At 65.8% G+C, this 55947-nt stretch carries 54 protein-coding genes (2 of these 54 only partly in view); 30 read left to right on the top strand and 24 right to left on the bottom strand.

Annotation, left to right across the window (positions count from 1 at the left end):
• Positions 1-425, top strand: the 3' end of a protein-coding gene (locus KYE46_RS05435; RefSeq protein WP_219004015.1) for a YcjF family protein. Its footprint begins 589 nt before the window's first position; only the last 425 of its 1014 coding nucleotides appear in the window; the start codon falls outside the window, past its left edge; the stop codon is at positions 423-425.
• 30 nt (positions 426-455) lie between these two features.
• On the top strand, positions 456-1373 hold the full coding sequence (locus tag KYE46_RS05430) for a DMT family transporter (protein ID WP_219004014.1): 918 nt from the start codon (positions 456-458) through the stop codon (positions 1371-1373).
• Here the strand turns inward: KYE46_RS05430 and KYE46_RS05425 are convergent.
• Positions 1351-2637 carry an FAD-dependent oxidoreductase gene (locus KYE46_RS05425; protein ID WP_247716923.1) on the bottom strand — a complete coding sequence of 429 codons (1287 nt, stop codon included), beginning with the start codon at positions 2635-2637 and terminating at the stop codon, positions 1351-1353. The two genes, KYE46_RS05430 and KYE46_RS05425, sit on opposite strands and share 23 nt — an antisense overlap.
• Before the next feature lie 30 nt (positions 2638-2667).
• Here KYE46_RS05425 and KYE46_RS05420 point away from each other — a divergent pair, with 30 nt between their 5' ends.
• The 5 genes from KYE46_RS05420 to KYE46_RS05400 all read left to right on the top strand — a co-directional run bounded on the left by KYE46_RS05420 (position 2668) and on the right by KYE46_RS05400 (position 7860).
• Positions 2668-2970, top strand: coding sequence for a hypothetical protein (locus KYE46_RS05420; protein WP_219004013.1), 303 nt, complete (start codon positions 2668-2670; stop codon positions 2968-2970).
• A gap of 191 nt (positions 2971-3161) precedes the next feature.
• Positions 3162-6089 carry an isoleucine--tRNA ligase gene (gene ileS, locus KYE46_RS05415; protein WP_219004011.1) on the top strand — a complete coding sequence of 976 codons (2928 nt, stop codon included), beginning with the start codon at positions 3162-3164 and terminating at the stop codon, positions 6087-6089.
• A 191-nt stretch (positions 6090-6280) separates the two neighbouring features.
• Positions 6281-7147, top strand: a complete 867-nt coding sequence (gene yghU / locus KYE46_RS05410; protein WP_219004009.1) for a glutathione-dependent disulfide-bond oxidoreductase — start codon at positions 6281-6283, stop codon at positions 7145-7147.
• Positions 7137-7373, top strand: coding sequence for a DUF3253 domain-containing protein (locus KYE46_RS05405; protein WP_283095211.1), 237 nt, complete (start codon positions 7137-7139; stop codon positions 7371-7373). The genes yghU and KYE46_RS05405 overlap by 11 nt, the downstream gene beginning before the upstream one ends.
• A gap of 31 nt (positions 7374-7404) precedes the next feature.
• Complete coding sequence (locus KYE46_RS05400; protein WP_219004007.1) at positions 7405-7860, top strand: methylated-DNA--[protein]-cysteine S-methyltransferase; 456 nt, start codon at positions 7405-7407, stop codon at positions 7858-7860.
• A gap of 29 nt (positions 7861-7889) precedes the next feature.
• On the opposite strand, the gene ygfZ is transcribed toward KYE46_RS05400, so the two are convergent.
• Positions 7890-8651 (bottom strand): CAF17-like 4Fe-4S cluster assembly/insertion protein YgfZ, encoded by a 762-nt coding sequence (gene ygfZ / locus KYE46_RS05395; RefSeq protein WP_219004005.1) that lies wholly within the window; start codon positions 8649-8651, stop codon positions 7890-7892.
• A 115-nt stretch (positions 8652-8766) separates the two neighbouring features.
• On the opposite strand from ygfZ, the gene KYE46_RS05390 reads away from it, so the two are divergent.
• Entirely contained in the window at positions 8767-9957 is a 1191-nt protein-coding gene (locus tag KYE46_RS05390; protein ID WP_219004003.1) for a pyridoxal-phosphate-dependent aminotransferase family protein, read from the top strand.
• A 4-nt stretch (positions 9958-9961) separates the two neighbouring features.
• Here KYE46_RS05390 and KYE46_RS05385 read toward each other — a convergent pair whose 3' ends face one another.
• Positions 9962-11065: a pyridoxal phosphate-dependent aminotransferase gene (locus tag KYE46_RS05385; protein WP_219004001.1), complete on the bottom strand. Its 1104-nt coding sequence runs from the start codon at positions 11063-11065 to the stop codon at positions 9962-9964.
• Positions 11066-11128: 63 nt separating this feature from the next.
• Here KYE46_RS05385 and KYE46_RS05380 point away from each other — a divergent pair, with 63 nt between their 5' ends.
• On the top strand, positions 11129-11296 hold the full coding sequence (locus tag KYE46_RS05380; RefSeq protein ID WP_219003998.1) for a Tat pathway signal protein: 168 nt from the start codon (positions 11129-11131) through the stop codon (positions 11294-11296).
• A 14-nt stretch (positions 11297-11310) separates the two neighbouring features.
• Here KYE46_RS05380 and KYE46_RS05375 read toward each other — a convergent pair whose 3' ends face one another.
• From KYE46_RS05375 to mnmH, 4 genes are all read right to left on the bottom strand, one after another.
• Positions 11311-11751, bottom strand: a complete 441-nt coding sequence (locus KYE46_RS05375) for an SH3 domain-containing protein (RefSeq protein ID WP_219003996.1) — start codon at positions 11749-11751, stop codon at positions 11311-11313.
• Positions 11752-11829: 78 nt separating this feature from the next.
• Positions 11830-12156, bottom strand: a complete 327-nt coding sequence (locus tag KYE46_RS05370) for a DnaJ family domain-containing protein (protein WP_219003994.1) — start codon at positions 12154-12156, stop codon at positions 11830-11832.
• The gene (locus KYE46_RS05365) at positions 12153-15041 is read right to left on the bottom strand and encodes a valine--tRNA ligase (RefSeq protein ID WP_219003991.1); all 2889 of its coding nucleotides are present in this window, start codon (positions 15039-15041) and stop codon (positions 12153-12155) included. The genes KYE46_RS05370 and KYE46_RS05365 overlap by 4 nt, the downstream gene beginning before the upstream one ends.
• A 174-nt stretch (positions 15042-15215) precedes the next feature.
• A complete protein-coding gene (gene mnmH, locus KYE46_RS05360; RefSeq protein ID WP_219003989.1) occupies positions 15216-16262 on the bottom strand; it encodes a tRNA 2-selenouridine(34) synthase MnmH in 1047 nt (348 codons plus the stop codon).
• A 291-nt stretch (positions 16263-16553) separates the two neighbouring features.
• On the opposite strand from mnmH, the gene KYE46_RS05355 reads away from it, so the two are divergent.
• Entirely contained in the window at positions 16554-17093 is a 540-nt protein-coding gene (locus KYE46_RS05355) for a GNAT family N-acetyltransferase (RefSeq protein ID WP_247716922.1), read from the top strand.
• Positions 17094-17164: 71 nt separating this feature from the next.
• On the opposite strand, the gene KYE46_RS05350 is transcribed toward KYE46_RS05355, so the two are convergent.
• The 5 genes from KYE46_RS05350 to KYE46_RS05330 all read right to left on the bottom strand — a co-directional run bounded on the left by KYE46_RS05350 (position 17165) and on the right by KYE46_RS05330 (position 22442).
• Positions 17165-18046 (bottom strand): NAD(P)-dependent oxidoreductase, encoded by an 882-nt coding sequence (locus tag KYE46_RS05350; RefSeq protein ID WP_219003987.1) that lies wholly within the window; start codon positions 18044-18046, stop codon positions 17165-17167.
• A 54-nt stretch (positions 18047-18100) separates the two neighbouring features.
• On the bottom strand, positions 18101-19300 hold the full coding sequence (locus KYE46_RS05345; RefSeq protein ID WP_219003986.1) for a CaiB/BaiF CoA transferase family protein: 1200 nt from the start codon (positions 19298-19300) through the stop codon (positions 18101-18103).
• A 27-nt stretch (positions 19301-19327) separates the two neighbouring features.
• Positions 19328-20854 carry a tripartite tricarboxylate transporter permease gene (locus tag KYE46_RS05340; protein WP_219003985.1) on the bottom strand — a complete coding sequence of 509 codons (1527 nt, stop codon included), beginning with the start codon at positions 20852-20854 and terminating at the stop codon, positions 19328-19330.
• A 12-nt stretch (positions 20855-20866) separates the two neighbouring features.
• Positions 20867-21358 (bottom strand): tripartite tricarboxylate transporter TctB family protein, encoded by a 492-nt coding sequence (locus tag KYE46_RS05335; RefSeq protein WP_219003984.1) that lies wholly within the window; start codon positions 21356-21358, stop codon positions 20867-20869.
• A gap of 109 nt (positions 21359-21467) precedes the next feature.
• A complete protein-coding gene (locus KYE46_RS05330; RefSeq protein WP_219003983.1) occupies positions 21468-22442 on the bottom strand; it encodes a tripartite tricarboxylate transporter substrate binding protein in 975 nt (324 codons plus the stop codon).
• A gap of 99 nt (positions 22443-22541) precedes the next feature.
• Between KYE46_RS05330 and KYE46_RS05325 the strand changes: the two genes are divergently transcribed.
• Genes KYE46_RS05325 through KYE46_RS05315 form a run of 3 tightly spaced genes read left to right on the top strand, consistent with a single transcriptional unit; the run spans position 22542 to position 25608 of the window.
• On the top strand, positions 22542-23201 hold the full coding sequence (locus KYE46_RS05325) for a response regulator transcription factor (RefSeq protein ID WP_219003982.1): 660 nt from the start codon (positions 22542-22544) through the stop codon (positions 23199-23201).
• On the top strand, positions 23198-24586 hold the full coding sequence (locus KYE46_RS05320; RefSeq protein ID WP_219003981.1) for a sensor histidine kinase N-terminal domain-containing protein: 1389 nt from the start codon (positions 23198-23200) through the stop codon (positions 24584-24586). The genes KYE46_RS05325 and KYE46_RS05320 overlap by 4 nt, the downstream gene beginning before the upstream one ends.
• Complete coding sequence (locus tag KYE46_RS05315) at positions 24556-25608, top strand: ABC transporter substrate-binding protein (RefSeq protein WP_219003980.1); 1053 nt, start codon at positions 24556-24558, stop codon at positions 25606-25608. Before KYE46_RS05320 ends, KYE46_RS05315 begins: the two co-directional genes overlap by 31 nt.
• Before the next feature lie 2 nt (positions 25609-25610).
• Here the strand turns inward: KYE46_RS05315 and putA are convergent, their stop codons facing one another.
• Positions 25611-29018 (bottom strand): bifunctional proline dehydrogenase/L-glutamate gamma-semialdehyde dehydrogenase PutA, encoded by a 3408-nt coding sequence (gene putA, locus KYE46_RS05310; RefSeq protein ID WP_219003978.1) that lies wholly within the window; start codon positions 29016-29018, stop codon positions 25611-25613.
• Between the two features lie 123 nt (positions 29019-29141).
• Here putA and KYE46_RS05305 point away from each other — a divergent pair, with 123 nt between their 5' ends.
• From KYE46_RS05305 to KYE46_RS05295, 3 genes are all read left to right on the top strand, one after another.
• Positions 29142-29621 carry an Lrp/AsnC family transcriptional regulator gene (locus KYE46_RS05305; protein ID WP_219003977.1) on the top strand — a complete coding sequence of 160 codons (480 nt, stop codon included), beginning with the start codon at positions 29142-29144 and terminating at the stop codon, positions 29619-29621.
• Positions 29622-29743: 122 nt separating this feature from the next.
• A complete protein-coding gene (locus KYE46_RS05300) occupies positions 29744-30961 on the top strand; it encodes an NAD(P)/FAD-dependent oxidoreductase (RefSeq protein WP_219003976.1) in 1218 nt (405 codons plus the stop codon).
• Positions 30962-30972: 11 nt separating this feature from the next.
• Entirely contained in the window at positions 30973-31800 is an 828-nt protein-coding gene (locus KYE46_RS05295; RefSeq protein ID WP_219003975.1) for an NAD-dependent epimerase/dehydratase family protein, read from the top strand.
• Here the strand turns inward: KYE46_RS05295 and KYE46_RS05290 are convergent.
• Together KYE46_RS05290 and KYE46_RS05285 are read right to left on the bottom strand one after the other, a co-directional pair.
• Positions 31797-32273, bottom strand: coding sequence for a hypothetical protein (locus tag KYE46_RS05290; RefSeq protein ID WP_219003974.1), 477 nt, complete (start codon positions 32271-32273; stop codon positions 31797-31799). The genes KYE46_RS05295 and KYE46_RS05290 overlap by 4 nt on opposite strands.
• A 91-nt stretch (positions 32274-32364) precedes the next feature.
• Entirely contained in the window at positions 32365-33783 is a 1419-nt protein-coding gene (locus KYE46_RS05285) for a pyridoxal phosphate-dependent decarboxylase family protein (RefSeq protein WP_219003973.1), read from the bottom strand.
• Between the two features lie 230 nt (positions 33784-34013).
• Here KYE46_RS05285 and KYE46_RS05280 point away from each other — a divergent pair, with 230 nt between their 5' ends.
• Positions 34014-35102, top strand: coding sequence for a glycosyltransferase family 2 protein (locus KYE46_RS05280; protein WP_219003972.1), 1089 nt, complete (start codon positions 34014-34016; stop codon positions 35100-35102).
• On the opposite strand, the gene KYE46_RS05275 is transcribed toward KYE46_RS05280, so the two are convergent.
• Entirely contained in the window at positions 35099-35866 is a 768-nt protein-coding gene (locus tag KYE46_RS05275) for a phosphate/phosphite/phosphonate ABC transporter substrate-binding protein (protein ID WP_219003971.1), read from the bottom strand. The two genes, KYE46_RS05280 and KYE46_RS05275, sit on opposite strands and share 4 nt — an antisense overlap.
• A gap of 206 nt (positions 35867-36072) precedes the next feature.
• On the opposite strand from KYE46_RS05275, the gene KYE46_RS05270 reads away from it, so the two are divergent.
• From KYE46_RS05270 to KYE46_RS05250, 5 genes are all read left to right on the top strand, one after another.
• Complete coding sequence (locus KYE46_RS05270) at positions 36073-37098, top strand: helix-turn-helix domain-containing protein (protein WP_219003970.1); 1026 nt, start codon at positions 36073-36075, stop codon at positions 37096-37098.
• Between the two features lie 107 nt (positions 37099-37205).
• Positions 37206-37568 (top strand): glycine zipper family protein, encoded by a 363-nt coding sequence (locus KYE46_RS05265; RefSeq protein ID WP_219003968.1) that lies wholly within the window; start codon positions 37206-37208, stop codon positions 37566-37568.
• 182 nt (positions 37569-37750) lie between these two features.
• The gene (locus KYE46_RS05260; protein WP_219003966.1) at positions 37751-38128 is read left to right on the top strand and encodes a hypothetical protein; all 378 of its coding nucleotides are present in this window, start codon (positions 37751-37753) and stop codon (positions 38126-38128) included.
• Between the two features lie 18 nt (positions 38129-38146).
• Entirely contained in the window at positions 38147-39007 is an 861-nt protein-coding gene (locus tag KYE46_RS05255; RefSeq protein WP_219003964.1) for an SDR family oxidoreductase, read from the top strand.
• Complete coding sequence (locus KYE46_RS05250; protein WP_219003963.1) at positions 39004-39687, top strand: hypothetical protein; 684 nt, start codon at positions 39004-39006, stop codon at positions 39685-39687. Before KYE46_RS05255 ends, KYE46_RS05250 begins: the two co-directional genes overlap by 4 nt.
• On the opposite strand, the gene arsJ is transcribed toward KYE46_RS05250, so the two are convergent.
• From arsJ to KYE46_RS05230, 4 genes are all read right to left on the bottom strand, one after another.
• Complete coding sequence (gene arsJ, locus KYE46_RS05245) at positions 39684-40883, bottom strand: organoarsenical effux MFS transporter ArsJ (protein WP_428845085.1); 1200 nt, start codon at positions 40881-40883, stop codon at positions 39684-39686. The genes KYE46_RS05250 and arsJ overlap by 4 nt on opposite strands.
• 68 nt (positions 40884-40951) lie before the next feature.
• Positions 40952-41950 (bottom strand): ArsJ-associated glyceraldehyde-3-phosphate dehydrogenase, encoded by a 999-nt coding sequence (locus tag KYE46_RS05240; RefSeq protein WP_219003961.1) that lies wholly within the window; start codon positions 41948-41950, stop codon positions 40952-40954.
• Positions 41947-42807: an arsenate reductase/protein-tyrosine-phosphatase family protein gene (locus KYE46_RS05235; protein ID WP_219003960.1), complete on the bottom strand. Its 861-nt coding sequence runs from the start codon at positions 42805-42807 to the stop codon at positions 41947-41949. Before KYE46_RS05235 ends, KYE46_RS05240 begins: the two co-directional genes overlap by 4 nt.
• 225 nt (positions 42808-43032) lie before the next feature.
• Positions 43033-44253: an acyl-CoA dehydrogenase gene (locus tag KYE46_RS05230; RefSeq protein WP_219005020.1), complete on the bottom strand. Its 1221-nt coding sequence runs from the start codon at positions 44251-44253 to the stop codon at positions 43033-43035.
• Between the two features lie 146 nt (positions 44254-44399).
• On the opposite strand from KYE46_RS05230, the gene KYE46_RS05225 reads away from it, so the two are divergent.
• From KYE46_RS05225 to KYE46_RS05190, 8 genes are all read left to right on the top strand, one after another.
• Entirely contained in the window at positions 44400-46694 is a 2295-nt protein-coding gene (locus KYE46_RS05225) for a bifunctional salicylyl-CoA 5-hydroxylase/oxidoreductase (protein WP_219003959.1), read from the top strand.
• On the top strand, positions 46691-47422 hold the full coding sequence (locus KYE46_RS05220) for an SDR family NAD(P)-dependent oxidoreductase (protein WP_219003958.1): 732 nt from the start codon (positions 46691-46693) through the stop codon (positions 47420-47422). Before KYE46_RS05225 ends, KYE46_RS05220 begins: the two co-directional genes overlap by 4 nt.
• Positions 47422-47898: a MarR family winged helix-turn-helix transcriptional regulator gene (locus KYE46_RS05215; protein WP_219003957.1), complete on the top strand. Its 477-nt coding sequence runs from the start codon at positions 47422-47424 to the stop codon at positions 47896-47898. Before KYE46_RS05220 ends, KYE46_RS05215 begins: the two co-directional genes overlap by 1 nt.
• Positions 47898-48698, top strand: a complete 801-nt coding sequence (locus KYE46_RS05210) for an enoyl-CoA hydratase family protein (protein WP_219003956.1) — start codon at positions 47898-47900, stop codon at positions 48696-48698. The genes KYE46_RS05215 and KYE46_RS05210 overlap by 1 nt, the downstream gene beginning before the upstream one ends.
• A complete protein-coding gene (locus KYE46_RS05205) occupies positions 48698-49834 on the top strand; it encodes an acyl-CoA dehydrogenase family protein (RefSeq protein ID WP_219003954.1) in 1137 nt (378 codons plus the stop codon). Before KYE46_RS05210 ends, KYE46_RS05205 begins: the two co-directional genes overlap by 1 nt.
• A gap of 120 nt (positions 49835-49954) precedes the next feature.
• Complete coding sequence (locus tag KYE46_RS05200; RefSeq protein WP_219003952.1) at positions 49955-51571, top strand: AMP-binding protein; 1617 nt, start codon at positions 49955-49957, stop codon at positions 51569-51571.
• On the top strand, positions 51568-51975 hold the full coding sequence (locus KYE46_RS05195; RefSeq protein WP_247716920.1) for an acyl-CoA thioesterase: 408 nt from the start codon (positions 51568-51570) through the stop codon (positions 51973-51975). Before KYE46_RS05200 ends, KYE46_RS05195 begins: the two co-directional genes overlap by 4 nt.
• A gap of 3 nt (positions 51976-51978) precedes the next feature.
• Complete coding sequence (locus KYE46_RS05190) at positions 51979-52377, top strand: RidA family protein (RefSeq protein WP_219003951.1); 399 nt, start codon at positions 51979-51981, stop codon at positions 52375-52377.
• 78 nt (positions 52378-52455) lie between these two features.
• On the opposite strand, the gene KYE46_RS05185 is transcribed toward KYE46_RS05190, so the two are convergent.
• The 4 genes in view from KYE46_RS05185 to KYE46_RS05170 are tightly spaced (at most 33 nt apart) and all read right to left on the bottom strand, a layout consistent with a single transcriptional unit that may run on beyond the window.
• The gene (locus tag KYE46_RS05185) at positions 52456-53187 is read right to left on the bottom strand and encodes a proteasome-type protease (RefSeq protein WP_219003950.1); all 732 of its coding nucleotides are present in this window, start codon (positions 53185-53187) and stop codon (positions 52456-52458) included.
• A gap of 33 nt (positions 53188-53220) precedes the next feature.
• Positions 53221-54018: a transglutaminase family protein gene (locus KYE46_RS05180; RefSeq protein WP_219003949.1), complete on the bottom strand. Its 798-nt coding sequence runs from the start codon at positions 54016-54018 to the stop codon at positions 53221-53223.
• Positions 54019-54960 (bottom strand): alpha-E domain-containing protein, encoded by a 942-nt coding sequence (locus KYE46_RS05175; protein ID WP_219003948.1) that lies wholly within the window; start codon positions 54958-54960, stop codon positions 54019-54021. It abuts the gene before it with no gap.
• Position 54961: 1 nt separating this feature from the next.
• Positions 54962-55947, bottom strand: partial view of a circularly permuted type 2 ATP-grasp protein gene (locus tag KYE46_RS05170; protein ID WP_219003947.1) — the 3' portion only. The gene runs 439 nt beyond the window's last position; 986 of the gene's 1425 nt are visible here — the last part of the coding sequence; the start codon falls outside the window, past its right edge; its stop codon occupies positions 54962-54964.

The following is a 55947-nucleotide window of genomic DNA, read 5'->3' as shown; positions in this document are numbered from 1 at the left end:
AGATCGAGGCGGCGGCGCGGCAGGTGGCGACAGTGACGGCGCTGGTGCCCTTGGCGCTGGCCGATGTGATCGTGGCCCTGACCGCGAACTTACGGATGATACGGCGCATCGCCGAGATCTACGGCGGGCGCGCGGGCACATTGGGAAGCTGGCGGCTGACCCGGGCGGTGATGACTCACCTGGTGGCGACCGGGGCCGTGGCGATCGGGGACGATCTGTTGGGCTCGGCGCTTGGCGGCTCGGTCCTGTCGAAGCTGTCGCGGCGCTTCGGGGAGGGCGTGGTAAACGGCGCGTTGACCGCGCGCGTGGGTCTGGCCGCCATGGAAGTCTGCCGCCCGCTGCCCTTCGGGGAAGGACGGCGCCCGAGCGTGACCGGCCTGATCCGCCGGGCCCTGACCGGGCTGGTGGGCCGATCGGAGGGCTGACACCGCCGCCCGACCGTGGCATGGAATGCCATGGCAGCCGCAAACGACACTCCCGACCGGCCCCTGCTCGGCATCTTGCTGATGCTCGGGTTCTGCATGGTCATTCCGTTCTCGGACGCGTTGGCCAAGCTGTTGGGGGCGACGTTTCCGCTGCTGCAGCTCGTCGTCGTGCGCTTCGCGACGCAGACGATCCTCTTTGTGCCCATGGCGATGATGTCCGGGGCGGTCCTGTTTCCCACGCGGCGGGTGTTGGGGCTGACCTTCCTGCGCGCCGGATTGCAGATCGCAGGCCTGTTGCTGATGTTCTCGGCCCTGCGCGTGTTGCCGCTGGCGGACGCCGTGGCGATTGCCTTCGTCATGCCCTTCCTGATGCTCCTGCTCGGGCGCTTCTTCCTCGACGAAGAGGTCGGGCCGCGGCGGTTGGTGGCCTGTGTCGTGGGGTTCATCGGCACGTTGATGGTGGTGCAGCCCAGTTTCGCGGCCGTCGGATGGGGGGCGCTCTTGCCGATCGGGGTGGCCTTTGCCTTCGCCTTCTTCATGCTGGTGACCCGCGCCATGTCGCGCGAGATCGATCCGCTGGCGCTACAGGGCGCCTCGGGGCTGGTGGCGCTGCCGCTGGTGGTGCCGTTCCTGTTCCTGCCATTGGCCGACACCGCGCCGCTGGCGGGTTGGGTGACACCGCGCGGCGCCGAGATCTGGTTGCTGGTGGCGCTCGGCGTTTTCGGGTCCATCGGACACCTGCTGATGACATGGTCCCTGCGTTACGCGCCCTCGGCGACGCTGGCGCCGATGCAATATCTCGAGATCCCGATGGCGACCCTTGTGGGATTTGCGATGTTCCGGGACTTGCCGAACGGTCTCGCCGCGCTCGGCATCGCGGTGACCATGGCCTCGGGGCTCTACATCGTGTTCCGCGAGCGCAGCATCAGCCGCGTGAGCGCGGTGTAAGCGCGGCCATTGGCGGCACGAGATCTCCACATACCAGACGCGTAAGCACCCGGGGCAGCGGCCATGTCCGGCTGAGCGGCGCAAGGACGTGATCGCGCAGCATCGGCAGGGCGGCGCTGTCGGATTGGTACTGCGGTGTGAAGGCGGCGGAGAAGGCCTGGTAGAGCCGCACATGGGCGCGGCGCGCGAGGGCATAGTGGCGCAGCGCCTCTTCGGTCCGCCCCTGCGCGCCGCGCAACGCTAGGTGGAGCGCGTGGGCATCGAGCAGGGCCATGTTCGCGCCCTGCCCCAGTTGCGGAGAGGCGCGGTGCGCGGCATCGCCGATATGCACGAGACCCTCGCCATAGGGTCGGCGGAGGGTGCCATGGGTGTAGTGCGCGGGGGTGAAATCCGCGTGCGAGAACGCGGCGGGCAGATAGCTTTCGAACTCGGGCCAGAGCTGCGCGGCCTCCGCCCGCCATTGGGCGAAGGGACGGGCGAAGTGTTGCTCGATATCGGCGACGGGGAGCGAGTAGAAGACGGCGGCGAGGCGCGTTTCGGGCGCATCGCGGCGGGTGCCGATCGGCAGGATGCCAAGCATCCGGTCGGCCTTGCGGTAGCGCTGCGTCAGGTGGTCCCGCGGGAAGGCCGCCCCTTCGGGCCAGGGCACCGTGGCCCAGACCGCGCCGTAGGGCAACGCGCGCGCCTTGAGGGGCGAGAGCGGCGACCGGGCGCCGAGGGCGTCGACGATCAGATCGAAGGGGCCCGTGCGACGGCCACCGATCAGAAGATGCTGCCCATGACGTCCGGTGACCGGGCTGGAGGGCGTGATCCGCGCCCCTGCCCGCTCGGCCGCCTCGAAGAGCGCGGTGAAAAGGGCCGCGCGATGGATGCCCAAGCCCTGCCTCTGGGGCGTGGCGCCATAGCTGACCGAGAGGACGACCTTGCGGCTCCGCGCCTCGTCGCCGTGCATGTGCAGGATCGGCGTGCCGCGCGTCAGGGCCTCCTCGGCCGCGCCACAGGCCTGCAGCACCTCCATGCCGACGGGTTGGATGACAAGCCCGGAGCCCACGGGGCGGGGTGCCTCGAACTGATCGAACACCTGCACGACGTGGCCGTCCCCGGCCAATAGGGACGCCGCCGAAAGGCCTCCGATCCCCGCGCCGGCAATGGCGATTTTCATCTTCATGTTCACCACCTTAGCCGCCGTGACCCGCGCGCCCATGCGGCGCGACGTCCTCGTTGGAGATTTTCCATTGCCCGCAGTGTCGGCCCCATGTTCCATGGCGCTGTTTTTCAACGAGGACGCTTTTCCATGAAATTTTCCGATCTTACGATCTTGTCCAAACTTGCCATCGGCCTTGTCATTCTCGGTGGTATCTTCAGCTTTTCGATGTCGAACACCTCCACGGCCAATGGGGTGACCACCTGCGAGACCTATGACTATGGCCGACTGATTTTCGGCGGCCTTGCCGTCATCGTGGGGGGCTTGGGCGAATTTGCAGCCCTTCGCCTGCGGGAGACGCGGGTGGTGAACCTGCTGGCCTCGGGCGGCGCCTCGATGCTTGGCATCCTCTTGGTGCTGATCGGGTTGGGTATTCTCGGCGGTGCCTGCTGAACCAGCCCCCTTTGACCTTGCCGTGCTGCGGGAGTATATGCGCCCCATGGCACGGCAATTCGGCATATTCATACGAATTAGCAACCCGGCGCTCTGACCAGAGACGCCGGGATTTTCGCGCGCGCGGGACTTGAGCCTCCGCTCCGCCCTGCTACACCCCTTCTGACATTCGAATATGAGGAGCGCCTGTCATGTGCGCCGCTGAACCCGTGGACTACAAAGACACGCTGAACCTGCCGAAAACCGATTTCCCGATGCGTGCGGGCCTGCCCAAGCGCGAGCCCGAGTGGCTGGCGCGATGGGAACGGATCGATGTTTACAATCGCCTGCGCGACAAGGCCGCCGACGCCAAGGGCACCGACGCCGCGCGCACGCCCTTCACGCTGCATGATGGCCCGCCCTATGCCAACGGCCACCTCCACATCGGCCATGCGCTCAACAAGACGATCAAGGACATCATCGTGCGCAGCCACCAGATGATGGGCCGCGACGCGCGCTACATCCCCGGATGGGACTGCCATGGCCTGCCGATCGAGTGGAAGATCGAAGAGCAGTACCGCAAGAAGGGCAAGAACAAAGACGCCGTCGATATCGTCGAATTCCGCAAGGAATGCCGTGACTTCGCCGCCGGTTGGGTCGACATCCAGCGCGACGAGTTCAAGCGCCTCGGCATCACCGGCACCTGGGACAAGCCTTACCTGACGATGGATTTCCGCGCCGAGCGGATCATCGCGGAGGAGTTCCAGAAGTTCCTGATGAACGGCACGCTCTATCAAGGCTCCAAGCCGGTCATGTGGTCGCCGATCGAGCAGACCGCGCTGGCCGAGGCCGAGGTGGAATACCACGACAAGGAGAGCTTCACGATCTGGGTGAAGTTCAAGGTGCAAGGCGCCGAGGGCGACCTCGACGGCGCCAATGTCGTGATCTGGACCACGACGCCCTGGACGATCCCCTCGAACAAGGCGGTCGTCTACGGAAACGACGTGGCCTACGGTCTCTATGAAGTCACCGACACGCCTGAGGAATGTTGGGCCGCCAAGGGCGACCGCTTCCTGCTGGCCGACAAGATGGCGGCTGACGTTCTCGGCCGTGCCCGTTTGGAAGAAGGCCAGTGGAAACGCCTGCGCGATGTGCCGACCTCGGAGCTGGAAGGCCTGTCGCTGCAACACCCGTTGGCTGGCGCCGAGGGGGGCGAGGGCGAATGGGACGACCTGCGCGACTTCCGTCACGGCGATTTCGTCTCGGACGAGGAAGGTACCGGCTTCGTTCATTGCGCGCCGTCGCACGGGATGGAGGAATACGAGCTCTACCGTGACCTCGGCATGTTGGAGCAGGTCATCACCTACAACGTGATGGACGACGGCTCCTTCCGCGCCGACCTGCCCTTCTTTGGCGGCCATTACATCCTGTCGCGCAAGGGCGGCGAGGGCACGGCCAACAAGGCGGTCATCGACAAGCTGGTCGAAGTCGGCGGCTTGCTCGCGCGCGGCAAGATCAAGCACTCCTACCCCCATTCTTGGCGCTCCAAGGCGCCGGTGATCTACCGCAACACGCCACAGTGGTTCGCGGCCATCGACAAGAAGATGTCTGTCGGCTCGGATGAATTCACCATCCGCGACCGCGCGTTGCAGGAGATCGACAAGGTCCACTGGACCCCGAAATCGGGCCGCAACCGTCTGCACTCGATGATCGAGGCGCGCCCCGACTGGGTGCTCTCGCGCCAGCGCGCCTGGGGCGTGCCGCTCACCTGCTTCACCAAGAAGGGCGCGCTGCCCACCGATCCTGACTACCTGCTGCGCAACGAGGCGGTGAACGCCCGCGTGCTGGAGGCCTTCGAGGCCGAGGGCGCTGATGCGTGGTACAAGCCGGGCGCCAAGGAGCGCTTCCTCGGCAGTGATGTGGACCCGGAAGCCTACGATCAGGTCTTCGACATTCTCGACGTCTGGTTCGACAGCGGCTCCACCCACGCCTTCGTGCTGCGCGACCGCGAGGACGGGACCGAGGACGGCATCGCCGATGTCTACATGGAGGGCACCGACCAGCACCGCGGCTGGTTCCATTCCTCGCTGCTGCAATCGGTCGGTACCCGAGGCCACGCGCCCTACCGCAACGTGGTGACCCACGGCTTCACACTGGACGAGAAGGGCATGAAGATGTCCAAGTCCATCGGCAACACCATCGTGCCGGAGGAAATCGTCAAGCAATACGGTGCGGATATCCTGCGCCTCTGGGTCGCCCAGACCGATTACACCGCCGACCAGCGGATCGGGCAGGAGATCCTGAAGGGCACCGCCGACAGCTACCGCAGGCTGCGCAACACGATGCGCTTCATGTTGGGCTCGCTCAGCGATTTCTCGGAGGCCGACCGCGTCGCCCACGGCGACATGCCCGAGTTGGAGCGGTGGGTGCTGCATCGCCTGACCGAGCTGGATGCCACGGTGCGCGACGGCTACGCCAAGTTCGACTTCCAGGGCGTGTTCCAGGCGGTCTTCACCTTCGCGACCACGGACCTCTCGGCCTTCTACTTCGATATCCGCAAGGATGCGCTCTATTGCGACGGCGACACCGCGCGCCGCCGCGCCGCGCGCACGGTGCTCGATATCCTGTTCCACCGCCTGACGACCTGGCTCGCGCCGATCCTCGTCTTCACGATGGAAGAAGTCTGGCTGGAACGCTTCCCGGGCGAGGACTCCTCGGTGCATCTCGTGGATATCCCCGAGACGCCCGCCGAATGGGCCGACGCCGCGCTGGCCGCCAAGTGGGCGCGCGTGCGCAGCGCCCGCCGGGTCGTCACCGCCGCACTGGAAGTGCAGCGCCGCGACAAGGTGATCGGCGCGTCGCTGGAGGCCGCCCCGGTGGTTCACGTCGACGATGCCGAAGTGCTCGACGCCCTGCGCAGCGTGCCTTTCGACGATATCGCCATCACCTCCGACGTGGCACTGACAGACGATCCGGCCCCCGCCGAGGCGTTCCGCCTGCCCGAGGTGGAGGGCGTCGGGGTGGTCTTCGAGCGGGCCGATGGCGAGAAGTGCCAGCGCTGCTGGAAGATCCTGCCGGACGTGGGCAACCATGACCACGACGGTGTCTGCAAACGCTGCGACGAGGCGCTCGACGCCTAACCCGCACAGCAGCGCTCGCAAACATGGCCGCGTCCCATCCCGGGGCGCGGCTTTTTCGTGGACGGCTCTCATCACCAGTTCTGTGAATTGGTTCACCGCTTCAGTGCGCCTCCGCACATTCGACTGCGCCTTGGGTTTGCCGCCCCATCGCCCTAGGTTCCCCTGTGACACGGACAAACAGGAGCCACTCAATGGCACGTCAGGAAGAATACACTCCCCCCAAGGTCTGGACCTGGGACGCCGAGAGCGGCGGGAAATGGGCATCGCTGAACCGCCCGATCTCGGGCGCGACCCACGAGAAGGAGCTGCCGGTGGGCGAGCATCCCTTCCAGCTCTACTCCCTCGGCACCCCCAACGGCGTGAAGGTCACCGTCCTGTTCGAAGAGCTGCTGGAGGCGGGTTATTCCGAGGCCGAATACGACGCCTGGCTGATCCGCATCGGCGACGGCGACCAGTTCGGCAGCGGCTTCGTGGAGGCCAACCCGAATTCGAAGATCCCTGCCATGTGGGACCGCTCCGGCGACACGCCCGTGCGCGTCTTCGAGAGCGTCGCGATCATGATGCACCTCGCCGAGAAGTTCGACGCCTTCCAGGGCCCGAAATCGCAGCGCGCCGAGCTGCTCTCGTGGCTGATGTGGCAGATGGGCAGCGCGCCCTTTCTCGGCGGCGGCTTCGGCCATTTCTACGCCTATGCCCCCTACCCGATGGAATATCCGATCAACCGCTACGCGATGGAAACCAAGCGGCAGCTCGACGTGCTCGACAAGCATCTGGAGAAGAACGAGTGGATGGTCGGCGGCGAATACACCATCGCCGACATGGCGATCTGGCCGTGGTACGGGCGCACCGTCATGGGCGAGAGCTACGACGCGGGCGAGTTCCTGAGCGTGCACGAGTACAAGCATCTGCTGGCCTGGGCCGAGCGCATTGCCGAGCGCCCCGGCGCCAAGCGCGGTCGCATGGTCAACAAGACCTCCGGCGATCCCTCGGAGCAGCTTTGGGAACGCCACAGCGCCGACGACTTCGCCACGAGAACGCAGGACAAGATTGGCGAGTGACGCCGATATTGCCGCTGCGCTGATGCGCATGGCGGCGGACCGGGGGGCGGACAAGACGTTCTGCCCCTCGGAAGTAGCGCGGGCGCTGGCCGAGGATTGGCGCCCGCTGATGCCCGAGGTGCGCCGGGTGGCGGCCACCCTGCCCTTGGTGGCGACTCAGGGCGGAGACCCCGTCGACCCTCTGACAGCGCGCGGCCCGATCCGGCTTGCGCAGGATCCGGGTTGAACGCGAAGGCGACCCCGCGCAGGGTCGTGGGATGGGACGCATTTCGATCGAAACGCCTGTCGGCCCGATCTGGGTGGAAGAGGCAGAAGACGCCATCACCGGCGCCGGATGGGGCCATGTGGATGCTCCCGACGACACGCCCCTGCTCCGCGCGACGGCCGCCGAATTGCGCGCCTACTTCGACGGCAACCTCAGCCGGTTCACGGTACCCATCCGGCACGGACGCGCGGGCTCAGCGGCCAAGGTCCTGGACGCGATGCTGGCCATCCCCATGGGCGAAACCCGACGCTACGGAGAGATCGCCAAGGACGTCGGCCTGCCCGCGCAAGCAGTCGGACAAGCCTGCGGCGGGAACGTCATCCCGATCCTGATCCCCTGCCACCGCGTGCTGTCGGCCAGCGGCCTCGGCGGCTATTCCGGCCGAGGGGGTGTGGATACTAAGGTTTGGCTTTTACGACATGAAGGCGCTGCCGGATTGCTGATCTGAGCCGGAAGCTGCCACTTACCCGATATTCACTAACCATTATCCCCAGGGCGCGAAGACCATGTGACCTCGGCCTCACCCGCCCTCATCGGTCCTTTCGCGCGGTCAAAGCGGAGGTAGGCAATGCCCTTGCCGCCTGATTGCGTGAAGAGCGTGCCGGCGGGTTTTTCGCCGACGAGGATTTCCGTCCCGACGGGCGCTTCCCCTGCAACATCGACCGTCACGAAGCCCTTCTTGAGCTCGGTCTTGTGCTTCATGCGAGCCGTGACCTCCTGGCCCACGTAGCAGCCCTTGCGGTGGTCGACGCCGGACAACCGGTCGAAGCCGGCCTCGAGGATATAGGTCTCGTTCGGCACCAGTTCGATGCCGGTCTCAGGCACGCAGGCCGCGACGCGCAGGGCGTCCCAATCGATCTCGGGCGTGCCGCCCTCCATCCCGTAGCCGCGCCAGCCGAGCCTTGGGTCCCGCGGGTCGGGATGGGCGCCCTCTGGGGCCTCCCCCAATCCGCGCACCACGGAGATGTCGGCCTCTTCGATGGCGACGTCGGCGCGGAGCCGATACATCGACAGGCGCTGCGCCACGGCGGCGGCGATATCGGTCTTCACGTCGAGGAGGATGTCGTCTCCCCGGTCCAGCAGGAAAAAGTCGGCGAGGTATTTGCCCTGTGGCGTCAGCAGCGCGGAATACGTCAGCGCCCGTCCCGCGTCGCGGGTCACGAGGCCCTGCAGGAAGCCATGGGCATCCGCCCCCGACAGCCGCAGGACCGTGCGATCTTCTGCGCGTTCACCGATCATATTCGCCTCCGTTGATATTTTGCATCACAGCTAATCATCACCGGCCCGCAGCGCAACATTGACCCCCCTCAGGGCGCAATATACCCCTGTCGCACCACAACATCCGGAGCCTTCCATGACCCTTGCAAACGGCCGCCATTACCTTGCCATTCCCGGCCCATCGGTCATGCCGGACCGCGTGTTGCAAGCCATGCACCGTGCTGCGCCGAACATCTACCGGGGCGAGATGCCGGACATGGTGCACACCATCGTTCCGGACCTCAAAGCGGTCGCCAAAACCAAGCATCACGTCGCGATGTACATCTCCAACGGCCATGGTGTCTGGGAAGCCGCGTTGGTCAACTGCTTCTCGCGCGGGGACAAGGTTCTGGTGCTGAGCACCGGGCGCTTCGGCACCGGATGGGGCGACATGGCGGCGCGGCTCGGCATCGAGACGCAGGTGCTCGATTTCGGCTATACCTCCGACGTCGATCTGAACCGTCTGGAAGAGGCTTTGGCCGCCGACACCGACAAGCAGATCAAGGGCGTCTTGATGGTGCAGGTCGATACCTCCACCTCGGTCAAGAACAACGTGCTCGGCGTCCGCGAGGCGCTTGACGCGGCAGATCACCCCGCGCTGCTGCTCTGCGACAACATCGCGAGCCTCGGCTGTGACGAGTTCCGGATGGACGACTGGGGCGTCGATGTCATGGTCACGGGCTGCCAGAAAGGCTTGATGACGCCGCCGGGCATGTCCTTCGTCTATTTCAACGACCGCGCCAATGCGGCGCGCGACAAGGCCGATCTGGTGACGCCGTACTGGGATTGGCAGATGCGCATCGATCCCGATTATTTCTACGAATATTTCTTTGGCACCGCTCCCACGCATCACCTCTATGGTTTGCGCGTGGCGCTCGACATGATCGTGCACGAGGAAGGGATCGAGGCGGTCTGGAACCGTCACAAGGTGCTCGCCGAGGCTGTCTGGGCCGCGCTTGAGGTCTGGGGTCAGGCCGGTCCGGTGCGCCCCAATATCGCCGAGCGCGACAAACGCTCCCACGCCGTGACACTGGCGAACTTCGGCCCTGGCAACGGCCTGAAGCTGCGCAACTGGATGGAGCAATCCTACGGCGTGACCTTGGGCATTCCGCTGGAGGGCGTTGAATCCGCCGATGATTTCCTGCGGATCGGCCATATGGGGCATGTAAACGGGCAGATGGTTCTGGGCGTTCTGGCGGGCCTTCAGGCTGGCATGACAGCGCTGCAGATCCCCCACGGCCCGACCGGTCTGGAAGCCGCGATGAAGGTGATCGCCGAGGCGACCTGACGCTCTAGCCCGCGGCCTTCAGGGCCCGCGGCAGCGCCTCCGAGAACAGGGCCAGCGCCTCGCCGGGCGCGCAGGAGACGCGGATGCAGCGGTCCTGCGGCGCGACGAAGGGCATCCGCACGAAGACCCCTTCCGCCGCGAGCGCCGCCACCACGGCCCGCGCGTAATCACCGTCACGGCCGCAATCCACCGTTACGAAATTCGTCGCCGAGGGCAGCGGGGTGAGGCCATTGGCGCGGGCGATCTCGGCGATGGTCTCGCGCGCGGCGGCAATCTTGTCGATCGTACGCTCAAGGTAGGCCTGATCCCCCAACGCAGCCAGCGCCGCGGCCTGCGCCACTCGCCCCATGCCGAAATGGTTGCGGATCTTGGCGAAGGCGCTGATGAAATCCTGCTGCGCCAGCCCGTAGCCCACGCGCATCCCCGCCAGCCCGTAGGCCTTGGAAAAGGTGCGGAAACGGATCACCCGAGGGTGGCTCGTGTCGAGCGGCGGTATCGCCTGGGGCGGCGCGGTGTCGGCATAGGCCTCGTCCAGCGCGAGGGCACACCCTTCGGGCAGCGCGTCGATCATGGCCTGCATTCCTTCGGCGGAATGCCACGAGCCCATGGGATTGTCGGGGTTGGCCACGTAGATCAGCTTGGCGTCGACCTCGCGCGCCTTGGCGAGCAAGGCGTCCAGATCCTCGCGGTCGTCGCGGTAGGGCACCTTGTGCAGCACGCCGCCGAAGCCCGCCACGTGGTAGTTGAAGGTCGGGTAAGCGCCGTCGGAGGTGACGACGGCGTCGCCCTCGGCCACCAGCAGGCGCACGAGGTAGCCCAGAAGGCCGTCGATCCCCTCGCCCACGATGATGTTCTCAGGCGCAACGTCGTGGTGCCGGGCCAGCGCTTGGCGCAGGTCGTGGACCTCCGGGTCGCCATACATCCACGCGTCCGCCCCGGCGCGCGAGATCGCCTCCAACGCCAGAGGCGACGGGCCAAAGACGCTCTCATTCGCACCGATGCGGGCGCGGAACGGGGCGCCCATAGCACGCTCCTGCGTCTCGGGGCCGACGAAGGGCACGGTCGCGGGAAGGGATTGAACGCGGGCGGTGTAGCGAGGCTGTGTCATGGCGTCAGCGTTCGCGGATTTTTCCCCGTCCCGCAAGAGGGCGCTCGCGTGATAGTGGCAGGCATGACCCAGACACGCCGCCAATTCCTCGCCCTCTCCGTCGCTGCAGCAACCGCTGCGCGCCTCGCCCCCACCATCGCGACACGCGCCGGGGGCAGCCGACGCGTGCTGACGCTGGTCTATGACAAGAGCCTCGGCATGATGCGCGCCATCGACAGGCTGGTGCCCTAGGCGCAAGAGCGGGGTCAGTAGTTGTCTTCGGCAAGGTAGCGGGCGTTCACCCAACCGCGCTGATAGCCGTTCCAGCTTACGATGCACCAGGTGGCAGGACCTCGGGTGGTCGAGATTTGCGCGCAAGTACCAAGCTGAATGCCACGGGCATTGTAGGGCAGACGATCCACCACGTGATTGCGCACGCCGGGGCCGTGGCGGACGTTCAGGTGGTCGTGATAGGCGACGCCATGGACGCGGTAGAAGTCGGGGCCGTGCCCGTCGTTCCCATGCCCGCCCTGCGGCGGCTGCCCTTGCGTGTGATAATTCACGGCGACAGCGCCATGGCCCGAGCCGGGCGCGTAGAATGTCTGAACGTTGGGATGGGCGCCCTGAGCAGTCCCCCCGGCCGAGGCTCCGGCGGCGAGGGTTAGGGCGGCGGTCATGGCGAGGGCAAATGCTTTGAAAATACGCATGGCTTGGGGTCCAATCTTGAAGGGGCTCAATGTCCCCATGGTCCCCAGATCGGCCCCGCGGCTCAATGGTGGTTTACCCTACGTCCGGCGGCGGCGGTTCTCCATCGCCATGGCGAGCTTCATCTCCGCCTCGGCGAGCCGCGCCATGGCGGGTGTTTTCTCGGCCTCCGAGGCGTGGGCGCAGGCGTCTCTTGCCGCGTCACGCTGTCGGCGCAGCACCAGTTCTTCGGGCAAGGCACCATGTTCGGCCATCAGCCGGAAGCCCGCAGCCTCCGAGGCATCGACGAAGGCCGCCTCCTCGGGACGGGGGAGGGGTTTGCCCTCCCCTGCGAGACCGCGGAGCTTGCCCTCGGCCTCGGCCTTGCGGATGTGCCGCTCGGCCAGATCCTCTATCCAGTCGCTCACGCGACCTCGTTCAGACGCTCCAGCGCCTGCTTGATGCGGGCCTCTTCCTCCTCGCGGGCGGCGAGGTTGGCGCGGGTCTCTTCCACCACCTCCGGCGGCGCGCTGGCGGCGAATTTCGGATTGTTCAGACGGCCCCGCAGCCCCCCCAATTCCTTGGCCAGCTTGCCGAGGGTCTTCTCCAGCCGCGCCTTCTCCTCGCCCACGTCGATCAGGTCGGCGATCGGCAGGCCGAAGGTGCCACCGTCCACGGCGATGGTGACGGTCCCCTTGGGGAAGGCCTCGGTGGGCGTCACCTCGGAGAGCCGCGCGAGGCGGGTGATCATGGCTTGGTTGTTGTCGAAGGCGCGCTGGCCGGCCTCGTCGAGGTCGGACTGCAGGAGTTGCACCTTCAGGCCCGCGGGCACGTGCATCTGCTGACGCGCCGAGCGGATCGCCTCGATCAGGGAGATCACCCAGGACATCTCGCGCTCGGAGTCCGCGTCGATGAGCGCCTCGCCATAGGTCGGCCACTCGGCATGGACCAGCATGGTGTCGCGGATGGTGATCTCGCCCCAGAGCTCTTCGGTGATGAAGGGCATCGTGGGATGCAGCAGGATCAGGCACTGGTCGATGACCCATGCCATGGTGGCGCGGGTCTCGGCGATCACCGCCTCGTCGCCCGAGGCGAAGAGCGGCTTGGCAAACTCCAGATACCAGTCGCAGACCTTGCCCCAGACGAACTGGTAGAGCCCGCCCGCGGCGTCGTTGAAGCGGTAGCCGGCCAGCGCCTCGTCATGGGCCATGCGCGCGCGCGCGGTTTCGGTGACGATCCACTTGTTGACCGTCTGGGTCGGCGAAGTCGGGTCGAAATCCGCCACCGGCTTGCACTCGTTCATCTCGGCGAAGCGGGCTGCATTCCATAGCTTGGTGCCGAAGTTGCGGTAGCCCTGGATGCGGTCGGTGGAGAGCTTCAGGTCGCGGCCCATGGCGGCCATGGCCGTCAGGGTGAAGCGCAGCGCATCGGCGCCGTATTCGTCGATCAGCTCCAGCGGGTCGAGCACGTTGCCGATGGATTTCGACATTTTCCGGCCCTTCTCGTCACGGACGAGGGCGTGGACGTAGACATCGCGGAACGGCACCTCGTCGACGACGGCCAGCTGCATCATCATCATCCGGGCGACCCAGAAGAAGATGATGTCGAAGCCCGAAACCAGCGTCGAGGTCGGGAAATAGCGGTCCAACTCCGGCGTCTGCTCGGGCCAGCCGAGGGTGCCAATGGGCCAGAGGCCGGAGGAGAACCACGTGTCGAGCACGTCGGGGTCGCGGGTCAGCGCCTTGCCACCGGCCTTGGCCACCGCCTCCTCCTCGGAGGCCGCGCAATATTGGTTGCCGTCCTCGTCGTACCACACCGGGATTTGGTGCCCCCACCAGAGCTGGCGCGAGATCGTCCAGGGCTCGATGTTCTCCAGCCAGTGGAAATAGACCTTGCGGTGCTGCTCCGGCATGATCTTGGTGCGACCCGAGCGGACGGCCTCCAGCGCCGGTTCGACGATCTTGGCGGTATCGACGAACCACTGGTCGGTCAGCATCGGCTCGATCACCACTTTGGAGCGGTCGCCGAAGGGCTGCGTGATCGGCTTGGACTCCACGAAAGGCATCATGCCGCCGTCGAAGCAGACGTTGCCGTCGCTGTCGTCGGGCGGGGCTGGCACCATGACGGCGAGGCCCTCGTCGGTGATCTGCTGCACCACGCGCTTGCGCGCCTCGAAGCGGTCGAGGCCGCGCAACTCGTCGGGCACGAGGTTGAGCGCATCGGCCTCCATCTCGCCGAGGGTCGTCTCGCCGTTTGCCACCGATTGAGCGATCGCGGCGGCCTCCGCGTAGGGGGCACCGTCGTCGCGCAGGTGCGCGCGGGTGTCCATCAGGCGATAGCAGGGAATGTCGTTGCGCTTGGCGACCCCGTAGTCGTTGAAGTCATGGGCGCCGGTGATCTTGACCGCGCCCGAGCCGAAGGTGGGGTCGGGATATTCGTCGGTGATGATCGGGATCAGGCGGCGATGTTCCTTGGGACCCACCGGGATTTCGCAGAGTTGGCCCACGATCGGCGCGTAGCGCGCGTCATCGGGGTGGACCGCCACGGCGCCGTCGCCGAGCATGGTTTCGGGCCGCGTGGTGGCGATGGAGATGTAGTCGCGGGTCTCGCGGAAGGTGACGTTGCCGTCCTCGTCCTTCTCCACGTATTCGTAGGTCGCGCCGCCTGCGAGCGGGTACTTGAAGTGCCACATGTGGCCGGGCTGGTCGATGTTCTCAACCTCGAGATCCGAAATCGCCGTCTCGAAATGCGGGTCCCAGTTCACCAGCCGCTTGCCGCGGTAGATGTAGCCCTTGTTGTACATCTCCACGAAGACCTTGATCACCGCGTCGTGGAAGTTGCCCTCCTCACCCTCGGGCGCGCCGGGGGCGCCGGACATGGTGAAGGCCTCGCGCGACCAGTCGCACGACGCGCCGAGGCGCTTGAGCTGCTCGCGGATCGTGCCGCCGGACTTCTTCTTCCAGTCCCAGACATGGGCGAGGAATTCCTCGCGGGTGAGGTCCTTGCGGGCGATGCCCTCCTTGGCCAACTCGCGCTCCACCACCATCTGCGTCGCGATGCCCGCGTGGTCGGTGCCCGGCTGCCAGAGCGTGTCGAAGCCGCGCATCCGGTGCCAGCGGGTGAGCACGTCCTGCAGGGTGTTGTTGAAGGCATGACCCACGTGCAGCACGCCGGTGACGTTGGGCGGCGGGATCATGATGGAAAAGGGCTCGGCGCCGGGCTTGGCATTGGCACCGGCCTTGAAGGCGCCGGCGTCGTCCCACTTGGCGTAGATGCGGGCCTCGGCCTCGGCTGCGTTGAAGGTCTTTTCCATGGGTCTCACCCTTTGTTTGCTTGAGAGGTGAGGTAGCCGATGGGACGCGGAAGGTGAAGGGGGGTGTTTGCGGGGCGCGACGCTATGCGGGCCGGGGTGCATTGGGCTGCTGTTGCGCCGGCGGGGGCCAGCCCCCGCACCCCCGCCGTTTTTGCGAAAAGATGAAGGAGGGCGTCAGAAAAGGTGGCGCGCGATTTTTGCGGCGGCGGCGTCGAGTGCCGCGTCGCCGAGGTCTCCGCCCTCTATCGTGGCGAGCGGCGGGCCGGATTTCGAGCGTGTGAGGCGGGCATAGGCGGGGTCGTAGTGATCCTCGATCAGCGCGCGGGCGAGGGCTTGGGGCTGGTCGTTCTTCAGGAGGGCGAGCCATTTATCGACCGTCGCGTGTCCCGCGTGGGCGCGGAGATGATTGAGGCGGGTGATCAGGGCGGGGGGATCGCCGACGAGGTCTCGGTAGGCATCTGCGAGAAAGCGCGCGCGATGCTCGGGTGCGGCTTCGACGACGATGCGGGGGCTGTCCTTCATCGCGACCCAGAGCGCGGGGGGTAGGCGCAGGGTGCCGATGCGGGCGGATTCGGCTTCCACGAGGAGCGGTCGGGCCGGGTCGAGATCGCTGAGGGTTGTCAGGATGACGGTCTCGAAGCCCTTTTGCGCCGGTTGGTCGCCGTCGATGTCGCCGAGGATCGAGCCGCGGTGGCGGGCGAGGCCTTCGAGATCGAGGACCTGGGGGCCGAGGCGCGCGACGCGGTTGAGGAGCTCGGTCTTGGCGGTGCCGGTGTAGCCGTCGAGGCGGATGACCTTGAAGGGCAGCGTGCCGTCGTAGAGGGCGGCCACGACATGGCGGCGCCAGCTTTGGTAGCCGCCTTCCAGCACCTCCGCGCGCCAGCCGATCTGTTGCAGGATCGAGGCGAAGCTGCCGGAGCGCTGTCCGCCGCGCCAGCAGTAGACGAGGGGGCGCCAGCCGCCCTCGTTGTCGAGCAGGTGGGTTTCGATGGCGTTGGCGGCGTTGCGGGCCACGCGGGTGGCGCCGATCTTGCGGGCCTTGAAGGGGCTTTCCTGGGTATAGATCGTGCCCACTTCGGCCCGTTCCGCGTTCGACAGGACCGGCATGTTGATCGCGCCCGGCACGTGATCCTCGGCGAATTCGGCCGGGGTGCGGACGTCGATGATGGTGTCGAAATCGTCCGATCGGAGCGTGGGGAGATCGGTGAGGGAATAGGCCATGGAAGGGGAGTAGGCGAGTTTGCTTGAGAGGTCAAAGAAGATAGGATGCGCCGAGGATGCGCAAGCTTGCGCGGCTCTTCTAACTGATTGATGTCGTTGCTTTTCCCTATTTTCGTTAGGGATTTGTTTACCTTTTGACCGGTGGGAGCCCCCTGCCCGTCCTATGGCGAGCGGCTCGCGGCGCGCTACAAAGAACCGCAATCGGAATGATCGCTTTCGGATCAGGCCGCGCCGTCTTTATACTGTGACCGGTTGCACCCTCCCCCGGTGCGTGACCCGGAAAGGCACCTGATGACCGATATGGAAGCCAGCCCCGCGTTAACCCCGGCCCCCGAACTGGCCAGCGAGCGGTTGATCCTGCGCGGGCCGCGGCGCGAGGACCTCTCGGAATTTACCCGCTTCGTGACCAGCGCGCCGTCGATGATCGCGCAGGGTGAGGCGGGAACGGCGGCCGACGCCTGGTACGCCTTTCTCGCGGGCATTGGCCATTGGCAGTGGCACGGCTTCGGCTTCTTCATTCTGGAGGAACGCGCGACGGGCCGATCCGTCGGGCGGGTAGGCCTGCTGAAGCATGTGAGCTGGCCCGAGACGGAGCTGGCGTGGCACCTCTACGAGGGCGCGGAGGGCAAGGGATATGCCACGGAGGCCGGGCGCGTCGTGCGGGACTGGGCGGCGGCGCATCTGGGCGTGGCGCAGCTTTACAGCTTCATCGACGTGAACAACACGCGATCGCAAGCGGTGGCGCGGCGGTTGCAGGCGACGACCGACGGCACCCGCGCCGCCCATGATCCGGAAGCCGAGGTCTGGGTGCATCCCCGGCAGGCGGATTGAGACGGCGCGCGGACGTCGGCGCGCGTGAAACGGTGGCGATGAGCTTGCGAGAATAAAGGGCGGAGGCCGCCTCAGAGTTCGCCGTTCATCTTGCGGAAGCGCTGGATCAGCGAGGACGTATCCCACCGACCGCCGCCCATCTGCTGCACATCGCCGTAGAACTGGTCCACCAGCGCCGTTACCGGCAGCGAGAGCCCCATTTCCTTGCCCTGTGCGAGCGCAATCCCGAGATCCTTGCGCATCCAGTCGACGGCGAAGCCGTGGTCGAACTCGTTGTCGACCATGGTGCCTGCCCGGTTGGCCAACTGCCAGCTGCCGCCGGCGCCCTGGCTGACCAGATCGGCCACCTTCTTGGCATCGAGGCCCGCCTGAATGGCGAGGTAGAGGCCTTCGGAGACCGCCTGAATGGCACCCGCGATGCAGACCTGGTTGACCATCTTGGTCAGCTGTCCCGCGCCCACGTCGCCGAAATGCACCGTACCCTTGGAATAGGCGGCGATGATGGCCTTCGCCTCGGTGAAGTGGTCGTCCTTGCCGCCGCACATGATGGCGAGTTGTCCGTTCTCGGCGCCCGCCTGCCCGCCCGAAACGGGGGCGTCGACCCAACCGATACCCTGCTCGGCCGCGCGGGCCGCCAGTTCGCGCGTGACCAGCGCGGAGACGGTGGTGTGATCGACGAAGATCGCGCCCTCCTTCATGCCGGCGAGCGCGCCGTCCTCGCCTTCCACCACCGAGCGCAGATCGTCGTCGTTGCCGACGCAGGCCATGACGAAATCCGCGCCTGCCGCGGCTTCGCGCGGGGTCGGGGCGAAATCGCCGCCGATCTCGGAGGCCCATTTCTCGGCCTTTTCGGTGGTGCGGTTGTAGACGGTCACGGCGTGGCCCGCGTTAACGAGATGCGCGGCCATGGGATAGCCCATCACGCCTAGTCCCAAGAATGCCAGTTTTGCCATGGTGTCCCCCTGCTGGTTGCTTGCGGCAGAACCTAACAGGGCGCGGGCCGGTGTCTAGGTCATGTTGGCGACGGTGCCCTCGCGGACGAGGCGGGCGATGTCGTCGGGGCTGTAGCCGAGCTCTGTCAGGATCGCGTCGGTGTCCTGTCCCAGTTGCGGCGGCGGGGTGGCGACGCCGGGCCGGGCCGCGTCAAGCTGGAAACCGGCGGTCACCACGTCAATGCCGTGGGTCAGACCCGGCACGGCGTCGAAGCGCGCCACGAGGTTGCGATCGGTGATCTGGGGATGGTCGAGGATCTCCGGCACGCTCAGGACCGGGCCGGCGGGGATCCCGGCGGCGTTCAGGGCTTCGACCCAATGGGCGGCGGGGCGTGAGGTGAGGGTCACCTCCAGCTCGGCGCGCAGGGCGTGGCGGTTGGCCTTGCGATCCTCGCGCGTGGTGAAACGCGGGTCGGAGAGAAGCCCGTCGCGCCCAAGAAGACGCGCCAGCGCCTGCCATTGCTCGTCCTTGTTGGCGGCGATGTTCAGGGGCGCGTCCTGTGCCTGAAAAGTGCCCGAGGGCGCGGAGGTCGGGTTCTCGTTGCCATGGGCCTTTGGCGTCGCCCCGCCGATCAGGTGGTTGGAGACGACCCAACCCATCGTGGCGAGTGTCGCCTCCAGCATGCTGACATCGATGAAGGTGCCGCGCGGCGTGGCATTGAGCGCGGCGTTGATCGCCATCGCCGCCGTCAGCCCGCCGATCGTGTCGCTGAGGGGGTAGCCCACGCGGGTCGGCGCGTCGGTGCCGGTGATCGACATGACCCCGGAGGCGCCTTGGATGATCTGGTCATAGGCGGGGTTCGCGGCCCAGGGGCCGTCTTGTCCGTAGCCGGAAATGGCACAGTAGATCAGCGCCGGGTTGTCTTCCCGCAGGCTCTGGTAGCCGAGGCCGAGGCGCTCCATCACGCCGGGGCGGAAGTTCTCGACCAGCACGTCGGCGGAGCGCACCAGCGCCCGGAGGGCCTCGGCGCCGGCGGCATGTTTGAGGTTGAGGGCAAGGCTCTTCTTGCCCGCGTTCTGGGCGAGAAAGCTGATGCCCATGCCCTTGGCAGACAGCTCGGGCGAGGCGCCGAGGTTGCGGGCCAGATCGCCGCCACGCGGGTTCTCGACCTTGATGACCTCGGCGCCCAGATGCGCGAGCTGGTGGCAGGCGAAGGGGCCCGCCAGCACGTTGGTCAGGTCGAGGACGCGTATGCCGTGGAGCGGCGCGGTCATCGGGCCGTGACGCGCGGCGGTTGAGCCTCAATCCCCATCGGCCACGCCTTTCGCCCGGTTGCGCGCCCGCGCCGCGCGGAAGGTTGGCAGCATCACCAGCAGGGCGGCGAGCACCAGCAGGCCGAGGGTCATGGGACGCTCGAGGATGAAGTCGAGGCCGCCATAGAGCTGCATGGAGCGCGAGAAGTTGTCCTCCAGCATGGTGCCGAGGATGAAGCCGATCAGCAGCGGCGCGAGCGGGTAGTCGGCGAAGCGTAGGATCGTGGCGATGACCCCGAAGCCCACGAGGATCAGCAATTCGGTCGCGTTGTTCTGGCCGATGTAGGCGCCCATCAGGGTGAAGAAAAGGATGAAGGGGATCAGGTAGTTGCGCGGGATCGCGAGGATCTTGGCGATGTACGGGATCAGCGGCAGGTTCAGAACCAGCAGGACGAGGTTGCCGATGTACATCGAGATGATGACGGCCCAGAAGACCTGCGGCTCGTCGACCATCAGGCGCGGGCCGGGGGTCACGTTGAGCGCGATCAGCGCGCCCAGAAGGATCGCCGTGGTGCCGGAGCCGGGGATGCCGAGGGTCAGGAGCGGCACGAAGGAGCCGGTGCAGGCGGCGTTGTTGGCCGTCTCGGGCGCGGCGAGGCCCTTGACGGAGCCCTTGCCGAATTCCTTCTGCTCCTCCTTGGTGGCGAGGTTGCGCTCCACCGCGTAGCCAAGGAACGAGGCGATGGTGGCCCCTGCCCCCGGCAGCACGCCGATGAAGAAGCCCTGCACCGATTGCCGACCGATGACCGGCGCGATGGCGCGGGCCTCGGTGCGGTTGATGCGCAGGTTGTCGATCTTGCCGGACTGGTCATCGCCCGAGCCCTGCGCCGAGCGCATCGGGTTCATCACGAGGAACAGCGCCTCGGGCAGGGCGAACATCGCCATGGCCAGCGTGATGAAGGAGAAGCCCGACTGCAGGTCGAGGATGCCGGCGGTGAAGCGCGGCATGGCGGCCAGCGCGCCCTCGCCCACGGTGGCCATCATCAGGCCGAGGATGGTCATCATCACCGCCTTGCCCACCTGCCCTGTGCCCGCGAAGGCCGCGATGGCGGAGAGGCCCACGACCATGAGCGCGAAATACTCGGCCGAGTGGAACAGCAGCGCCACCGACGACAGCATCGGCGCGAAGATCATCAGCAGGATCGCCCCGATGGTGCCGCCCATGAAGGACGAGATCGCGGCGATGGTCAGCGCCTTGCCGGCCTGCCCCTTGCGCGCCATCGGATAGCCGTCGAAACTGGTGGCCACGGTGCCCGCGACCCCCGGCGCGTTGAGCAGGATCGAGGAGGTCGAGCCGCCGAAGATCGCGCCATAATAGACGCCCGCCAGCAGGATCAGCGCCGCGGTCGGATCGCCGAGCGTGATCGCCACCGGGATCATGATCGCGATGATCGACATCGGGCCGAGGCCCGGCAACATGCCGATGAAGGTGCCGATGATACAGCCGAAGATGACCATACCGAGGTTGAACGGGTTGATGGCCGTTTGCAGGCCGATCATGAGTCCTTCGAGCATTGGTCAGATCCCTTATGCGAGGAAGAACGGCCAGGGCCGCAGGAAGATGCCGAGAACCTCTTGCACGAGGTACCAGACGATGAAGGTCGCCACGGCCGAGACCGGGATCATGACGTGGAACTTGCGCTCACCAAGGAGGAAGCTGCCGACGATCAGGAACAGCGTCGTCGCCGCGATGAACCCCACGGGCCGGAGCGCCAGCGCATAGGCAACCATCAGGACCAGCAGACCGATGGCCTGTCCGGTGTTGTAATCCTGCAGACGGCGGTAATTGATATCGGTGGCCGAGGGCTCTTTCTCGTCGGACTGCTTTTCCAGCCCGAGGACGACGACGAGCCCGACGATGATGCCGGCCACGGCCAGCACTTTCGGGAATGTCGACGGCCAGACCGGGTTGCGCTGCATGAACGGCGGCAGGAGTTGGTCCATCGTGAAGAATGCGGCGTAGCCGTAGGCGCAACACATGCCCACGAATATCAGCGCGATCCAGCGATCAAGCGCCATGGTGTCCCCCTCCCAAGGTGAGTTTCTTGTTGGTTGGCCGCCCCCCTCTCCGAGAGTCGGGGGCGGCCTTGTTGCAAGGACGGGGATCACCCCGCCCGCGCGGTCGCGTTTACAGGAAGCCCAGGGTGCGCATCAGATCACCGATCTGCTGCTCCTGGTTCTCGAGGAAGGCTTCGAAATCGTCGCCGGGGTTGTGGATGTTCACCCAACCGTTGCGCGCACGCACCTCTTCCCACTCGGGCGTGTCATACATGGCCGCGAGGGCGTCACGCATCTTGCCGACGGTCTCATCGTCGAGACCCGGCGCCGCGAAGAAGCCGCGCCAGTTGACGAATTCCACGTCGATGCCCTGCTCCATCATCGTGGGCGCGTCGGAGCCCTCGACACGCTCGGGGGCGGTCACGCCAAGGATACGCACTTCGCCCTGATCGGCGAGGGTCACGGCCTCGGAATAACCGGTCGACAGGGCCTGGATTTCGCCGGACAGAAGGCCTGCCATGGCGGCACCGCCCGCGTCATAGGGGATGTAGTTGAAGCCGGTGGGATCCTCGCCCGCCGCTTCCATCGCCATGGCCGCCACGAGGTGGTCCATGCCGCCCGGAACCGAGCCGCCGCCGATCGCGAAGGAGTTGGCGTCGGCCTGATAGGCGGCAACCAGATCGGCCATGGAGGTCAATTCGCTGTCAGCCGGCACAACCAGCGCCGCGTAGTCGCCGATGGTCCCCGCGATCAGGGTCAGATCACGGAAGGACTGCGGGAAGACGCCCGTCAGCGAGCGGATGACGATGGGGGTGGAGTTCACCATCATCGTGTTGCCCATGCTGTCGGCGTTCTCGATCATGTGGGCGATTGCCACGCCACCGCCGCCACCGGACATGTTCTCGTAGGATGCCGACCCGACGAGGCCCGCGTTGGTCAGCGCCTCGCCCGTGCCGCGGGCCGTGCCGTCCCAACCGCCACCGGCGCCGCCGGGGATCAGGAAGTGGATTTCGTCCAGCACCTGGTGGCCATCGGCCTGTGCTGCACCGGACATGGCCACCATTGCGGCGGCCGCGGTCATCATGACCCGACGCGATAGTTTCATTGGTATTCCTCCCATTTGACAGGCAGTCGTCTGCCGCCCATTGCTAGAGGGTGGCAGACAAAGCTGACACAAGCCTGACATGAAGGGAGACCCGTGCGAATGCGGTTCTTACTCGTTGAAGACAATGCAGAATTAGCGGATTCCGTGGTCCAGAGACTGGGCCTCGATGGCCATGCCGTGGACCATGCAGGCACGCTGTCGGAGGCGGAGGACTGCCTTGCGGTGGCGGAATATGATTTGATTCTGCTCGACGTGATGCTGCCCGATGGCGACGGTCGAGACCGTCTGGCCCATTGGCGCGACCGGTTGCAGACGCCGGTCATCGTGCTGACCGCGCGCAGCCAGATCAGTGACCGTGTCGGCGCGCTGGACCAAGGCGCGGATGATTACATCACCAAGCCCTTCGACTTCAGCGAGCTGGAGGCCCGGTGCCGGGCCGTGTTGCGGCGCCGGGGCGGGGCCGCGAAGAACGAGGTTGCGCTTCGGGATGCCATCTTCGACCCCACCGCGGGCACCCTGCGCGCGGGCGATGCGGTGCTGGACCTGCGCAATCGGGAACTCCGACTGCTGGAGGTCTTTGCCCGCAACCCCGGCCATATCCTGTCGAAATCGCAGCTGATGGACCGGCTGTTTTCCCATGATGCCGATGTCACCGAGAACGCGATCGAGGTCTACGTGGGCCGCCTGCGCCGCAAGCTCGACGGGGTCGGCGTGAAGATCGAAACCGTGCGCGGGGCGGGTTACCGGATGTTGCCGTGAGCCAGTTCACCCGCGCCCTCGGGTTCCGCCCCAATTGGTCGATCGCCCGGAAACTCACGTTGTTTCTCGCCGCGATCGTGGCCTCGCTGGCGCTGATTTCATGGGGCATGGTCACAAGTTTCGCGCTGGAGGCGGCCGGGCGCACGCAGGACAACATCCTTGCGGCGTCGGCCACCTCGATTGCCGAGACCCTGCGCTCGGAAGGCGGGCAGGTCCGGCTGGAGCTGCCCTACGCGGCGTTCTCGATGCTTGGCGCGATCAGCGAGGACCGGGTGTTCTACCGGGTCGCCGCCGGAGACGAGGTGCTGACGGGTTACGCCGATCTGGAGGGACCGGAGGTGACGCCGGGCGCGCCGCGTTTCGCCACGCTCGATTACCGCGATACCCCGGTCCGCGCGGTGTCGGTGATGCGGGTGATCCTCAGCAATGGAGAGGCGGTGCCGGTGACCGTGACGGTCGCGCAGACCCGCGACGGCGTGCAGGGGATCGCGGCGGGCCTGTCGCGGCAGGCGGCGGTGCTGTCGGTCGTGGTGTTCCTTCTGGCCGTGGGCATGTCCGCCTACGCGGTGCGCAGCTCTCTGATGCCGCTCAACACCATGGCGCAGCATGTCGCCACGCGCGGCCCTTCGGACCTGCGCCCGCTGCGCCGCCGGGGCCCGCCGGAACTGATGCCTCTGGTGCGCGCGCTCAACCGGTTGATGGAGCGGCTAGGCGCTTCGATCCGACGCTCCGAGGATTTCATCGCCGAAGCCGCGCACCGGGTCCGGACGCCGCTGGCCATCGTGCGCACCCAGGCCGAGATCGCGCTGCATTCGGTGGAGGAAGAGGCCCAGAAACAGACCCTGCGCCGGGTGATCCGCGCGGTGGACGATTCCTCGCGCTCGGCGTCGCAGTTGCTGGATCACGCGATGGTGTCGTTCCGCGCCGATGACCTCGCGCGTGAGCCGCTGGATTTGCCCGCGCTCACCAGCGCCGTGGCCGAGGCCCTGCGGCCCACCGCGGAGATGAAGGACATCGACATTGCCCTGACGCTCTCGGAGGTGACGGTGGAGGGCGATGCGATCCTGTTGCAGAACGCGCTGCGCAACGTGCTGGACAATGCGATCAAGTACTCCCCCGCCGAGACGATCGTGCGTGTGGACGTGGCCAGATCGGGCGGTGAGGCGCGGGTCTGCGTGCGGGACGAGGGGCCGGGCTTTGGCAGCGGCCCCGCCACCCATCTGACCGAACGGTTTCGCCGGGGCGACAAGGTAGAAGGCATCGTCGGATCGGGGCTTGGCCTGACCATCGCGGAAGAGGCGATCCGCGCCCATGGCGGACGGCTGAAAATGGAAAAAGCACAAGGAGGGGGCGCATGCGTACGGTTGATCTTGCCCGCGATCTAGCGCGTCTCTGCCTCGCGGCCTTCGCGAGCTTGCTGATGGCGCAGGCGCTGGCGGCGCAGGATTTCGAGATCGAGGATCGGCGGGTCTATCCGGGCACGGGCACGGCGGTCCTGCGCATCCTCTCGACCGCCGACCTCGTGGTGTTCGAGCCGTTTCTGGCGCGATTTCAGGCGGATAACCCGGAGGTGGGGATCGACTATGTCGTTGCCTCCTCGGCCGAGGTGAACCGCGCGATCCGGGGTGGGGCGGCATTTGACCTTGTGCTGTCCTCGGCGATGGACCTGCAGTTCGCGCTTGCAAACGACGGCTACGCCCGCACCCGGACGAGCGGCGCGACCGTGGCGCTGCCGGGTTGGGCCAAGTGGAACGACCAGCTTTTCGCCTTCACCGCCGAATCCGCGGTCATCGTCATCAATGATCGCGCGTTTGAGGGCCTCCCCCTGCCCCGCACCCGGGCCGAGCTGGTCACCTTGCTGCGCGACAATTCCGAGCGCTTCGGCGGGCGTCTGGGCACCTACGATCCCTCCGTCTCGGGCCTCGGGTACCTGTTCGCGACGCAGGAGGCGCGGTCTTCGGACGCCTATTGGCGGCTGACGGAGGTGATGGGACGGCTCGGCACGCAGCTCTATTGCTGCTCGGGGCAGATGATCGACGCCGTGGCCAATGGCGAGCTTGCGCTGGCCTATAACGTGCTAGGTTCCTATGCGGCGCAACGGATCACGCGGGTGGAGGGGGTCTCGATCCTGCCGCTGGAGGATTTCGTCAACGTGATGCTGCGCACGGCCCTGATCCCGGTCAGCGCCACGGAAGTGGAGGCGGCGGGCGCGATGCTGGACGCGCTGCTGCTGGAGGGCATGGGCCAATCCACCGCCACGCCGGTGCTGCCGCCGTTGCAGACGCGCGGCGATACCGATGGCTCACCCTTCGGGCCGATCCGTCTGGGACCGGCCCTGATGGTCTATCTCGACCGTCTCAACCGCGAAAGCTTTCTGGCGGAATGGGACGCGGCGATGGAGCAATAGGCTCAGGCCACCGCCGCCAGCAGCGCCGCGTTCCCCCCTGCGGCCGTGGTGTCGATGCAGGTGTGCCGCTCGAGGATCAGCCGGGGCTTCGGGTCGGCGTCCATGATGAAGGGCACGATCGGCCCGTCGAGATCCGCGAGAGCGACGCGGTATTCCCGCGCGGCCTCACCCTCGCCCCAATAGATGACCGCATCGAACGGCGGGAGTTCCGCCAGCGCCGCGGGGTCCAGATCCGGGGCGAGGACAGGCGCGCAGCCCATGGCCGTGGTGGCCTGCGCTTGGGCACGGGCGGCCTCCTCTCCCGGGCCGAGGCACAGGACGCGGCCCCTCGGGTGCGTCGTCAGACGGTTGGACTCGCCGGTCGGTCCGGGAAGATCCACCACCGAGAGGGTCCGCGACGCGGGCACGGCGACGCGGGTGTCATGGGCCGCGGCCTCAAGCTCGGAGGCTGTGCCGGAAACGCCGGAGCCCTGCGGCGGCCGACAGAAGCGCGGCACGTAGGAGGGACCGCCCGCCTTGGGACCGGTGCCGGAAAGCCCCTGCCCGCCAAACGGCTGGCTGCCCACGATGGCCCCGATCTGGTTGCGGTTCACGTAGAGGTTGCCGGCCATGATCCGCGAGGTCAGGTCCGACACGCGGTCATCGATGCGCGAGTGCAGCCCGAAGGTCAGGCCGTAGCCCGTGGCGTTGATCTCGTCGACGACGCGGTCCAGCTCGCGCGCCTTGTAGGTCGCGAGGTGAAGCACGGGGCCGAAGATCTCTTCCTCGATGTCCGCAATGGAGGAGACCCGAATTGCCGTCGGCGCGACGAAGGTGCCGTCCTTGGGCGGCGTGCCCTCGTGCAGGACGCGGCCCTCGGCGCGGGCGGCCTCGATATGCTCCACGATGCCAGCCTTGGCGCGGGTGTCGATGACCGGCCCGATGTCCGTGGCCACCGGCCAGGCATTGCCAAGCGACATCTCGTCCATCGCGCCGTAGAGCGCCTTCATAAAGGCCGGAGCGATATCCTCCTGCACGTAGAGGCAGCGCAGGGCCGAGCAGCGCTGCCCGGCCGAGCGGAAAGCCGACATGATGACGTCCTTCACCGCCTGTTCCGGCAGCGCCGTGCTGTCCACGATCATCGCGTTGATGCCGCCGGTCTCGGCGATCAGCGGCGCGGAGGGCGCGAGGTTTGCCGCCATCGCGCGGTGGATCGCCTGCGCCGTGGCGGTGGAGCCGGTGAAGGCCACGCCGTCGATCCGGGCGTCGCTGGTGAGCGCGGCGCCGATGGTCGCGCCCTCGCCCGGCAGGAGCTGGAGCGCCTGCTTCGGCACGCCGGCTTCATGCAGCAATTCGGTGGCCCGCGCGGCGATCAGCGGCGTGGCCTCGGCCGGCTTGGCCAGCACCGCGTTGCCTGCGGCAAGGGCGGCGGCGATCTGGCCGGTGAAGATGGCGAGCGGGAAATTCCATGGGCTGATGCAGGTCACGCGACCGAGGGCGGGATGGGTCAGGCCCTCGATTTGCGCCGCGTAGTAGCGCAGGAAATCGACGGCTTCGCGCAGTTCCGCCTCGCAATCGGGGAGCGTCTTGCCGGCCTCGCGCGCCAAGAGGGCGAAGAGCTCGGCCGTGTGTTCCTCGTAGAGGTCGGCCGCCTTGTTGAGCACCTCGGCCCGGTTCGCCGCGTCCCATGGTGCGGCCGTGGCAACCGCCTTGTCGGCGTCCTCTTTCGTCGAGAGGCGCACGCGGCCCACGACATCGGAAGGGTCTGCGGGATTGGTGATGTCCAACTCCGGCCCTGCGCCATCGCCGGCCTCCCATTGCGCTTCCCGGAACGGCGCGCGGGCCGCATCGAGCGCCGCGAGGGTCGCGGGATCGGCGAGGTCCACGCCGTGGGAGTTGGGCCGCTCGGGCGCGTAGAGGTCCACCGGGAGGGTCACCGGAGTGGCGGTGCCTTCGAGCGTGACGAAAGGATCCTCGGCGACCGCCTCGGGCGGTGTCGCTTCGTCCATGATCTTGTGCACGAACGAGGAATTCGCCCCGTTCTCCAGCAGGCGGCGCACGAGATAGGCCAGAAGATCGCGGTGCGCGCCGACGGGCGCGTAGATCCGGCAGCGGGTGCCGTTGCCGCGATGCACCTGATCGTGGAGGGCTTCGCCCATGCCGTGGAGGCGCTGGAACTCGAAGGCCTGCGGGTCGTCGGCCATCTCGATCACGGCGGCGACGGTATGGGCGTTGTGGGTGGCGAACTGCGGATAGATGCGGTCCGTCATGTCCAGAAGCTGGCGGGCGCAGCTCAGGTAGCTGACATCGGTGGCCGCCTTGGCGGTGAAGACCGGGAAACCCGGCAGGCCCGCCACTTGCGCGCGCTTGATCTCGGTATCCCAGTAGGCGCCCTTGACCAGCCGCACCATGATGCGGCGGTCATGCTTCTTGGCCAGCGCGTGGAGCCAGTCGATCACCGGCGCGCTGCGCTTGCCATAGGCCTGCACCACAACGCCGAAACCGTCCCATCCGGCCAGCGAGGGATCGGAGAGGACCGCCTCGATCACGTCGAGAGACAGCTCCAGCCGGTCGGCCTCTTCCGCGTCGATGTTGAAGCCCATCTGCGCGGCCTTCGCGGCCTGCGCCAGTTCCAGCACGCGGGGCACCAGTTCGGTCAGGATGCGGTCGCGCTTGGCTTCCTCGTAGCGCGGATGCAGGGCCGAGAGCTTCACCGAGATGCCGGGGTTCTCGCGGATGTCGGCGCGGGTGGCGTGCTTGGCGAGGTAGGCGATGGAATTGGCGTAGGCGGCGTGGAAGGTCGCGGCTTCTTCGGCGGTGACGGCCGCCTCGCCCAACATGTCGTAGGAGAAGGTATAGCCCTGCGCCGCCCGGTCGCGGCCGCGCTTCACCGCCTCGGCGATGGTTTCGCCCAGAACGAACTGGTTGCCCATCTCCTTCATCGCGCGGCGGGTGGCGGCGCGGATCACCGGCTCGCCCAGACGCTTGACCGCGCCCTTCAGCGTGCCGGCGATGCCGGCCCCGTCCTCGTCCGACAGAACCGCGCCCGTCAGCATCAGCGCAAGCGTCGAGGCATTCACCAGCCCGGATTTCGATTTGCCCCGGTGGCCGGACCATTCGGCGGGGACGATCTTGTCCTCGATCAGCGCGTCGACGGTGGCGTCGTCGGGCACCCGCAAGAGCGCCTCGGCCAGACGCATCAGGGCCAGCCCCTCGGCGGTCGACAGGCCGTATTCGGCGAGGAAGACCTCCATCAGCCCGCCGCGATCCTCTGCCCGGATCTCGGCCACCATGCGCGTCGCGCGCTCCACGGCGGCCGCGCGCGTGGCGGCATCGATGGGATGCGCCGCCGTCAGACGGGCCAGCGCGGCGGCGTCGTCTTCAAGGTAGGCGGATGAGATTTTTCGGCGAAACGAGGAGAGGTCAGACATGGCACGCAAACTCCGGCGCAGGGGTGTAATAACCCCACATATCACCCCCGGCATGGGCAAATTGCCCAATGAAGGGGCGCGTGTTACAGATTCGGACCAAAGTTAGCCCGGAACCCGTCCAGCATGCCTATTTCGATCCCGAAAGTCAGCGAACTTGACCCCGCCGACATGCGAATCCTTCGTGTGCTGGCCACCGACGGGCGCATCCCGGTCACGGAACTGGCCACCCGCGTGGGCCTGTCCAAGACGCCCTGCCAGACCCGGATGAAGCGCCTGCAGGAGCAGGGCTATATCCAGGGCTTCCGCGCGATCCTTGATCCGGTGCGGCTTGGCCTTGCCCATGTGGCCTTCGTCGAGGTCCGGTTGAGCGATACGCGAGAGCCTGCCTTGCGCGATTTCAACACCGCCGCCCGTGCCGTGCCCGAGATCGAGCAGTGCCACATGATTGCCGGTTCCTTCGATTACCTGCTGAAGGTGCGCTCGACCGACATCGCCGATTATCGCCTCGTCCTGGGGGAAGTGATCAGCCGCCTGCCCCATGTCGCGGCGACCTCGACCCATGTGTCGATGGAGGCGGTGAAGGACGAAAACGGGCTCGCCTGAGGCCCCTCCCCCCGCGCGCCGTTTCACAAAGCTTGCGTTCGCGCTTCGGGCGCGTAAGCGTGCGCGGCGGGGACCGTGCGCGCACCGGTCCGACAGCATTCGCAACATTTCGGAGAACGCGTATGGTGAAGACAGCATTCGACACGACCCCCACGCGCAGCAGCTATGACGTGGTGATCGTCGGCGGCGCGATCATGGGCTCGAGCACGGCATGGTGGCTGACGGAGAACCCGGATTTCAACGGCTCCGTCCTCGTCGTGGAGCGCGACCCGAGTTACGAGATGTGCTCCACCGCCCATACCAACAGCTGCATGCGGCAGCAGTTCTCGACCGAGTTGAACGTGCACATCAGCCAGTTCGCCGCCGATTTCGTGAAGAACATCCGCGCGCGCATGGGCAATGACGAGCGCATCCCCGAACTGTCGATCCGCTCTTTCGGGTATCTCTACCTCGCCGATACCGAGGCTTTCGCCGAGGTGCTGCGCCGCAACATCGAGGTGCAGCATCGCGCGGGCGCCGCGACGCGCCTTCTGAGCGCCGCAGAGATCAAGGAGGCCTACCCCTTCTACAACGTCGACGACATCGTGCTCGGCTCGATCAACACGGTGGACGAGGGCTATTGGGACGGTGCCGCCGTCTTCGATTGGTGGAAGCGTCAGGCCCGCGAGCGCGGCGTGGAATATGTCGCCAACGAGGTGGTCGCGATGACCCGCGAGGGTACACGCATCGCCAGTGTGACCCTGAAAACCGGCGAGGTCATCGCCTGCGGGCAGGTCGTCAACGCCTCCGGCCCCCGCGCCGCACGCACCGCGAAGATGGCGGGCATCGAGGTGCCGGTCGAGCCGCGCAAGCGCTATTCTTGGGTCTTCAAGGCCGAGACCCCGCTGGACCGTGACCTGCCGCTGACCATCGACCCCTCGGGCGTGCATTGCCGTGAGAACGGGGGCGGCACCTATCAGGCGGGCGGCCATGCGGAGATCGATCCGGCGGCCGACCCCGAGGATTTCGCCATGGATCACAGCCTGTGGGAAAACCACATCTGGCCGGTGCTGGCGACCCGCATCCCTGCCTTCGAGGCGGTGAAGGTGATCTCGGAATGGACCGGGCACTACGCGGTCAATACGCTCGATCACAACGCCATCCTCGGCCCGCATCCGGACGTGGAGAACTTCGTCTTCCTCAACGGCTTTTCCGGCCACGGGCTGCAACAATCCCCCGCCATGGGGCGCGCCACCGCCGAGTGGCTGACCCACGGTGAATACCGCACGCTGGACATGAGCGCCTTCTCCTACGAGAGGGTCATGCGCAATGCTCCGATCATCGAGACCGCTGTAATCTGAGAGGCAAAAACATGCTTGAAAAAATCGTCCTGACCGGCGCCGCTGGCCGCTGCGGCTCCATCCTCCGGCCCGCGCTGGCCGCCATGTGCAAGACGCTGGTGAGCACCGACATCGTCGAGAGCATCGACGGGCTGGCCGAGAACGAGAGCTACGTGAAGGCCGACCTCGCGAGCTATGACGCCATCGCCGCGCTGATGGACGGGGTCGAAATGGTGGTGCACTTCGGCGCCATCGTCGACGAGGGCCCCTTCGAGGAGCTTCTGGGGCCGAATTTCATCGGCTCCTACAACGTCTGGGAAAGCGCCCAGAAAGCGGGCGCGCGGCGGATCGTCTATGCCTCCTCGATCCATGCCGTGGGCATGCACCCGCGCCAGTCGTTCATCGGCATCGACGCCGAGCACCGCCCCGACACCTTCTATGGCCTCGCCAAGTGCTTCACCGAGGATCTGGGCCGGATGTACTGGGAAAAGCGCGGCATCGAGAGCGTGCATCTGCGCATCCTCTCCTGCGCGCCGGTCAAGAACGCCCGTGCGCTCGGGACATGGCTGAGCGACGGCGACCTCGTGCGGCTGGTGGAGCGTGCCATCGACACGCCGACCACGGGCTTCGCGGTGATCTACGGCGTCTCGGCCAACGACCGCGCGCCGGTGGACAATTCCAAGGCGGCGTTCCTCGGCTACAAACCGCAGGACAATGCCGAGCAGTTCGCCGAGGAAATCCTTGCGCAGGAAGGCGCAGGAGACCCCACGGACCTCGCGCAGATGGTCCACGGGGGCCCCTTCGGCCCGGTGCCTCTTGGTAAAGGTGGGGCAGCCGCCGCGGCCAAAGGCGACGACTAAACGATCGTCTTCCTGAACTTCAGCGACGGATGGTCCTGCATCAGATCCCGCAGGACCAACGTCGGCCGGCAGGTATCTTCCTCGGCAAACTGGCTTTCCGCGACGCGCCACTGATTGTCGCTACGACGCAGCGTACAAAGGCCGGTGTAGGATTCCTTCACCGTGCCTGACGCGTCGCGCCAGTTGGTGTCGTGGACCCCCTTGATGGTCTCGGGTCCATCGAATTGCGCCATGGCGCAGGTGCGCTCGAGGTTGCGTACGCCGCTGACGGACATGTTCGTCTGCAAGCTGTCGAACACGCGGCGCAGCTGTTCTGCGGTCTCGATCGTCACACGGCCTTCAAAAGTTTCAAAGACATGGGGAAGTTCGAAAAAGGGCAAATAACGGTTGAATTCATTAAGATTAATTGCGTCGCCGTACCCATCGAGTACGGATTGATAAATCGTGACGGCGAGGTCGTTTCTGTCGCTCACGGTGCCTCCAGGTTCTGCTACGCGCCTGCTCGTTAATTCGAGCAAGCGTCCCTTACGTAGGGGAAGAACACCTGTATACAGATTTGGTTCCCTAGAAGTTTTTTACCTTACGTCCATTAATTTGTCGCCAAATCTCTTCGATCACGTCGCGCGCCATCATGACGTCGTCCCGCGTGCAGTCGAATTGGCCGACCTGAAAGCGGATCACCTTGCGCCCGTTGAGCGCACCTTGGGTCAGGTAGATGCGTCCGTCATCGTTGAGCGCATCAACGAGCCGTTGCTGATCGGCATCGCTGCCCGGACAGCGGAAGGAAAACAGGCTCAGGATCGGCTCTGACGTGATCTCGAACCCTTCGATCTCGCGGAGGGCGTCACACAGTTCCCCCGCCCATTGCACGTGGTTGCGGATACGGGTGCGCAGGCCGTCGAGGCCATAGCAGCGGATCAGGAACCAGATCTTGAGCGCCCGGAAGCGGCGACCGAGTGGAATGGTCCATTCGCTGTAATTGGTCACCGCGTCGCCCGTGGTCCGCAGGTACTCCGGCTCGATCTTGAGGGTGTTCAGCTGCGGCTGCGCGTCGCGCAGGAACTGGATCGAGCAATCGAATTGCGCGCCGAGCCACTTGTGCGGGTTGAAGACGATGGAGTCGTAGCCGGCGACCCCGTTCCAGAAATCGGCGTGGAACTCGGGGCAGATCATGGCCGACCCGGCCCAGGCGGCATCGAGGTGCGTGTAAAGATCATGGGCCTTGGCGACCTCCAGCACCGCGCCCAGATCATCCGAGGCCCCGACGCCGGTGCCGCCGGTGATCGCGATGATGCCCGCGGGCGTGTGCCCCGCCGTGATATCGCGCGCGATCGCGTCTTCCAGCGCGACGACATCCAGCGCAAAACGCTCCCCCTTGGTGGGCAGTTTCACGAGGTTGTCCTGCCCGATCCCCGCGACCCAGGCGGCGCGGTCGATGGAGGAATGCACATGCTCCGAGCAGTAAACCCTGAGCGCGCCCTTGCCCGACAGGCCCTCGCGGTTGCCGGTATAGCCCGTCGCCCGCTCGCGCATCGTCAGCACCGCCGAAAGCGTCGCGGAGGAGGCGCTGTCCTGAATGACGCCGGTATAATCTTGCGGAAGATTAAGGGCCTGGCGGAGCCAATCGACCATCACGCCCTCCACCTCGGTCGCGGCGGGAGACGTCTGCCAAAGCATGCATTGCGCCGCGACCGTGTTGACCAGTTGCTCGGCCAGCATCGACGGCGGCGCGGCGTTGGCGGCGAAATAAGCGAAGAAGCGCGGGTGCTGCCAATGGGTCATGCCGGGCATGACGATGGCCTCGAAATCCGCCATGACGGCGTCCATTGCCTCGGGCGCGTCGGGCGGCGAGACGGGCAGTTGCGCGGCGATCTCACCCGGCCTCGTCTGCGCCCGCACCGGCCGCTCGCGCAGCGTCTTGTGATACTGCGCGCCCCACTCGGCAATCCTGCCGCCCCAACGGGCGAAATCATCCCAATCCATTCGGTGTCCCTCTCCCAAGCCCGCATCGCCCCAAGCGACGCGACGGTTAGACCAGCTTTTCGACGCGGGTGCATCCCATGTATGAGGCGGCGAAGTTAGCCGACACGATCCGTCGTGACTTGGAAAACGGACCGCCTTGCGTTACCTGCCTCAGGGCGCATCGCAGCGGGCCGTTCCGGGCAATATTGCGACGTCACGGGCGCGCCGTCAGTCAAGCGACAAGGTACAGCATGAGCCAGCCAGCGGACCTCATCCAGATCGGAACCTTGCAACAGGTCACGCCCGTGACAGCTGTTGGCAAATCTGGCGACCTGCCCCGCGTGAGCTGCGTCACCCTCTGTCACAACGAGGTGCTGATCGTCGAACAATTCCTCGACCACTATCGCGCACTGGGCATCGAACAGTTCTACATCGTCGACGACCGGTCGACCGATGGCACGTTCGAGATCCTGAAAGAGCAGCCGGATGTCGCGGTGTTTCGACCGATTGGGGATGCGGAGTTCAAGGACAACGTCGCCGCTTGGAGACATTTCCTCTTAAACGAGTACTGTGCCGGGTCATGGGTCTGTCTGCCAGACATGGACGAATTCCTGTACCTTGCCGACAAAACCCGCACTCTTCCGCAAACAGCGGAGGCTCTCGATCATGCGGGAGAGGCTGCTTTAATTGCTGCCATGATCGACATGTATGCAGACCTGCCAATCAACGAGCAACGCTATGATGGCTCCGTCCCTCTGACACAGGCTTTCCCCTATTTTGACGGTCAAGGCGAAGTACCATCCGGCCTGCGGATCGCAGCCCTGCCCAAGAAATTTGCGCGTCGTTTTCCGACACCGCCGGTTTGCTTCATGGGCGGCGTGAGAGAGAGGCTTTTTTTCACGCCGAGCCGGCTATCATCGCTCAAACGCACGTTGCTCTCGACCTATTCCAACATGAACCGGCCAATTAATCCGTCTTGGTTACAGGCTTGGCAAAATAGATTAACGCGTGCCGCGACCAAGTCTGCCTTCACAAAATCTCCGGTCATCTTGAACAAATTTGCGCTTCTCAAATGGCAGGTTGGCATGAAATTCCATCGTGCGCCCCATGCCATCAACACCAAGGTCCCGGTGTCGGAATCCATCGCCGCTCTGCTGCACTTCAAGTTCTACAAGGGCGTCTCGGGCTTCGAGTACAACGTGCAGCGCGGGCAGCACGCGGGTGGGAGCACGATGTATTCCACGATGATCGATAAATCGGACGCCCTCGAGACCTCCCCCGTCTGCAGCGTCAGCCGGCGGTTCGAGGGGGTGGAATCCCTGAAAGGGATCGTCCGCTAGATCGGTGGCGAAAGCTCGGCCGTGCCCGGCGGGTTCGGCACGGCGAGGTAGTTTTCCTTTGGGATGCTGACGAGCCCTTTCAAGCCAAGCAGGTCCTTGTCCTCCTGCGAGAGGTCGTCGATGGCGGCGTGAACAGCGCGGGTTATGGCCGGGGCGTCGTTGCTGGCGGAGGTGATCAGCGGCAGGCCCGGGGTGGGCGCGGTCCAGGCGAGGACCCTCAGGCGGGGGGCGAAGGGGTCGAACCTTTCGATGTTGCGCCATGTAACTGCGTCCAGAGAGGCGATGTCTGCCGTGCCGTCGGCCACGGCGCGCGCGGAGGCGAGGTGCGCGCCGGTGTGGAGGCGATCCTGAAAGAAGAAGCCGTGGTCGTGCAGGTGCCAGAACGGCGCCGCGAAGCCGGATTGGGAGAAGGTCTGGTTGTAGGCAAATCGCGCGTTTGCGAAGTCCGTCACCTGCTCTCGCGGGTCATCCGCCCGCACGACAAGCGCGCTGCGGTAGTGGCCCGGCGGGCAGGCGTCGAGCCCGTAATCCGGCGTTCCGACAAGGCTCACCTGCCCGTGGAGCCAGAGCCGATAAGGCATGCCGCAGGTCTGGCTCAGGACCAGCTCGGGATCGCGCCAGACGGAAAACTCTTCGGCGTCCTGCGACAGGCTTTTGGGCGCGGGAATGCCGTCCGCGCGCAGCCGGTCCCGGATCGCAGACCACAACCTGTCATGGGCCGCCGCAAGCTCGGGCCGCTGGTACATCATCAGGCTGGCAATCATCGGCGGGTCCCGCTTTGGAGTGTGTTGTCACGTCGAGGGCAACCTACAGGCGGAACTGGTGATTGTCGAAACGCGGTTGGCCGGACCGAAGTGATATCGACAGGCTCATGGCGGGTTCACCGGACAAAGGGTTATGACCGGGAGTTGCCGCTTTTTTCGAATGGGGCAATAGTGCGTCACGGTATTTCATTACGTAGAGTATTGTCATGGGCGCTCCAACAATGGCGGCAGGCTTTGCCGCCGCGCTTGCGGATTTCGCCGTGGGCCAAGGCGCGGACAGGTCCAGCCTGCTGTCCGCCAGCGGCCTGAGCGAGGCGGATCTTCGTGATCAGGACAACCGCATTCCCGTCGCCTCATACGAGGCGCTGATCGGGGCGGCGATTTCCCAGACCGGTGACACGGCCCTTCTGCTGCGCCACACCTTTGCGTCAGAGCTGGAAACCATGTCGGTCGTCGGCCAGATCGTGCACACCTCGGCGTCACTGGCGCATTCCATCGCGCAGTTGAATCGGTACCTCCGCCTGATGTCCGAGCGTGATGCGGCGCAGGGGCGCGATCGGTTCGAACTGTTGGAAACGCCGCAGGGGCTCTGGATCATTGATCACCTGATTTTCCCTGAAACCGAGTATCTGGGCACCGAAGCCTCTTTCGCGCGGTTCATCAGCGAGTTTCGCCGGTCGTTTCCGAACCTGACCTTCGGCATCGAACTGGAGGTGACCTATGCGCCGCCGCCGCATGTGGATCAATATCCCGAGCTTTTCCGCCTTCCTGTCCATTTCAATGCCGCGCGCAATGCGCTGCGGATCGATCCCGTCTGGATCACCGACGATTCCGATTTCGAGCCCGGACACGCCTACGCCTTTGGCATCTTCACGCGCCACGCCGACGCGCTGCTGGAAGAGCTGGAAGCCGCCACCACCACGCGCGGCCTCGTCGAGGCGCAGATCCTGCCTCGGTTGCATGAAGGCAGCATTTCGATGGATCGCGTGGCCCGTGACGTGGGGATGAGCCGCCAGACGCTTTATCGGCGGCTGAAGGATGAGGGCCTGACCTTCGGCGAAGTGCACGACGATCTCCGCAAACGCATGGCGCTGGATTACCTGAGCGCGCAGAAGGTCTCGGTCAACGAGACGGCCTACCTGTTGGGCTTTTCGGAGGCATCCTCTTTCGTGCGGGCCTTCAAGCGCTGGACCGGCCACAGCCCCACGGCCTACCTCAACCGCGCGGCCTGACGCGCCGATTGTTACCAAGTGTCAAACGGCTGATACATCCGGTCATGCCGCAGCGCCGCATCGGGGCTTATCTCCTCTCTCATCAAATTGACGAGAAAGGTCACGATATGAAAACTCTCACGATTGCCACGGTTGCGGGCGTCAGCCTTCTGGCCGCCTGCGCCGATAGCGGGGCAAATTACACACCGATCCTTGACGGCGCGCCGACCGCGGCCTTCCGCTCGGACCTGAGCGCCTGTCAGACCCTTGCGCGCAACCAGAACCAGTTTGATCAGGATACTCTGGGTGCGACGGTCATGGGCGCGGGCGCGGGCGCGCTTCTGGGACAGGCCGACACGGGCGACGCCTTGGGCGGCGCGATTGCCGGCGCATTGGCCGGCGGCGTTGCCGGCACCGTCGAAGCCGGAGAGCGGCGGGAAGCCATCGTCGTCGAATGCCTGCGCGGGCGCGGCCATGCCGTTGTCGGTTGAGCGCCGCAGGATGAGACCGACCATGACCATCCTGCATTGCCGCAATCGGCGTTTTTTGGCGCTGCACCTTTTGCTGACCGGACAGTTTCTCCGCGACGCGCGCGCTGTGCCTCCGGCCGATGTGCCCCCCTCTCTGCCGGGTCAGCGTCGCTGCTGATCCGGCCCTTTTCCGGAGCCTTGCCATGTCCACCGCATCCGCCTTTGCCCTGATCTACGCGACTTGCTGCGCGCTGCCTCTCGCCATGCAGATCGGCCTCGCCATGGGCGCGCCATGGGGCCGCTTCGCCAATGGCGGGCGACATCCCGGCGTTCTGCCCCCGAGGTGGCGCATCCTGGCCGTGGTACAGGGCAGCCTTCTTGCCGCGATGGCCTGGGTGGTTCTGGCAAGGGCCGGCGTGATCGCGGCAGAGGTCCCCGATGGCCTGTTCTGGGCAGCACTCGGGCTTTCCATCCTCACCGCCATTGCCAATGCGATCAGCCCCTCGCGCCCTGAAAGGCTGCTTTGGGCGCCTGTCACATGCGCCATGGCCGTGAGTGCCCTGGCTGTCGCATTTCTTTAAGCCATTGGAGCCAAGACAATGAAAACCGTCTTCATCGCCGGCGCGACCGGATACCTCGGGCGTCATCTTTGCGAGGAGTACCACCAGCGAGGCTGGTACGTCATGGCGCTTGTCCGAAACGCCGAGCGTGCGCGAGGCGTGACGGCGGACCAATTGATCGAAGCCGAAGCCACCCGGCCCGAGACCCTTGTCGGCACCATGTCGGGCGCGGATCTGGTGATCTCGGCGCTTGGGATCACGCGGCAGGCCGACGGGTTGAGATATTGGGACGTCGATTTCCAAGCCAATGTGAACCTGCTGCGCGAGGCCGAGGCTGCGGGCGTCCGACGCTTCGCCTATATCCATGTGCTCAACGCCGGGGCCATGTCGGATGTCCCGCTGGTGGCGGCAAAGGCGGCTTTTGTTGAAGCCTTGGCCGACAGCCCGCTACGCGCCACCGTGATCGCGCCCTCGGGGTATTTCTCGGACATGGAGGACATTCTTGCGATGGCGCAGGCCGGGCGGGTCTGGCTGTTTGGCGACGGCGGGTGCCGGATCAACCCGATCCACGGCGCGGACCTGGCTTGCGCCAGCGCCGAGGCCATCGCGGAAGGCCGGGATTGGTTGGACGTGGGCGGGCCGGACGTCCTCACGCTTGCGGAGATCGCCGGGCTCGCCTTTGCCTGTGTGGGTGCGCGCAGCCGCATCACCTATGTGCCCGATCTCCTGCGTCGCGCCGCGTTGCGGCTTCTGCCGTGGATCACGCCGCGCAAGATCCATGGGCCGGCGCAGTTCTTCCTGAGCGCCATGGCGCAAGACATGGTCGGAGAGCGTCACGGCACGAGACGCCTGAAGGATCATTTCGCTGACATCATCAACGCAGAACGGAGCCTATCATGACCCTGCGCACCTTTGGCGGCTTGGCCGCACTTCTCTGTGGCGGCACCTACGTGTTCGGTTTCGCCCTCCTCCTCACCGTTCTTGCGCCGTTGGGTTTTGGCAGCGGCGAGCTCGATGCCGACGCCGTCGTCGCCTTTGCCAGCGAAAACCCGGGGCTCCTGATCACGTGGAATACCGGCATCTACATCATCAACGCTTTGGGCCTGACGGTGCTAGTCACAGCCCTGGCGGCCCACTTGCGGCCAGCCACGCCGGACGGCGCTGCGCTGACCCGCGCCTTCGGGTTGATCTGGGCCACGTTGGTATTGGCGGCCGGCATGGTGGCGAATGTCGCCGTTGAACGTGCCGTGACCCTTGCAGCGCATGACCCCGAGGGGGCCGCGCAAACCTGGGAGGTTCTGCACGCCGTCGAGCTTGGCCTTGGCGGCGGCAACGAAATCGCGGGGGCGGTCTGGATCGCTTGCGTCAGCCTCTTCGGGTGGCGGGGCAAGGGCCTCGGGCGGTTCACCTCCCTGCTCGGCCTCGTGACCGGGGCCGCCGGGATCATCACGCTCGTCCCCGCAGCGGGAGACGTGGCGGGAGCCGTCTTTGGCCTCGGCGCCATCGGGTGGTTCTTCGCCATCGGGGTTGACCTGCTCCGCGTCCGCGCGCGGCCCGGGCCAGCGGCGGCTGGCGTCTAGGCGTCCGCCGCGCCGTCGGGCGTCAGGCGTCCGGAGGCGAGTGCGGCGGCCATGACCATTGCGGCGGCGCTTGCCAGCATGAGGGAGAGGCCGCCGATTTGGTAGGTCAGGCCCGACAGCAGCGTGCCCAGGAGGCGGCCCGCGGCGTTGGCCATGTAGTAGAAGCCCACGTCCATCGTCACGCGTTCGGCCTTCGAGAACGACAGGATCAGGTAGGAATGGAGCGAGGAATTGACCGCGAAGACCATCCCGAAGACAAGCAGGCCGGCCACCAGCGTCACCGTCAGCCAGTCCTGCGGGCCATCTGCCACCAGCGAGGCGATTGTCAGCACCACCGGCACCGCGGCCAGCCCCCAGGCCCAGTTCCGCGCGGCGTCTAGAAGGGCGGCCTCCGAGCGGGAGGCGGCGCGCAGGATACGGGGGGCATTGGCCTGCACCAGCCCGTAAAGGATGATCCACCCCGCCATGAAGGACCCGATGAGAAAGAACGTCGCGCGGTTACCGGCCTCGGTCCCATCGGACAGGACCGCGTAGAAATAGATTGGGATGCCGACGACGAACCAGACGTCGCGCGCGCCGAAGAGGAAGACCCGCGCGACGCTGAGCCAGTTCACATTGGCCGATTTCGAGAAGACCTCGGAGAACTTCGCCCCCTTGCGGCCCTTGGGCAGACCTGCGGGCATGGCGACCAGCACCGCCGCGAGGATGAGCGCCAAGATCGCCGCCATGCCGAGGACGGCCCAGACGAACCCCAGTGTCGCCAGAAGCGCCGCGCCCAGAAGGAAGCCCACGCCCTTCACCATGTTCTTGGACCCGGTCAGCAGGGCGACCCACCGGAACAAGCCGCCGCCCTCTGCCGGAGCCAGAAGCTTCACGGCGGATTTCGCGGACATCTTGGCGAGGTCCTTCGCCACGCCGCTTGCCCCCTGCACCAGCATCACGAAGACGACCGACAGGCCGATGGCCCACGCCGGGTCGAGCATCGCCAGCGCGAGCAGCGCCAGAACCTGCAACCCGAGCCCCGCGTAGAGCGTCGAGGTCAGACCGAACCGCGCCGCGATCCAGCCCGCGCAGAGGTTCGTCACGATGCCCGCGATTTCATAGAGGATGAAGAGGTAGGCCAGTTGCACCGGCGAGAAGCCGAGGGTGTGAAAGTGCAGCAGCACCAGCATCCGCAAGGCGCCATCGGTCAGCATGAAGGCCCAATAGGCGGCAGTGACGGCGACGTAGGCCGAGAGCCCCTCGGGGCGCGGGTTGGCGGTGCTCACAGGCCGTCCCCGACCATCCGCGCCACGTCGACGAGCCGGTGCGCGTAGCCCATCTCGTTGTCGTACCACGCGTAGATCTTCACCTGCGTGCCGTTCACCACCATGGTGGAGGGCGCGTCGACGATGCTGGAGCGCGTGTCGTTGGTGTAATCGGTGGAGACCAGTGGGCGCTCCTCGTAGCCCAGGATGCCCTTGAGCGGCCCCTCGGCGGCTTCCTTGAAGAAGGCGTTGACCTCCTCGGCCGTGGTCTCGCGCGCCACCTCGAAGACGCAGTCGGTTAGCGAGGCGTTGAGCAGCGGCACCCGGACGGCGTGGCCGTTCAGACGGCCCTTGAGCTCGGGGTAGATCAGGGTGATCGCCGTCGCGCTGCCGGTCGTCGTCGGGATCAGCGAGTTGAGCGCCGAGCGCGCGCGCCGCAAATCCTTGGCGGGCCGGTCAACGATGGTCTGCGTGTTGGTCACGTTGTGGATCGTCGTGATCGAGCCATGCCGGATGCGGAGGGAATCGTGGATGACCTTCACCACCGGCGCGAGGCAATTGGTGGTGCAGGAGGCGGCGGTGACGATCCGGTGGCGGTCGGCGTCATAGGTGCTCTCGTTCACGCCCATCACGATGTTGGCGGTATCGCCGTCTTTCACCGGGGCGGAGACGACGACCTTCTTGACGCCAGCCTCGAAATACGGCGCGAGGGCGGCCTCGGACTTGAACGCGCCGGTGCAGTCGATCACGACGTCCACGCCCTCGAGCGGGAGAGCCGTAAGGTCGCGGGTGCCGATGAACGGCAGCCGGGTGCCGTCGATCGTGACGCTGTCGTCGTCATAGGCGAACTCGGCGTTCCAGCGGCCGTGAACGGTGTCGAACTCCAGCAGATGGGCGTGCATGTCGGGCGCGCCCACGCCGTCGTTGATCCAGGCGATCTCGGCGCCGCTCTCGAGCAGGGGTTTCAGGGCGAGTTTGCCGATGCGGCCAAGGCCGTTGAGGGCGAAAACAGTCATGAGGGCGATCCTTCGGTAGGCGTGTCGGTCGTGGTGAGACGGGCGAGATCATCAACGGCCCATTGCAGGGACATCCTGTCCAGCGCGTCGAGCGGGAGGGCTGTAAAGCCGAGCATCCGGTTGTGCAGTACGCCGTAGGCCTGCTGGAATGCGAGGCTGCGTTCCGCGTCCGATCCTTGCGCCTTGACCGGATCGGGCAGGCCCCAATGGGCGCTGATCGGCTGGCCCTGCCATGTCGGGCATTCCTCGTTCGCGGCCTGATCGCAAACGGTGAAGACGAAATCGAAGCGGGGGGCGTCAGGGCCTCGAAATTCCGCGATATTCTTGGCCCTCAGCGCCGAGACGTCATGGCCCTTCTGCTGCAGAACCGCCACGGCGAAGGGGTTCAGCTCGGACTGCGGTTTGGTGCCTGCGGAATGGACCTCGAAGCGGTCACCGGCCATGTGCCGCAGGATCGACTCCGCGAAGATCGAGCGGGCGGAATTGCCGGTGCAGATGAACAGGACGTTGTACTTGCGGTCGGGCATGCTGTGCTCTCCCTTCGGCGATGCGACGGCCGGCGCGCATATTTCGGGACGCCCCCGGCAGCAATCATTCAACAGGTAATCAATGGTCTCTCGCGCCGCTTCTAGATGGGCTGCGTAACGCAGAGATGTCCCCACCCGCTCCTGCGTCACCATGCCCGCCTCGAGGAGCGCCTTGACGTAGCTCGACAACGTGTTCGGCTTCACGTCCAACGCGGCGGCCAGTTCCGTGGCCGGCACCCGGTCCGGGTATCGCCGCATCAGCAAACGAAACACCGCGAGGCGTTGGGGATGACCGAGGACGGTCAGGCGATGTGGGATCAGTTGTTCCATAATTCGCGAATATGCGAAGTATGGAGGCTGCGCCAGTGAAAGTTTTGTGACAACGGGTGGCTTGCGGACGGTGGCGGGAGTGGGCCGCGCGGGTTAGCCGCCCTCTCCCAGAAGGCGCCGGGTCAACGGAGAGTCGGCGAGTTGCCCAGTCAGGCGCTGCACTGAGGGGCGGTGATCTTGTAGAAGAAATCGGAAGGCGCGGAGGCGGACCTCCGCGCACCCCGCTCAGGCGAAGGCCTGCAGGCCGGTGATGCCGCGGCCCATGATCAGGGCGTGGACGTCGTGGGTGCCCTCGTAGGTGTTGACCGCTTCGAGGTTCATCACGTGGCGGATGACGCCGTATTCGTCGCTGACCCCGTTGCCGCCGTGCATGTCGCGGGCCTCGCGGGCGATGGCGAGGGCCTTGCCGCAGTTGTTGCGCTTCATCAGCGAGATCAGTTCGGCCGGCGCCGTGTGATCGTCGAACATGCGGCCCAGTTGCAGCGCGCCCTGCAGGCCGAGGGCGATCTCTGCCTGCATGTCGGCGAGCTTCTTCTGGATCAGCTGCGTCTGCGCCAGCGGGCGGCCGAACTGCTTGCGGTCCATCGTGTAGTCGCGGGCCGCGTGGAAGCAGGCCTCGGCTGCGCCCATGGCGCCCCAGGCGATGCCGAAACGCGCGCGGTTGAGGCAGCCGAAGGGGCCGGCGAGGCCGCTGACTTCGGGCAGAAGGTTGTCTTCGGGGACAAAGACCTCGTCCATCTGGATCATCCCGGTGATCGAGGCGCGGAGCGAGAACTTGCCCTCGATCTTGGGCGCGTTCAGCCCCTTCATGCCCTTCTCGAGGATGAAGCCCTTGATCTTGCCATCATGGGCGTCGGACTTGGCCCAGATGATGAAGACATCGGCGATGGGCGAGTTGGTGATCCAGTTCTTGGCGCCCGAGATCGAGTATCCGCCGTCGACCGGCTTGGCCCGCGTCACCATCGAGCCGGGGTCCGAGCCGTGATCGGGCTCGGTCAGGCCGAAGCAGCCGACCATGCGGCCCGAGGCCAGCTCGGGCAGATATTTCTGGCGCTGCGCCTCGGTGCCATAGGCGAAGATCGGGTGCATCACGAGGGAGCTCTGCACCGACATGGCCGAGCGGTAACCGCTGTCGACCCGCTCCACCTCACGCGCGACGAGGCCGTAGGAGACGTAGTTCGCCCCGATGCCGCCGTATTCCTCGGGGATGGTCGCGCCGAGCAGGCCCATGTCGCCCATCTCGGTCATGATCTCGCGATCGAACGTCTCGTGCCGGTTGGCCATCACCACCCGCGCGCCGAGCGCTTCCTGGCAATAGGCGCGCGCCGAGTCGCGGATCATCCGCTCCTCTTCGTTCAGCTGGTTCTCCAGCAGGAACGGATCGTCCCAGACCAACGCCGCAGGTTTCGCGCGGGCGGCTTCGGGGCCCGATTTTGAAGGGGTCATCTGGTTCACGGGATCTCTCCAACACTTAATGATCCAGAAATTGGTAGAAGCGACGTTCATTTATTTCAAGTATAAAATATTTTTGCTTGAAATACATTCTGCCTCTTCGTAGCCTCGACCCAACGGAACAAGAGAGTGGGTCGAACATGCGTATTGCTTGTCTTGGAGGCGGCCCGGCTGGCCTCTACTTTGGGATCTCGATGAAGCTTCGCAATCCGCAAGCCGAGATCACCGTGTTCGAGCGCAACAAGGCGGATGACACCTTCGGTTGGGGCGTCGTCCTGTCTGACGAAACACTTGATAACCTGTCGAAAAACGACGCCAAGAGCGCCGCCGTGATCCGCGAGAATTTCGCCTATTGGGATGACGTGGCTTTGCACCATCAAGGCCAGAAACTCGTGTCCAGCGGCCATGGTTTCTGCGGGATCGGACGCAAGAAGCTACTGCTGATCCTGCAGGACCGCGCGCGGGAGTTGGGCGTCGATCTGCAGTTCCAGACCGAGATCGCCTCGGCCTCGGCCTACAAGGATGACTACGACATCGTGGTGGCCTGCGACGGGCTGAACTCCAAGACGCGGATGGAGTTTGCCGACGCCTTCAAGCCCGACGTCGATACCCGCAAGTGCCAGTTCGTCTGGCTTGGCACCCACCAGCGCTTCGACGATGCCTTCACCTTCATATTCGAGGACACGCCCAAGGGGTGGGTCTGGGCCCATGCCTACCAGTTCGACGATGACACGGCGACGTTTATCGTGGAGTGCAGCCAGAAGACCTTCGATGCCTACGGTTTCGGCGAGATGAGCCAGCAGGAAAGCATCGCCGTCTGCGAGGAGATCTTCCGCGATCATCTGGATGGCCACGCTTTGATGACCAACGCCAACCACATTCGCGGCTCTGCCTGGATCCAGTTCCCGCGCGTGCTCTGCGAGAAGTGGAGCCACGAGAACGTGGTGCTTCTGGGCGACGCCTCGGCGACGGCGCATTTCTCCATCGGGTCCGGCACCAAGCTGGCGCTGGAGAGCGCGATCGCGCTGGCCGACGACATTACCGAGAAGCCGACGCTGGAAGAGGCCTTTGCCAATTACGAGGACGAGCGGCGGCTGGAAGTGCTGCGCCTGCAATCGGCGGCGCGCAACTCCGTCGAATGGTTCGAGGACGTCGAGCGTTACCTGCACCTCGACCCGGTGCAGCTGAATTACTCCATGCTGACCCGGTCGCAGCGGATCAGCCACGAGAACCTGCGCACCCGCGATCCGGAATGGCTCGGCTCGGCGGAGGCATGGTTCATGGAACAGGCGGGGGGCGATGCGACCTCCCCGGCCCGCGCGCCGATGTTCGCCCCCTTCGCGCTGCGCGACATGAAGCTGAAGAACCGGATCGTCGTCTCGCCCATGGCGCAATACAAGGCCGTCGACGGCACGCCGACCGACTGGCACCTGATCCATTACGGCGAGCGCGCCAAGGGCGGTGCGGGGCTGGTCTATACGGAGATGACCTGCGTCTCGCCCGAGGGCCGCATCACGCCCGGCTGCCCTGGCCTCTATGCTCCCGAGCACGAGGCCGCGTGGCGCCGTCTGACCGACTTCGTCCACAATGAGACCGAGGCGAAGATCTGCTGCCAGATCGGGCATTCCGGCCGCAAGGGCTCTACCCGCGTGGGGTGGGAGGGGATGGACAAGCCGCTGGAAGATGGCAATTGGCCGATCCTGTCGGCCTCGGACATCCCGTGGTCGGAGGAGAACGCGGTGCCCGAGGCGATGAACCGCGCCCAGATGGACCAAGTGAAGGCCGAGTTCGTCGCCGCCGCCGAGATGGCCGAGCGCGCGGGTTTCGACATGATCGAATTGCACGCCGCCCACGGCTACCTGATTTCCTCGTTCATCTCGCCGCTGTCGAACCGGCGCGAGGATGAATACGGCGGCAGCCTCGAGAACCGGATGCGCTACCCGCTGGAGGTCTTCGACGCGATGCGCGCTGTCTGGCCCGAGCAAAAGCCCATGTCGGTGCGGATTTCGGCCAGCGACTGGGCCGGGGACGAGGGCATCACGGCGGAGGATGCCGTGGAGATTGCGAAGATGTTCGAGGCCCACGGCGCGGATATCATCGACGTGTCGGCGGGCCAGACCTCGACCGAGGCGCAGCCGGTCTACGGCCGGATGTTCCAGACGCCGTTTTCGGACCGCATTCGCAACGAGGCCGGCATCAAGACGATGGCGGTCGGCAATATCTACGAGGCCGACCACGTGAACTCGATCCTCATGGCGGGCCGCGCGGATCTGGTCTGCCTCGCGCGTCCGCACCTGGCTGATCCTTATTGGACGCTGCACGCGGCCACCGCGCTCGGCGATCGGCAGGAAAACTGGCCGCAACCCTACGAGGCGGGCCGCGACCAGGCGTGGCGTCTGGCGGACCGGGCGGCAGAAATGGTGGGTCAGGTATGAGCCATGTCGTGATCACCGGCGGCGGCTCGGGCGTGGGCGCAGAAACGGCGCAGCAATTCGCTGCCGCCGGATACACCGTCACCATCATGGGCCGGCGCGAGGCGCCCCTGCAGGCGCAGGGATTGTCCTACCAGATCTGCGACGTGACCGATGCCGAGCAGGTTGCCGCGGCGTTCGAGTTGGCCCGCGCGCAGCACGGTCCGGTCACCATGGTGATCGCCAACGCGGGCGCGGCGACGTCCAAGCCCTTCGCGAAGATGACGCCCGCGGACCTGCACGGGATGCTCGACGTGAACGTCCTGGGCGTCTTCAACGTCTGGCAGGCCGCCCTGCCCGACATGAAGGCCGCGGGCGGCGGGCGGATGATCGCCATCGCCTCGACCGCCGGGCTGAAGGGTTTTCCCTATGTCGCGGGCTATTGCGCGGCGAAACACGGCGTCGTCGGGCTGACCCGCGCCCTGTCGCTGGAACTGGCGCGGACCGGGATCACCGTGAACGCGATCTGCCCCGGCTTCATCGAGACGCCGCTGCTGGACCAATCGGTGGAGAACATCGTGGCGACCACCGGGATGAGCGCCGAGGATGCGCGCAAATCGCTGGTGAAAAGCAACCCGCAAGGTCGGTTCATCCAACCCGAGGAAGTGGCGGCAACGGCGCTCTGGCTCTGTTCCGATGCGGCCCGCTCGGTCAACGGCCACACGCTGAGCCTGTCCGGAGGCGAAATCTGATGCGGCAGCCCTCTCCCGAAGTTCTCGCCCCACCCTCGAAGGAGCGCCTCCGGCTCTGGTTGCGGCTGCTTAAGACCAGCCGCTCGATCGAGACGGTGCTGCGCGAAAACCTGCGCGAGGAGTTTGCCACGACCCTGCCGCGCTTCGACGTGATGGCCGCGCTCTCGCGCTTCGAGGACGGGCTCAAGATGAGCCAGCTCTCCGGTGTCCTGCGGGTCTCCAACGGCAACGTCACGGGCATCGTCGACCGGCTGGCCGAGGACGGCTTCCTTGTCCGCGTGCCCGTGCCCGGTGACCGACGCGCCTCGGTCGTGCGGCTGACGCAACGGGGTGTTGAGGAATTTGAGAGGCAGGCCAGCGCCCACGAGGCATGGATCGACTCCATGCTGGAGGGCTTTGCCGCCGAAGAGGCCGCCGATATCGGCGCGCGGCTCGAACAACTTGAAGCCAAGCTTCACTCTGGAGGAAACGCCTGATGCGCACCGACGTCACCCACTTCAAATGCGAGATCACCGACGGGATCGCGACCATCGCGCTCGACCGGCCGGACCGCAAGAACCCGCTGACCTTCGACAGCTATGCCGAGCTGCGCGACTGGTTCCGCGACCTGCACTATTCCGACGAGGTCAACGCCGTGGTCTTTGCCTCGAACGGCGGCAACTTCAGCTCGGGCGGCGACGTGCACGACATCATCGGGCCGTTGACGAAGATGACGATGAAGGAGCTTTTGGCCTTCACCCGGATGACCGGTGATCTGGTCAAGGCGATCGTGAACTGCGGCAAGCCTGTCATCGCGGCGATCGACGGCATCTGCGTGGGTGCCGGCGCGATCATCGCCATGGCCGCCGACATGCGCATCGCCACGCCCGAGGCGAAAACCGCCTTCCTCTTCACCCGCGTCGGGCTGGCGGGCTGCGACATGGGCGCTTGCGCGATCCTGCCCCGGATCATCGGCCAGGGCCGCGCGGCGGAGCTGCTCTACACCGGCCGCTCGATGAGCGCCGAGGAGGGCCACGCCTGGGGCTTCCACAACAAGCTGGTGGCAGCCGACGATTTGGAGGCCGAGGCCCAGACCATGGCCGCCCGGATCGCGGCGGGGCCGAACTTTGCCCACATGATGACCAAGACGATGCTGGTGCAGGAATGGTCGATGTCGATCGAGCAGGCGATCGAGGCCGAGGCCCAGGCCCAGGCGATCTGCATGCAGACCGGCGATTTCGAGCGCGCCTATAACGCCTTCGTTGCGAAGGAAAAACCTGCGTTCGAGGGCAACTGATGGCTGATCAATCCTTCCTCCACTGGCCGTTCTTCGACCCCGCGCACCGGGACTGGGCCGCGCAGGTCGAAGAGGTGGCCGCAGGGCTGAACATCGACCACGGCGATACCGACGCGGCCTGCCGCACGCTGGTCACGACCCTTGGCGAGGCGGGCATTTTGCAACGCACCGCCAGTCCCGACGGCACGCTTGACGTGCGCACCCTCTGCCTCGCGCGCGAGACCTTGGCGCGCCACGACGGGTTGGCCGATTTTGCTTTCGCGATGCAGGGGCTTGGCACCGGGGCGATCTCGCTTTTCGGCAGTGACGCGCAGAAGGACGCATGGCTGCCCCAGACCCGCGCGGGACGTGCGATCTCGGCCTTTGCGCTGACCGAGCCGCAATCGGGCTCGGACGTGGCGAACTCCACCATGACGGCGACGCGCGACGGCGCGCATTACGTGTTGAACGGCCAGAAGACATGGATCAGCAATGGTGGCATCGCCGATGTCTACACCGTCTTCGCCCGCACCGGTGATGCGCCGGGGGCGCGCGGTCTTTCGGCCTTCGTGGTGCCCGCCGATACGCCCGGCCTGACCATCGCGGAACGGCTCGACACCATCGCGCCCCATCCGCTGGCGACGCTGGATTTCAGCGACTGCCGCATCCCCGAAAGCGCCCGCATCGGCGAGAGCGGCGCGGGCTTCAAGATCGCCATGGCGGTGCTGGACGTCTTCCGCTCCACCGTGGCCGCCGCCGCGCTTGGCTTTGCCCGCCGCGCGCTGGACGAGGCGGTGGCCCGCGTCACCGCGCGTCACGTGCAGGGCGCGCCGCTCTCGGATTTGCAAATGGTGCAGGGGCATATCGCCGACATGGCGGTGGACATCGACGCCTCGGCCCTGCTGGTCTACCGCGCAGCCTGGACCAAGGACAGCGGCGCGCCGCGGATCACCCGCGAGGCGGCGATGGCAAAGCTTTTCGCCACCGACCACGCGCAGGAGGTCATCGACAAGGCGGTGCAGCTGCACGGCGGAGACGGTGTCCGCTCGGGTGAGACGGTCGAGAAACTTTACCGCGAAATCCGTGCCTTGCGCATCTACGAGGGCGCGTCCGACGTCCAGCGCGTGATCATCGCACGACAAACCCTGGGTCACTGAGACCCGCCGCGAAGGAGGCGCCCCATGAACGATCCGATGACCGGCCTCACAGCGCCCTTCCCTGCGGCCCAGACCCTTCAATCCGGCGGCTTCCTGCCCCGCAACGCAAGCGAGTAAGCCATGTTAAGCGCCAGCGCCCATACCGATACCTTCTCCCGCGATAACCTTCCGCCCGAAGACCAATGGCCGGACTTCTTGTTGGAGGGTTTCGACTATCCGGACACGCTCAACGTCGGTGTGGAGCTGACCGACGCGATGGTCGCCAAGGGCTTCGGCGACCGCACCGCGCTGATCGGCAACGGGCGGCGGCGGACCTACAAGGAGCTGACCGACTGGACCAACCGCCTCGCCCATGTGCTGGTCGAGGATCTGGGCGTCGTGCCCGGCAATCGGGTGCTGATCCGCTCGGCCAACAACCCCGCGATGGTGGCCTGCTGGCTGGCCGCCACCAAGGTCGGCGCCGTCGTGGTCAACACCATGCCGATGCTGCGGGCCACGGAGCTGGCGCAGATCGTGGAGAAGGCGCAGATCACCCACGCGCTTTGCGACACCCGGCTGATGGAGGAGATGGAGGGCTCCGCCGCACAATGCGAGACGCTCACCCATGTGATCGGCTTTGACGGCACCTCCAACCACGATGCCGAGCTGGACCGTCTGGCGCTGGAGAAACCAGTGCAGTTCGACGCCGTGGCTACGGGCCGCGAGGACGTGGCGCTTCTGGGCTTCACCTCGGGCACCACGGGTTCGCCCAAGGCCACGATGCATTTTCACCGCGACCTGTTGATCATCGCCGACGGCTATGCGCGCGAGGTTCTGGGCGTGACGCCGGACGATGTCTTCGTGGGCTCGCCGCCGTTGGCCTTCACCTTCGGGCTCGGCGGCCTCGCGATCTTTCCGCTGCGCTTCGGGGCCACGGCGACCCTGCTGGAGACGGCCTCGCCGCCCAACATGATCGAGATCATCGAGAAATATAAGGCCACCGTCTGCTTCACCGCCCCCACCGCCTACCGTGCCATGCTGTCGGCGATGGACGAGGGCGCGGACCTCAGCAGCCTGCGTGCCGCCGTCTCCGCCGGAGAGACCCTGCCCGCCCCCGTCTATGACGAATGGATGCGCAAGACCGGCAAACCGATGCTGGACGGCATCGGCGCGACCGAGATGCTGCATATCTTCATCTCCAACCGCTTCGACGATCACCGTCCCGCCTGCACCGGCCGCCCGGTCACGGGCTACGAGGCGAAGATCATCGACGAAGAGGGCAAGGAGGTGCCCCGGGGCACCGTCGGGCGCCTCGCCGTGCGCGGCCCCACCGGCTGCCGCTACATGAACGACGACCGGCAGGCCAACTACGTGCTGGACGGCTGGAACATCTCGGGCGACGCCTTCACGATGGATGAGGACGGCTACCTGCATTTCGCCGCGCGCAACGACGATATGATCGTCTCCTCCGGCTACAATATCGCCGGCCCCGAGGTCGAGGCCGCCCTGCTGTCGCATCCCGCGGTCGCGGAATGTGCGGTTGTCGGTGCGCCGTCGGAAGAGCGCGGGATGATCGTGCAGGCCCATGTGGTTCTAAACGATGCCAAGCCTTCGCCCGAGATGGTGAAAGCGTTGCAGGACCACGTGAAGGCCACGATTGCCCCGTTCAAGTACCCGCGTGACGTGCGCTTCGTGGAGGCGCTGCCGAAGACGCAGACCGGCAAGATCCAGCGCTTCCTGCTGAAGGAGCAGCCGTGACCCATCGCCAATTCACCCTGCCCCAGAAGGTGCTTTTCAAGCACTGCGACCCGGCGGGCGTCGTCTTCTATCCGCGCTATTTCGAGATGATCAACGACTGCGTCGAGGCGTTCTTCGACCATGCGGGCTTCCCGTTCGAGAAGATACTCGAGAGCGGCGGCGTGCCCACCGTCCAGATCGAGACGGCGTTTCCGGCCCCGAGCCGGCACGGCGATCATCTTAAGCTGACGTTGGAGCTGACGCAGCTCGGCACCGCCAGCCTCGGCATCGCGATCACCGCCGATGCAGGGGCCGAGCGCCGCTTCTCTGCCACCCTGACCCTTGTCCATATCGACGCATCCGGGCGCCCCAAGCCATGGACCGACCCGATGCGCGATGCCCTAACGCCCTATATCCGGAGCTGACCCATGACACATACCACCATTCAACCCGACGGTTGGGCGCCTGCCAAAGGCTACGCCAACGGCATCCTCGCCGCGGACGGCACGCTCTACATCGGCGGGCAGATCGGCTGGAACGCCGCGCAGGAGTTCACCTCCCATGATTTCATCGGCCAGATGGAGCAGGCCCTGCGCAACATCGTGGACGTGGTGACGGCGGCGGGCGGCAAGGTCGAGGATATCACCCGCCTGACGTGGTTCGTGATCGACAAGGCGGAATACATCGCGCGGCAACGCGAAGTGGGTCAGGTCTATCGCAAGGTTCTGGGGCGTCACTTCCCGGCCATGTCGATGCTGATCGTGGCAGGCCTCGTGGAAGACGACGCGCTGCTGGAGATCGAGGCAACGGCCTACATCAAGCCCTGACGCCATGGCGCGGGGCGGCGGTTGTCGCCGCACCGCCTGCCGCCCGCCCCGAAGGCCGCGATCACCGGCGCGTGGCGTTCAGATCTTGTAGGTCGGCAAGCCGTCGAGCGCGTCTTTCAGCGCTTCGCCCCACTTCGACGAGATCGTCCGGAACACCGGATCATCGGCCTCCACCCGCGAGATTTCCTTGTCCGCGAAGGAATCGTTCTCATAGACCGATATGTCGAACGGCGGCGCGACCGAGAGGTTGGATTTGATCGTGGAGTCGAAGGACACGAGAAGCAGCTTCAGCGCATCCTCGGTCGCCATGTCAGGCTCGAACGCGCGCACGAGGATCGGTTTGCCGTACTTTGTCTCGCCGATCTGGAAGAAGGGCGTGTCGTCGGAGACCTCGATGAAATTGCCCTCCGGGTAGACCAGGAAGACCGTCGGCTTGCCGCCCTTGATCTGACCGCCCACGATGACCGAGGCGCTGAAGGCATCGGCGGTCTGCTGACCCTCCACCGAACTGCTCGAAATGACCTCGCGCAGGGTCGAGCCGACCAGACGCGCCACCTGAAACATCGTGGGCTGGTTGAGAATGCCAAGGTTGCGGTCATCTGCCGCTGACGTCCGCTCGTTCAACAGGCTGATCATCGCCTGCGTCGTGGCAAGGTTACCCGCCGTCATGATGGTGATGGTCCGTTCGCCGGGGGTGCAGAACGTGAACATCTTGCGCGTGGAGGCGAAGTTGTCGACTCCCGCGTTCGTGCGAGAATCTGACATGAAAACAAGGCCGTGATGCAGTCGCAACGCAACGCAGTAAGTCATCGGAAATCACCAGAGAGAGGGTTTGCGCCGACTCTACTGCTGCACCTGCAAAGATACAATGAGGGTCTCGTCCCCCTCGCCCATGCGAAGGCCGGAAATCGGCGCCGCGTCACGGGCATCGCGCCCGACCGCCAGACGGATGTAGCGCTCGTCCGGGGAAATCTGGTTCGAGATATCGAAGCCGACCCACCCCAGTCCGACGATGTGAACCTCGGCCCAGGCGTGGCTGGCCTCCTGGTCGACGCGGTCGTCCATGAAGAGGTAGCCGCTGACGTAGCGGGCCGGGAAACCCAATAGGCGCGCGGCGGAGGTGAAGATGTTGGCGTGGTCCTGACAGACGCCGCTCTTCTGGCTGACGGCCTCCTCTGCCTTGGTCTCCACATGGGTCTCGTTCAGGGCATAAGGCACCCGTTCGAGGATGGCGGCAGAGAGGCGGTGGAGCACCTCCAGATCCGTGCCCTGCCCCCTCACCTCATCCGCGATCTCGTGGATCAAGGGGCCCGCGTCGGTCATCTGCGTGGATTGCAGGAAATACCACAGCGGCGCTCGGCCATAGACCTTGCCGAGCACGCCGGCCTTGTCGTGGGTATCGACCTCGCCGCGGGCGGTGATCGTCAGGCTGGTGACGCCTTCATCGGCGCAGATCAGGCTCACGAGGTTGCCGTGGTGGTCGCGGTAGCTGGCCTCCGCCGAGCCGCCCTCGACCTCCAGATCCCAGTCCTTCACCGTCTGCAACGGCCCGTCCGTCGGCCGCAACCGCACTTGCTGCAGAGCCTGCGAGACCGGCGCATCGTAGGTATAGACTGTCTTGTGGACGACCTTGATAAGCATCTAACTGATGAACCTGTATTGCTGTTCGATCCGGGCGCCGATGTCGGCGACGTCGATGATCGTTTGCGAAATGAACTCGTGCAGGCCGTCTTCGAAGATCGACCCGATATCGCGATCCTGCAGGCGCGACTGGAAGGCCCATGCCGCCGACAGGCTGTCGCTGTGCTCGCCCTCGGATTCGCACAGGGCCGCGAGGTTGGCAGTGATGCCGCGGGCACAAAACGCCAAGGAGCGCGGGAAACGACCGTCAAGCAGGAGGAATTGCGCGATACCGACCGCGTTGAAATCTTCCTCGACCGCGTGGCGGTAGGATTGGTGCGCCGAGACCGAGCGCAGGATCATCTCCCACTGCACGTTGTCCAGCTTGCTGCCCACCAGCGACGGTGAGGGCAGCAGGGCGTGATACTTCACGTCGATGATCCGCGCCGTGCTGTCGGCCCGTTCGATAAAGGTGCCCAGACGACAGAAGTTGTAGCAATCGTTGCGCAGCATCGTGCCGTGCATCGCCCCGCGCACCAGCGCGGATTGATGTCGGATCGCCTCCAGCGTGGCGGGCAGCTCCGCCTCCGAAATGGGCTCTCTGAGCATCTCGGTCAGCGCCATCCACGTCTCGTTCACCGCGACCCAGACCTCGGTCGTGAGGGCGGTACGCACGAGGCGCGCATTGTCGCGCGCGGCCTTGATCACCGACAGGACCGAGCTCGGGTTCGTCGGATCGCGCAGCAGGTAATCGCTGACGTTCTGGCTCGTGTATTCACTGTGCTTGGCGTCGAAGCCCGGCTTTTGCGCCGCCGTCACGATGATCGAGCGCCAATCAGAGGCCGGATCCATCGACCGGGTCAGCGCGATGCGGAAACCGGCTTCGATCAGTCGTGCGGTGTTTTCGGCCCGTTCCAGGCCGCGGAACATCCAGAAGAGGCCGCCTGCGGTTTTTCCCAACATATCAGCTCTCCAACACCCAGGTATCCTTGGTGCCGCCCCCTTGGCTCGAGTTCACCACGAGGCTGCCCTCGGTCAGCGCCACGCGGGTCAGACCGCCGGGCGTGATGTTGACTTCCTTCGGTGAGACCAGCGCGAAGGGCCGCAGATCGACGTGGCGCGGGGCCAGTCCGCTTTCGGTGAAGATCGGCACGGTCGAGAGGCTCAGCGTCGGTTGCGCGATGTAGTTCGACGGGTTCGCCTGAAGCTTTTCACGGAAGGTGGCGATCTCGGCCTTGCTGGCGGCAGGCCCCACGAGCATCCCGTAACCGCCCGAGCCATGCACTTCCTTCACGACCAGATCGCCGAGGTTGTCGAGCACGTATTTCAGGCTGTCCGGCTCGGAACAGCGGTATGTCTCCACGTTCTTCAGGATCGCCTTCTCGCCGGTATAGAACTCCACGATATCAGGCATGTAGCTGTAGATCGCCTTGTCGTCAGCCACGCCGGTTCCGGGGGCATTGGCGATGGTGATGTTGCCCGCGCGGTAGATATCCATGATGCCGGGCACGCCCAGAAGCGACTGCGGATTGAAGCTGAGGGGATCGAGGAAGGCATCGTCGACCCGGCGGTAGATCACGTCGACCGTGCGATAACCGCGCGTGGTGCGCACCTTGATGCGCCCGTCGATGATCCGAAGGTCGTGCCCTTCCACCAGCTCGACCCCCATCTGGTCCGCGAGGAAACTGTGCTCGTAATAGGCAGAGTTGTGGATGCCGGGCGTCAGCACCACGACGAACGGCCGCCCTTCGCAGTTCGGCGGTGCCGAGGCCTCGAGCGAGGCGCGCAGGTTCTTGGGGTAATCGCTGACCCGCTGCACCTTGATCTGGCTGAACAGCTGCGGGAACATCTGCAGCATGGTTTCGCGATTTTCCAGCATGTAGCTGACCCCAGAGGGGGTGCGCGCATTGTCCTCCAGCACGAAGAATTCGTTCTCGCCGGTCCGCACGA

This window comes from Gymnodinialimonas ceratoperidinii (assembly GCF_019297855.1).
In the GTDB taxonomy this organism is placed as follows: domain Bacteria; phylum Pseudomonadota; class Alphaproteobacteria; order Rhodobacterales; family Rhodobacteraceae; genus Gymnodinialimonas; species Gymnodinialimonas ceratoperidinii.
This window is presented reverse-complemented; position numbering and strand designations above follow the sequence as displayed.

Coding starts and splice junctions, on each gene's coding strand:
- KYE46_RS05285 (WP_219003973.1), bottom strand. CDS start 33,783: ATGGATTGGGATGATTTCGCCCGTTGGGGCGGCAGGATTGCCGAGTGG.
- KYE46_RS05185 (WP_219003950.1), bottom strand. CDS start 53,187: ATGACTTACTGCGTTGCGTTGCGACTGCATCACGGCCTTGTTTTCATG.
- KYE46_RS05225 (WP_219003959.1), top strand. CDS start 44,400: ATGCGTATTGCTTGTCTTGGAGGCGGCCCGGCTGGCCTCTACTTTGGG.
- KYE46_RS05175 (WP_219003948.1), bottom strand. CDS start 54,960: ATGTTGGGAAAAACCGCAGGCGGCCTCTTCTGGATGTTCCGCGGCCTG.
- KYE46_RS05265 (WP_219003968.1), top strand. CDS start 37,206: ATGAAAACTCTCACGATTGCCACGGTTGCGGGCGTCAGCCTTCTGGCC.
- KYE46_RS05365 (WP_219003991.1), bottom strand. CDS start 15,041: ATGGAAAAGACCTTCAACGCAGCCGAGGCCGAGGCCCGCATCTACGCC.
- KYE46_RS05330 (WP_219003983.1), bottom strand. CDS start 22,442: ATGAAACTATCGCGTCGGGTCATGATGACCGCGGCCGCCGCAATGGTG.
- KYE46_RS05250 (WP_219003963.1), top strand. CDS start 39,004: ATGACCCTGCGCACCTTTGGCGGCTTGGCCGCACTTCTCTGTGGCGGC.
- ileS (WP_219004011.1), top strand. CDS start 3,162: ATGTGCGCCGCTGAACCCGTGGACTACAAAGACACGCTGAACCTGCCG.
- KYE46_RS05215 (WP_219003957.1), top strand. CDS start 47,422: ATGCGGCAGCCCTCTCCCGAAGTTCTCGCCCCACCCTCGAAGGAGCGC.
- KYE46_RS05240 (WP_219003961.1), bottom strand. CDS start 41,950: ATGACTGTTTTCGCCCTCAACGGCCTTGGCCGCATCGGCAAACTCGCC.
- KYE46_RS05425 (WP_247716923.1), bottom strand. CDS start 2,637: ATGGAACATGGGGCCGACACTGCGGGCAATGGAAAATCTCCAACGAGG.
- KYE46_RS05190 (WP_219003951.1), top strand. CDS start 51,979: ATGACACATACCACCATTCAACCCGACGGTTGGGCGCCTGCCAAAGGC.
- KYE46_RS05430 (WP_219004014.1), top strand. CDS start 456: ATGGCAGCCGCAAACGACACTCCCGACCGGCCCCTGCTCGGCATCTTG.
- KYE46_RS05380 (WP_219003998.1), top strand. CDS start 11,129: ATGACCCAGACACGCCGCCAATTCCTCGCCCTCTCCGTCGCTGCAGCA.
- KYE46_RS05400 (WP_219004007.1), top strand. CDS start 7,405: ATGGGACGCATTTCGATCGAAACGCCTGTCGGCCCGATCTGGGTGGAA.
- KYE46_RS05375 (WP_219003996.1), bottom strand. CDS start 11,751: ATGCGTATTTTCAAAGCATTTGCCCTCGCCATGACCGCCGCCCTAACC.
- KYE46_RS05295 (WP_219003975.1), top strand. CDS start 30,973: ATGCTTGAAAAAATCGTCCTGACCGGCGCCGCTGGCCGCTGCGGCTCC.
- KYE46_RS05230 (WP_219005020.1), bottom strand. CDS start 44,253: ATGACCCCTTCAAAATCGGGCCCCGAAGCCGCCCGCGCGAAACCTGCG.
- KYE46_RS05260 (WP_219003966.1), top strand. CDS start 37,751: ATGTCCACCGCATCCGCCTTTGCCCTGATCTACGCGACTTGCTGCGCG.
- KYE46_RS05275 (WP_219003971.1), bottom strand. CDS start 35,866: ATGATTGCCAGCCTGATGATGTACCAGCGGCCCGAGCTTGCGGCGGCC.
- putA (WP_219003978.1), bottom strand. CDS start 29,018: ATGTCTGACCTCTCCTCGTTTCGCCGAAAAATCTCATCCGCCTACCTT.
- KYE46_RS05210 (WP_219003956.1), top strand. CDS start 47,898: ATGCGCACCGACGTCACCCACTTCAAATGCGAGATCACCGACGGGATC.
- yghU (WP_219004009.1), top strand. CDS start 6,281: ATGGCACGTCAGGAAGAATACACTCCCCCCAAGGTCTGGACCTGGGAC.
- KYE46_RS05205 (WP_219003954.1), top strand. CDS start 48,698: ATGGCTGATCAATCCTTCCTCCACTGGCCGTTCTTCGACCCCGCGCAC.
- KYE46_RS05420 (WP_219004013.1), top strand. CDS start 2,668: ATGAAATTTTCCGATCTTACGATCTTGTCCAAACTTGCCATCGGCCTT.
- KYE46_RS05270 (WP_219003970.1), top strand. CDS start 36,073: ATGGGCGCTCCAACAATGGCGGCAGGCTTTGCCGCCGCGCTTGCGGAT.
- KYE46_RS05180 (WP_219003949.1), bottom strand. CDS start 54,018: ATGCTTATCAAGGTCGTCCACAAGACAGTCTATACCTACGATGCGCCG.
- KYE46_RS05220 (WP_219003958.1), top strand. CDS start 46,691: ATGAGCCATGTCGTGATCACCGGCGGCGGCTCGGGCGTGGGCGCAGAA.
- KYE46_RS05280 (WP_219003972.1), top strand. CDS start 34,014: ATGAGCCAGCCAGCGGACCTCATCCAGATCGGAACCTTGCAACAGGTC.
- KYE46_RS05315 (WP_219003980.1), top strand. CDS start 24,556: ATGCGTACGGTTGATCTTGCCCGCGATCTAGCGCGTCTCTGCCTCGCG.
- KYE46_RS05305 (WP_219003977.1), top strand. CDS start 29,142: ATGCCTATTTCGATCCCGAAAGTCAGCGAACTTGACCCCGCCGACATG.
- KYE46_RS05300 (WP_219003976.1), top strand. CDS start 29,744: ATGGTGAAGACAGCATTCGACACGACCCCCACGCGCAGCAGCTATGAC.
- mnmH (WP_219003989.1), bottom strand. CDS start 16,262: ATGGCCTATTCCCTCACCGATCTCCCCACGCTCCGATCGGACGATTTC.
- arsJ (WP_428845085.1), bottom strand. CDS start 40,883: ATGCTGACCGATGGCGCCTTGCGGATGCTGGTGCTGCTGCACTTTCAC.
- KYE46_RS05340 (WP_219003985.1), bottom strand. CDS start 20,854: ATGCTCGAAGGACTCATGATCGGCCTGCAAACGGCCATCAACCCGTTC.
- ygfZ (WP_219004005.1), bottom strand. CDS start 8,651: ATGATCGGTGAACGCGCAGAAGATCGCACGGTCCTGCGGCTGTCGGGG.
- KYE46_RS05200 (WP_219003952.1), top strand. CDS start 49,955: ATGTTAAGCGCCAGCGCCCATACCGATACCTTCTCCCGCGATAACCTT.
- KYE46_RS05255 (WP_219003964.1), top strand. CDS start 38,147: ATGAAAACCGTCTTCATCGCCGGCGCGACCGGATACCTCGGGCGTCAT.
- KYE46_RS05390 (WP_219004003.1), top strand. CDS start 8,767: ATGACCCTTGCAAACGGCCGCCATTACCTTGCCATTCCCGGCCCATCG.
- KYE46_RS05325 (WP_219003982.1), top strand. CDS start 22,542: ATGCGGTTCTTACTCGTTGAAGACAATGCAGAATTAGCGGATTCCGTG.
- KYE46_RS05345 (WP_219003986.1), bottom strand. CDS start 19,300: ATGACCGCGCCGCTCCACGGCATACGCGTCCTCGACCTGACCAACGTG.
- KYE46_RS05235 (WP_219003960.1), bottom strand. CDS start 42,807: ATGGAACAACTGATCCCACATCGCCTGACCGTCCTCGGTCATCCCCAA.
- KYE46_RS05385 (WP_219004001.1), bottom strand. CDS start 11,065: ATGACACAGCCTCGCTACACCGCCCGCGTTCAATCCCTTCCCGCGACC.
- KYE46_RS05350 (WP_219003987.1), bottom strand. CDS start 18,046: ATGGCAAAACTGGCATTCTTGGGACTAGGCGTGATGGGCTATCCCATG.
- KYE46_RS05355 (WP_247716922.1), top strand. CDS start 16,554: ATGACCGATATGGAAGCCAGCCCCGCGTTAACCCCGGCCCCCGAACTG.
- KYE46_RS05335 (WP_219003984.1), bottom strand. CDS start 21,358: ATGGCGCTTGATCGCTGGATCGCGCTGATATTCGTGGGCATGTGTTGC.